The sequence below is a fragment of the Nocardiopsis sp. JB363 genome (assembly GCF_900143625.1).
Classification (GTDB): domain Bacteria; phylum Actinomycetota; class Actinomycetes; order Streptosporangiales; family Streptosporangiaceae; genus Nocardiopsis.
In genome coordinates, this window is sequence record NZ_FRFF01000167.1 from 1 (window position 1) to 57,108 (window position 57,108).

At 70.3% G+C, this 57,108-nt stretch carries 50 protein-coding genes and 1 tRNA gene (1 of these 51 only partly in view); 24 read left to right on the forward strand and 27 right to left on the reverse strand.

Translation table 11 applies throughout. The annotated features are described in order from the left end of the window. Window positions 1-290: 290 nt before the first annotated feature. From BQ8420_RS25155 to BQ8420_RS25215, 13 genes are all read right to left on the reverse strand, one after another. The gene (locus BQ8420_RS25155; protein WP_087101845.1) at window positions 291-1,748 is read right to left on the reverse strand and encodes a rhamnulokinase family protein; all 1,458 of its coding nucleotides are present in this window, start codon (window positions 1,746-1,748) and stop codon (window positions 291-293) included. Window positions 1,749-1,753: 5 nt separating this feature from the next. Next, the gene (locus BQ8420_RS25160) at window positions 1,754-3,859 is read right to left on the reverse strand and encodes a bifunctional aldolase/short-chain dehydrogenase (protein WP_087101847.1); all 2,106 of its coding nucleotides are present in this window, start codon (window positions 3,857-3,859) and stop codon (window positions 1,754-1,756) included. Further along, window positions 3,847-5,028, reverse strand: coding sequence for an L-rhamnose isomerase (rhaI, locus tag BQ8420_RS25165; RefSeq protein WP_087101849.1), 1,182 nt, complete (start codon window positions 5,026-5,028; stop codon window positions 3,847-3,849). The genes BQ8420_RS25160 and rhaI overlap by 13 nt, the downstream gene beginning before the upstream one ends. Before the next feature lie 264 nt (window positions 5,029-5,292). Beyond that, on the reverse strand, window positions 5,293-5,670 hold the full coding sequence (paaI, locus tag BQ8420_RS25170; RefSeq protein WP_087102054.1) for a hydroxyphenylacetyl-CoA thioesterase PaaI: 378 nt from the start codon (window positions 5,668-5,670) through the stop codon (window positions 5,293-5,295). 44 nt (window positions 5,671-5,714) lie between these two features. Beyond that, a complete protein-coding gene (paaE, locus tag BQ8420_RS25175; RefSeq protein WP_087101851.1) occupies window positions 5,715-6,818 on the reverse strand; it encodes a 1,2-phenylacetyl-CoA epoxidase subunit PaaE in 1,104 nt (367 codons plus the stop codon). A gap of 2 nt (window positions 6,819-6,820) precedes the next feature. Beyond that, window positions 6,821-7,345 carry a 1,2-phenylacetyl-CoA epoxidase subunit PaaD gene (gene paaD, locus BQ8420_RS25180; protein ID WP_087101854.1) on the reverse strand — a complete coding sequence of 175 codons (525 nt, stop codon included), beginning with the start codon at window positions 7,343-7,345 and terminating at the stop codon, window positions 6,821-6,823. Continuing rightward, window positions 7,339-8,217 (reverse strand): 1,2-phenylacetyl-CoA epoxidase subunit PaaC, encoded by an 879-nt coding sequence (gene paaC, locus BQ8420_RS25185; protein WP_087101856.1) that lies wholly within the window; start codon window positions 8,215-8,217, stop codon window positions 7,339-7,341. The genes paaD and paaC overlap by 7 nt, the downstream gene beginning before the upstream one ends. Window positions 8,218-8,257: 40 nt before the next feature. After that, window positions 8,258-8,569 (reverse strand): 1,2-phenylacetyl-CoA epoxidase subunit PaaB, encoded by a 312-nt coding sequence (gene paaB, locus BQ8420_RS25190; RefSeq protein WP_087101858.1) that lies wholly within the window; start codon window positions 8,567-8,569, stop codon window positions 8,258-8,260. Next, window positions 8,566-9,540, reverse strand: coding sequence for a 1,2-phenylacetyl-CoA epoxidase subunit PaaA (paaA, locus tag BQ8420_RS25195; protein ID WP_087101860.1), 975 nt, complete (start codon window positions 9,538-9,540; stop codon window positions 8,566-8,568). Before paaA ends, paaB begins: the two co-directional genes overlap by 4 nt. Window positions 9,541-9,661: 121 nt before the next feature. Next, window positions 9,662-10,453: an enoyl-CoA hydratase/isomerase family protein gene (locus BQ8420_RS25200; RefSeq protein WP_087101862.1), complete on the reverse strand. Its 792-nt coding sequence runs from the start codon at window positions 10,451-10,453 to the stop codon at window positions 9,662-9,664. Then, on the reverse strand, window positions 10,450-11,334 hold the full coding sequence (locus BQ8420_RS25205; RefSeq protein ID WP_087101864.1) for a 3-hydroxyacyl-CoA dehydrogenase family protein: 885 nt from the start codon (window positions 11,332-11,334) through the stop codon (window positions 10,450-10,452). The genes BQ8420_RS25200 and BQ8420_RS25205 overlap by 4 nt, the downstream gene beginning before the upstream one ends. Next, the gene (locus BQ8420_RS25210) at window positions 11,331-12,083 is read right to left on the reverse strand and encodes an enoyl-CoA hydratase/isomerase family protein (protein ID WP_087101867.1); all 753 of its coding nucleotides are present in this window, start codon (window positions 12,081-12,083) and stop codon (window positions 11,331-11,333) included. Before BQ8420_RS25210 ends, BQ8420_RS25205 begins: the two co-directional genes overlap by 4 nt. Further along, entirely contained in the window at window positions 12,080-13,315 is a 1,236-nt protein-coding gene (locus BQ8420_RS25215) for a thiolase family protein (RefSeq protein ID WP_087101869.1), read from the reverse strand. Before BQ8420_RS25215 ends, BQ8420_RS25210 begins: the two co-directional genes overlap by 4 nt. 244 nt (window positions 13,316-13,559) lie before the next feature. On the opposite strand from BQ8420_RS25215, the gene paaK reads away from it, so the two are divergent. Beyond that, a complete protein-coding gene (paaK, locus tag BQ8420_RS25220; RefSeq protein ID WP_087101871.1) occupies window positions 13,560-14,918 on the forward strand; it encodes a phenylacetate--CoA ligase PaaK in 1,359 nt (452 codons plus the stop codon). A gap of 38 nt (window positions 14,919-14,956) precedes the next feature. Here paaK and BQ8420_RS25225 read toward each other — a convergent pair whose 3' ends face one another. Beyond that, complete coding sequence (locus BQ8420_RS25225; protein ID WP_087101873.1) at window positions 14,957-16,399, reverse strand: serine hydrolase; 1,443 nt, start codon at window positions 16,397-16,399, stop codon at window positions 14,957-14,959. A gap of 324 nt (window positions 16,400-16,723) precedes the next feature. Here BQ8420_RS25225 and BQ8420_RS25230 point away from each other — a divergent pair, with 324 nt between their 5' ends. Both BQ8420_RS25230 and BQ8420_RS25235 read left to right on the forward strand, forming a co-directional pair. Beyond that, entirely contained in the window at window positions 16,724-18,376 is a 1,653-nt protein-coding gene (locus tag BQ8420_RS25230) for an amidohydrolase (protein ID WP_087101875.1), read from the forward strand. 74 nt (window positions 18,377-18,450) lie between these two features. Further along, entirely contained in the window at window positions 18,451-19,785 is a 1,335-nt protein-coding gene (locus tag BQ8420_RS25235; protein WP_087101877.1) for an MFS transporter, read from the forward strand. A gap of 62 nt (window positions 19,786-19,847) precedes the next feature. Here BQ8420_RS25235 and BQ8420_RS25240 read toward each other — a convergent pair whose 3' ends face one another. After that, window positions 19,848-21,116, reverse strand: a complete 1,269-nt coding sequence (locus tag BQ8420_RS25240; protein ID WP_255404904.1) for a M20 family metallo-hydrolase — start codon at window positions 21,114-21,116, stop codon at window positions 19,848-19,850. Window positions 21,117-21,312: 196 nt separating this feature from the next. On the opposite strand from BQ8420_RS25240, the gene BQ8420_RS25245 reads away from it, so the two are divergent. Then, window positions 21,313-22,503 (forward strand): helix-turn-helix domain-containing protein, encoded by a 1,191-nt coding sequence (locus tag BQ8420_RS25245; protein WP_087101879.1) that lies wholly within the window; start codon window positions 21,313-21,315, stop codon window positions 22,501-22,503. A gap of 52 nt (window positions 22,504-22,555) precedes the next feature. Here BQ8420_RS25245 and BQ8420_RS25250 read toward each other — a convergent pair whose 3' ends face one another. Continuing rightward, entirely contained in the window at window positions 22,556-23,359 is an 804-nt protein-coding gene (locus BQ8420_RS25250; protein ID WP_087101881.1) for an SAM-dependent methyltransferase, read from the reverse strand. A 309-nt stretch (window positions 23,360-23,668) separates the two neighbouring features. Between BQ8420_RS25250 and BQ8420_RS25255 the strand changes: the two genes are divergently transcribed. Then, on the forward strand, window positions 23,669-24,490 hold the full coding sequence (locus tag BQ8420_RS25255; RefSeq protein WP_087101883.1) for a DNA polymerase beta superfamily protein: 822 nt from the start codon (window positions 23,669-23,671) through the stop codon (window positions 24,488-24,490). Window positions 24,491-24,741: 251 nt separating this feature from the next. Here BQ8420_RS25255 and BQ8420_RS25260 read toward each other — a convergent pair whose 3' ends face one another. Continuing rightward, window positions 24,742-25,527 (reverse strand): hypothetical protein, encoded by a 786-nt coding sequence (locus BQ8420_RS25260; RefSeq protein WP_143847565.1) that lies wholly within the window; start codon window positions 25,525-25,527, stop codon window positions 24,742-24,744. A 357-nt stretch (window positions 25,528-25,884) separates the two neighbouring features. On the opposite strand from BQ8420_RS25260, the gene BQ8420_RS25265 reads away from it, so the two are divergent. Both BQ8420_RS25265 and BQ8420_RS33240 read left to right on the forward strand, forming a co-directional pair. Next, window positions 25,885-26,922 carry an MATE family efflux transporter gene (locus tag BQ8420_RS25265; protein ID WP_255404905.1) on the forward strand — a complete coding sequence of 346 codons (1,038 nt, stop codon included), beginning with the start codon at window positions 25,885-25,887 and terminating at the stop codon, window positions 26,920-26,922. Further along, the gene (locus BQ8420_RS33240) at window positions 26,901-27,035 is read left to right on the forward strand and encodes a hypothetical protein (protein WP_369825545.1); all 135 of its coding nucleotides are present in this window, start codon (window positions 26,901-26,903) and stop codon (window positions 27,033-27,035) included. Before BQ8420_RS25265 ends, BQ8420_RS33240 begins: the two co-directional genes overlap by 22 nt. 269 nt (window positions 27,036-27,304) lie before the next feature. On the opposite strand, the gene BQ8420_RS25280 is transcribed toward BQ8420_RS33240, so the two are convergent. Continuing rightward, a complete protein-coding gene (locus tag BQ8420_RS25280) occupies window positions 27,305-28,912 on the reverse strand; it encodes a transposase (RefSeq protein WP_235006484.1) in 1,608 nt (535 codons plus the stop codon). Between the two features lie 191 nt (window positions 28,913-29,103). On the opposite strand from BQ8420_RS25280, the gene BQ8420_RS25285 reads away from it, so the two are divergent. The 4 genes from BQ8420_RS25285 to BQ8420_RS25300 all read left to right on the forward strand — a co-directional run bounded on the left by BQ8420_RS25285 (window position 29,104) and on the right by BQ8420_RS25300 (window position 32,363). Then, a complete protein-coding gene (locus tag BQ8420_RS25285; protein WP_160049429.1) occupies window positions 29,104-29,544 on the forward strand; it encodes a hypothetical protein in 441 nt (146 codons plus the stop codon). Window positions 29,545-29,638: 94 nt separating this feature from the next. Next, window positions 29,639-29,710, forward strand: a tRNA-Lys gene (locus tag BQ8420_RS25290). Window position 29,711: 1 nt separating this feature from the next. Further along, window positions 29,712-31,976 (forward strand): transcriptional regulator, encoded by a 2,265-nt coding sequence (locus tag BQ8420_RS25295; protein ID WP_087101888.1) that lies wholly within the window; start codon window positions 29,712-29,714, stop codon window positions 31,974-31,976. A 159-nt stretch (window positions 31,977-32,135) separates the two neighbouring features. Beyond that, the gene (locus BQ8420_RS25300; protein WP_087101890.1) at window positions 32,136-32,363 is read left to right on the forward strand and encodes a hypothetical protein; all 228 of its coding nucleotides are present in this window, start codon (window positions 32,136-32,138) and stop codon (window positions 32,361-32,363) included. 52 nt (window positions 32,364-32,415) lie between these two features. Here BQ8420_RS25300 and BQ8420_RS25305 read toward each other — a convergent pair whose 3' ends face one another. Then, window positions 32,416-32,982, reverse strand: a complete 567-nt coding sequence (locus tag BQ8420_RS25305; RefSeq protein WP_087102063.1) for a TetR/AcrR family transcriptional regulator — start codon at window positions 32,980-32,982, stop codon at window positions 32,416-32,418. A 186-nt stretch (window positions 32,983-33,168) separates the two neighbouring features. Beyond that, a complete protein-coding gene (locus tag BQ8420_RS25310; protein ID WP_087101892.1) occupies window positions 33,169-34,581 on the reverse strand; it encodes a GH1 family beta-glucosidase in 1,413 nt (470 codons plus the stop codon). A gap of 207 nt (window positions 34,582-34,788) precedes the next feature. Here BQ8420_RS25310 and BQ8420_RS25315 point away from each other — a divergent pair, with 207 nt between their 5' ends. Beyond that, window positions 34,789-36,333: a hypothetical protein gene (locus BQ8420_RS25315; protein ID WP_087101894.1), complete on the forward strand. Its 1,545-nt coding sequence runs from the start codon at window positions 34,789-34,791 to the stop codon at window positions 36,331-36,333. Window positions 36,334-36,351: 18 nt separating this feature from the next. Here the strand turns inward: BQ8420_RS25315 and BQ8420_RS25320 are convergent, their stop codons facing one another. The 3 genes from BQ8420_RS25320 to BQ8420_RS25330 form a co-directional block, all read right to left on the reverse strand. Next, window positions 36,352-37,407 (reverse strand): magnesium and cobalt transport protein CorA, encoded by a 1,056-nt coding sequence (locus BQ8420_RS25320; RefSeq protein WP_087101896.1) that lies wholly within the window; start codon window positions 37,405-37,407, stop codon window positions 36,352-36,354. A gap of 77 nt (window positions 37,408-37,484) precedes the next feature. After that, on the reverse strand, window positions 37,485-38,132 hold the full coding sequence (locus tag BQ8420_RS25325) for an alpha-ketoglutarate-dependent dioxygenase AlkB (protein WP_087101898.1): 648 nt from the start codon (window positions 38,130-38,132) through the stop codon (window positions 37,485-37,487). 46 nt (window positions 38,133-38,178) lie between these two features. Then, window positions 38,179-39,981, reverse strand: a complete 1,803-nt coding sequence (locus tag BQ8420_RS25330) for a hypothetical protein (RefSeq protein WP_087101900.1) — start codon at window positions 39,979-39,981, stop codon at window positions 38,179-38,181. Window positions 39,982-40,110: 129 nt separating this feature from the next. Between BQ8420_RS25330 and BQ8420_RS25335 the strand changes: the two genes are divergently transcribed. Next, window positions 40,111-40,560 carry a hypothetical protein gene (locus BQ8420_RS25335; RefSeq protein WP_235006487.1) on the forward strand — a complete coding sequence of 150 codons (450 nt, stop codon included), beginning with the start codon at window positions 40,111-40,113 and terminating at the stop codon, window positions 40,558-40,560. Then, entirely contained in the window at window positions 40,557-40,889 is a 333-nt protein-coding gene (locus tag BQ8420_RS25340; protein WP_087101903.1) for a transcriptional regulator, read from the forward strand. Before BQ8420_RS25335 ends, BQ8420_RS25340 begins: the two co-directional genes overlap by 4 nt. Before the next feature lie 36 nt (window positions 40,890-40,925). On the opposite strand, the gene BQ8420_RS25345 is transcribed toward BQ8420_RS25340, so the two are convergent. Next, the gene (locus BQ8420_RS25345) at window positions 40,926-41,993 is read right to left on the reverse strand and encodes a DMT family transporter (RefSeq protein ID WP_087101905.1); all 1,068 of its coding nucleotides are present in this window, start codon (window positions 41,991-41,993) and stop codon (window positions 40,926-40,928) included. A 71-nt stretch (window positions 41,994-42,064) separates the two neighbouring features. Here BQ8420_RS25345 and BQ8420_RS25350 point away from each other — a divergent pair, with 71 nt between their 5' ends. Further along, window positions 42,065-43,000, forward strand: a complete 936-nt coding sequence (locus BQ8420_RS25350) for a LysR family transcriptional regulator (RefSeq protein WP_087101907.1) — start codon at window positions 42,065-42,067, stop codon at window positions 42,998-43,000. A 42-nt stretch (window positions 43,001-43,042) separates the two neighbouring features. On the opposite strand, the gene BQ8420_RS25355 is transcribed toward BQ8420_RS25350, so the two are convergent. Then, the gene (locus tag BQ8420_RS25355; protein ID WP_087101909.1) at window positions 43,043-43,972 is read right to left on the reverse strand and encodes a LysR family transcriptional regulator; all 930 of its coding nucleotides are present in this window, start codon (window positions 43,970-43,972) and stop codon (window positions 43,043-43,045) included. A gap of 311 nt (window positions 43,973-44,283) precedes the next feature. Between BQ8420_RS25355 and BQ8420_RS25360 the strand changes: the two genes are divergently transcribed. The 3 genes from BQ8420_RS25360 (at window position 44,284) to BQ8420_RS25370 (ending at window position 48,487) form a co-directional block, all read left to right on the forward strand. Beyond that, window positions 44,284-44,826, forward strand: coding sequence for a GNAT family N-acetyltransferase (locus tag BQ8420_RS25360; RefSeq protein WP_087101912.1), 543 nt, complete (start codon window positions 44,284-44,286; stop codon window positions 44,824-44,826). Between the two features lie 281 nt (window positions 44,827-45,107). After that, window positions 45,108-46,310 (forward strand): hypothetical protein, encoded by a 1,203-nt coding sequence (locus BQ8420_RS25365; RefSeq protein ID WP_087101914.1) that lies wholly within the window; start codon window positions 45,108-45,110, stop codon window positions 46,308-46,310. Between the two features lie 98 nt (window positions 46,311-46,408). Then, complete coding sequence (locus tag BQ8420_RS25370) at window positions 46,409-48,487, forward strand: FUSC family protein (protein ID WP_235006498.1); 2,079 nt, start codon at window positions 46,409-46,411, stop codon at window positions 48,485-48,487. A 24-nt stretch (window positions 48,488-48,511) separates the two neighbouring features. Here the strand turns inward: BQ8420_RS25370 and BQ8420_RS25375 are convergent, their stop codons facing one another. Then, window positions 48,512-49,171 (reverse strand): cyclase family protein, encoded by a 660-nt coding sequence (locus tag BQ8420_RS25375; RefSeq protein ID WP_087101918.1) that lies wholly within the window; start codon window positions 49,169-49,171, stop codon window positions 48,512-48,514. Window positions 49,172-49,395: 224 nt separating this feature from the next. Between BQ8420_RS25375 and BQ8420_RS25380 the strand changes: the two genes are divergently transcribed. The 6 genes from BQ8420_RS25380 to BQ8420_RS25405 all read left to right on the forward strand — a co-directional run bounded on the left by BQ8420_RS25380 (window position 49,396) and on the right by BQ8420_RS25405 (window position 56,819). Then, window positions 49,396-50,079, forward strand: coding sequence for a 1-acyl-sn-glycerol-3-phosphate acyltransferase (locus tag BQ8420_RS25380; protein WP_087101920.1), 684 nt, complete (start codon window positions 49,396-49,398; stop codon window positions 50,077-50,079). Between the two features lie 281 nt (window positions 50,080-50,360). Further along, window positions 50,361-51,707 (forward strand): FAD-dependent oxidoreductase, encoded by a 1,347-nt coding sequence (locus BQ8420_RS25385; protein ID WP_087102067.1) that lies wholly within the window; start codon window positions 50,361-50,363, stop codon window positions 51,705-51,707. Window positions 51,708-52,091: 384 nt separating this feature from the next. Beyond that, a complete protein-coding gene (locus tag BQ8420_RS25390) occupies window positions 52,092-54,983 on the forward strand; it encodes a penicillin-binding transpeptidase domain-containing protein (protein WP_087101922.1) in 2,892 nt (963 codons plus the stop codon). Window positions 54,984-55,551: 568 nt separating this feature from the next. Beyond that, complete coding sequence (locus tag BQ8420_RS25395; protein ID WP_087101924.1) at window positions 55,552-55,821, forward strand: hypothetical protein; 270 nt, start codon at window positions 55,552-55,554, stop codon at window positions 55,819-55,821. Between the two features lie 100 nt (window positions 55,822-55,921). Further along, complete coding sequence (locus BQ8420_RS25400) at window positions 55,922-56,143, forward strand: hypothetical protein (RefSeq protein WP_235006489.1); 222 nt, start codon at window positions 55,922-55,924, stop codon at window positions 56,141-56,143. Window positions 56,144-56,279: 136 nt separating this feature from the next. Continuing rightward, window positions 56,280-56,819, forward strand: coding sequence for a CAP domain-containing protein (locus BQ8420_RS25405; protein WP_160049431.1), 540 nt, complete (start codon window positions 56,280-56,282; stop codon window positions 56,817-56,819). 241 nt (window positions 56,820-57,060) lie between these two features. Here BQ8420_RS25405 and BQ8420_RS25410 read toward each other — a convergent pair whose 3' ends face one another. Next, window positions 57,061-57,108: the final stretch of a DUF3040 domain-containing protein gene (locus BQ8420_RS25410; RefSeq protein WP_087101930.1), read on the reverse strand. 306 nt of this gene lie beyond the right edge of the window; only the last 48 of its 354 coding nucleotides appear in the window; its start codon lies off the right edge, out of view; it ends in the stop codon at window positions 57,061-57,063.

Below are 57,108 nucleotides of genomic sequence, written 5' to 3' on the forward strand. Positions count from 1 at the left end.
CCCGCGTGCGCGGGGAGCAGCGGGTGGGAGCCTTCCGCCTGCCCGGTGGCGCGGGGCCATCCCCGCGTGCGCGGGGAGCAGGTCGACCACCTCGGTGAGGCGGGTACGCACCCGGGTCCATCCCCGCGTACGCGGGGAGCAGCCTCGTTGACCTGCGGGTTTATCTGCGCCAAGGGCTCAAATCTGCAACTAGTTGAGAAACAGACAAACCAGACACCGAACCTCCGTGGTCACCCTGGAAGAGTCACACGGGTTCCCGGCCGGCACAAGGCGACCGAAAAACTCCCCGATCACCGTTCCCCCGGCCAGAGGAAGCGCTGGGCTCGTTCCCACACAACACTCTCCCCTTCGGGCCGGTAGATACAGATATCGAAGGAATCGGCGACCACCTGTCGCAGCTCGGGCAGACCTCCCCGAATAGCCCCCACAGCCCGGGCCTGCACCAACAGGTTGCCCACGGCCGTACCCTCCGCCGGCCCAGCGATCACCGGCAGGCCGGTGGCCTCGGCGGTCAGTTGACACAACAACGAGTTCCGCGCCCCTCCCCCGACGACGTGCACCACCTCGACCTCTTGGCCGGACAGCTCGGCGGCCTGTCGTACAGCCCGCCGGTAGGCCAGGGCCAAAGAATCCAGCACGCACCGGACCACCTGAACCGGATCGGTGGGTGGCGGTTGGCCGGTCTCGGTGGCGAACTCGGCGATCCTGGCCGGCATGTCACCGGGTGGCGCGAACCGGGGATCGTCCACATCCACCACGCATCTCAGCTTCGGCAGACGAGCCGCCCGCTCCAACAGGTCGGCCAGATCCACGTCGAGCCCTTGGGCCTGCCAGGTGCGCAAAGACTCCTGCAACAACCACAGCCCGGTCACGTTGCGCAGGTACCGGACGGTCCCGTCCACACCGAGTTCGTTGGTGAAGTTGGCGCCCCTCCCCTGCTCGGAGAGCACCGGCCGATCCAGCTCCACGCCCACCAGCGACCACGTCCCCGAGGAGATGTAGGCGAAGCGCGGGGTGCGCGCGGGCACGGCGACCACGGCGGAGGCGGTGTCGTGGGAACCCACCGCGACCAGTGGCGTCCCGGTGTCCCTCACCGTTCCGATGATGTGACCGGGATCGACCAGGTCGGGGAGCAGACCCCTGGCACGGACCCCGAAGGTGTCCTCCAGCAGCTCCAGGCAGGGCTCGGTCCAGTGACGCCCCCGCACGTCCAGCAGCCCGGTGGTGGAGGCGTTGGTCAGCTCCGCCACCTTCCGGCCGGTCAACCAGTAGCCCAGCAGGTCGGGGATCAGCAGCAGGTCGCGCGCGGCCGAGAGCTGGGCGCTTCCGGCGGCGGCCACCAGTTGGAAGAGAGTGTTGAAGGGCTGCACCTGGAGCCCGTTGACCGCGTACAGGTCCGCGGCGGAGAGGTGCTCGAAGACCCGCTCGGGCACACCGTCGGTGCGCCGGTCGCGGTAGTGGACGGGGTTGCCCAGCAACGCGCCGTCGGCGTCGAGCAGGCCGTGGTCCACGGCCCAGGAGTCGATGCCGGCGGAGGCGAGTGGGCCATGAACCCGGGCCGCTTCCGCCAGTCCGGTGAGGGCTCCGGAGTACAGCGCCAACACGTCCCAGTGCAGTCGTTCGCCCACGGCCACCGGGGTGTTGGCGAACCTCACCGTCTCCTCGGTGCGCAGGACACCGTCGCGCAGGTGTCCGGTGATCACCCGGCCGTTGGAGGCGCCCAGGTCGATCGCGGCGTGCGGTCCCACCGCGCTCACCTCAGGAACGCGGCGGCGACCCCGCCGTCGACGGGCACGTGCAGGCCTGTGGTGTGCGCCAACTCCCCCGCACTGAGCGCGAACACGGCATTGGCCACGTGTTCGGGCAGTACCTCGCGCCCCAGAAGGGTGCGCTTGGCGTAGAAGGCGCCCAACTCCTCTTCGGGTACCCCGTACACCTTGGCGCGCTGGGCGCCCCAGCCTCCGGCGAAGATTCCCGAGCCGCGCACCACCCCGTCCGGGTTGACCCCGTTGACCCGGATGGCGTGCTCGCCGAGCTCGGCCGCCAGCAACCGCACCTGGTGAGCCTGGTCGGCCTTGACGGCGGAGTAGGCGATGTTCTTGGGCCCGGCGAACACCGCGTTCTTGGAGGCGATGTAGACGATGTCGCCGCCCATGTCCTGCTCGATCATCAGGCGCGCGGCCTCGCGGGAGACCAGGAAGGACCCCTTGGCCATGACGTCGTGTTGCAGGTCCCAGTCGCGTTCGGTGGTCTCCAGCAGCGGCTTGGAGATGGACAGTCCGGCGTTGTTGACCACCAGGTCCACTCCGCCGAAGGCCAGGGCGGCGGCGCGCAACGCCTCGGCCACGGCGTCGGCGTCGCTCACGTCGCAGCCCACCCCGACGGCGGTGTCGACGCCGCCGAGTTCGGCCGCGACCTCGGCGGCCTGTTCGGCGTCCAGGTCGGAGACGACCACGCACGCGCCTTCGGCGGCCAGGCGGGTCGCGATGGCCTTGCCGATACCGCTCGCGGCTCCGGTGACCAGGGCGACCCGGCCTGCCAGGGCCTTGGGCGCGGGCAGCCGCTTGAGCTTGGCTTCCTCCAGGGCCCAGTACTCGATGCGGAACTTCTCCGACTCCTCGATGGGCCGGTAGGTGGACACGGCCTCGGCACCACGCATCACGTTGATGGCGTTGACGTAGAACTCGCCGGCCACGCGCGCGGTCTTGGCGTCCTTGCCGAAGGAGAACATGCCCACCCCGGGCACCAGGACGATGGCGGGGTCGGCGCCGCGCATGGCCGGGCTGTCGGCTCCTGCGTGGCGTTCGTAGTAGGCGCGGTAGTCCTGGCGGTACTCCCGGTGGAGTTCGCGCAGGCGCTCGACCACCCGCTCCAGGGGTGCTGTGGCGGGCAGGTCCAGCACCAGGGGACGGACCTTGGTGCGCAGGAAGTGGTCGGGGCAGGAGGTGCCCAGGGCGGCCAGGCGGGGGTGTTCGGCGCGGGCGAGGAAGTCCAGGACCTCGTCACTGTCGGTGTAGTGGCCGATCTGTCGGTGGTCGGTGGAGGCCAGGCCGCGGATCACCGGGGCCAAGGCGGCGGCGCGCCGCGCGCGTTCCTCCTCGGGCAACGCCTGGTGCCCGTCCAGGACCGGACCGAAGGGCTCGGGTCGGCCGTGTTCGGCGAGGAAGCTCTGGGCGGTGCGGATGATCTCCAGGGAGTTGGCCTCGCACTGCTCGCTGGTCCGGGCCCAGGTGGTGATGCCGTGTCCTCCCAGGATCGCGCCGATGGCGTTCGGGTTCTCCTGGGCGATGCGGGCGATGTCCAGTCCGAGTTGGAAGCCGGGCCTGCGCCAGGGCACCCACACCACGCGGTCGCCGAAGCACTCGCGGGTCAGGCGTTCGCCGTCGGCGGCGGTGGCCAGGGCGATCCCGGAGTCGGGGTGCAGGTGGTCCACGTGCGCGGCGCGCACCAGCGCGTGCATGGCGGTGTCGATGGAGGGCGCGGCCCCACCCTTGCCGAAGAGACAGTGGTCGAAGGCGGCGACCATCTCGTCCTCGCGTTCCTCCCCCGGGTAGACGTCGGCGAGGGCGCGCACACGGTCCAGGCGTAGGACGGCCAGTCCGTCCTCGGTGAGGGTTCCCAGGTCGCCACCGGAACCCTTGACCCACAGCAGGTCGACGGGCCCGCCGGTGACGGGGTCGGTGGCGCTTCCGGCGGCGGAGGTGTTGCCGCCCGCGTAGTTGGTGTTACGTGGGTCGGCCCCAAGGGCGTTACTACGTGCGATGAGCTGTGCGACGACGGGATCGGACACGGTGTTTCCCTGTTCGGTGTCGTGGTGTTCCGGTTGTGCGGGTCGGCCGGGGCCGCTCATGCGCCCCATCCGGCCTGGGTTCCGCCCTTGCGTTCGTCGGCGACCCGCTCCACGTACCCGGAGGCGGCGTGGGCGGCCATGGGGTCGGGGTGCAGTCCCTGTTCCTCGCGCAGTCCGGCCAGGAGGGGGCGCACGTCGGTGTTGTAGGCGTCCATCAACGCGGCGTTGGCGCCCAGCACGTCGCCTGAGACCTGCGCGGTGGCCAGGGCCTCGGCGTCCACGAGCAGGGCCTTGGCGGTGGCCTCCTGCACGTTCATCACCGAGCGGATCTGTCCGGCGATCTTGGGTTCGATGTTGTGGCACTGGTCGAGCATGAACGCGACCTCGGTGTCGGTGGCCAGGGCACCGCCGCGCACCACCTCGTACATGATGCGGAAGAGCTGGAAGGGGTCGGCGGCGCCGACCATGAGGTCGTCGTCGGCGTAGAAGCGCGAATTGAAGTCGAAGGCGCCGAGCTTTCCGGCGCGCAGCAGGAACGCGACGATGAACTCGATGTTGGTGTGCGCCGCGTGGTGGCCGGTGTCCACACACACCACGGCCCGCTCGCCCAGTTCGAGGCAGTGGGCGTAGGCGGTGCCCCAGTCGGGGACGTCGGTGGCGTAGAAGGCGGGTTCGAAGAGCTTGTACTCCAGCAGGATCCGCTGGTCGCCGCCCAGCCGGTCGTAGACCTCGCGCAGCGCTTCGGCGAGGCGGTCCTGGCGGGCGCGCAGGTCGTCCTGGCCGGGGTAGTTGGTGCCGTCGGCGAACCAGAGCTTGAGGTCGCGCGAGCCGGTGGCGTCCATGACGTCGACGCACTCCAGCAGGTGGTCGATGGCCTTACGGCGCACCCGGGCGTCGGCGTTGGTGACGCTGCCGAGTCTGTAGTCGTCGTCCTGGAAGACGTTGGCGTTGATGGTGCCGATGTCGGTGCCCAGGTCGCGGGCGTGGGCGGCCAGGGCGGCGTAGTCGTCCACCTTGTCCCAGGGGATGTGCAGGGCGACGGTGGGGGCGACCCCGGTGTGGCGGTGCACCTCGGCGGCGTCGGCGATCTTCTCCCAGGGGTCGCGGGGCACCCCGGGCTGTCCGAACACCTTGAATCGGGTCCCGGAGTTGCCGAAGGCCCAGGAGGGGAGTTCGATGTGCTGGCGGCGCAGGACCGCGAGGGTGTCGGGGTGCGAGACGGCGTCCGATGTGACCACGATGGGGCTCCGTTCAGGTGGGGTGGGATCGCGGAGCTCGCGATCATTGAATCGTTTCATTCGCGTATCGCAGAAGCTATCCCGCCACCTGGAAGGGTGTCAACAGTCACCCTTACCCCCGCGGCTCGGGCAGTGCACGGCTCGCTGCTTACAACGTTTTACCCACAGGTCGCACCGCTCCCCCGCAACCGACCGGCCCCATACGAAGGGAGGGCCGGGGCTGCTCGCCCCGACCCTCCCTCGACCTTCCCCCGGTCCCCCGACCTATCCGCGCGCGGCCAGGGTACGGCTGCGTCCGCGGAACTCGGCGACGATCTCCTCGCCCCGCCGGACGGTCACGTCGTAGACGCCACTGCGCCCGTAGACCACACGTTCCTCGGCGGTGGCCACCAGCACATCGCCCTCATGGGCCGGCGCCACGAACGTGACGTCGGCGCCGGAGGCCACGGTCACCCCGCCGCCGTCCACGTTGCAGGCGCACGCGAACGCGGTGTCGGCCAGGGTGAACAGCAACCCGCCGTGGGCGATGTCGTAACCGTTGAGCATGAGCGGTCCCACGACCATCTCCACCACCGCGCGCCCGTCGGTGGCCTCCAGCAGGCGCATGCCCAGGTTCTTGGAGGCACGGTCGGTCTCGAACATCCGCCAGGCGGTCTCGTTGCGCCCCTTGGGCGCCTCGGCCCCGCTCACGAGTCGAAGTCCATGGTCACGGCGTCCGTCACCGGCAGCGACTGGCAGGCCAGCGCGTACCCGGCTTCCACCTCGGCGGGGGTGAGCGCGTAGTTGCGCACCATCTCGACCTCACCACCGCACACCTTGACCCGACAGGTCCCGCACACCCCGCCCTTGCAGGCGAACGGCAGGTCCGGGCGGTAGCGCTGGGCGGAGTCCAGTACCGGTACGCCCTGGGGCAGGGTCAGCGTGGTGGTGCGACCGTCCAACACGACGGTGACCTCGCTGGCGGGCCCCTCGACCTCGGGGTCCTCGTGTCGGGCCTGGGGCGGCGGCTGGGCCCCCTCGACGAAGAACAGCTCCTGGTGGACGCGTTCCCCGTCCACCCCGTGCTCGGCCAACACCCGCTGGGCGTCGGTGACCATCGGGTAGGGACCGCAGATCCACCAGTGGTCGACGCCGTCCGCGGCGATGATGGTCGACAACAGGGCGTCCAGTTTGGCGCCGTCCAGGCGCCCGGTGAACAGCTCCGACTCGCGCGGTTCGCGGGAGAGTACGTGCACCAGTTCCAGGCGCGGCCCGAAGGCGTCCTTGAGGTCGGCCAGGTCGTCGGCGAACATCACCGTGTCGCTGCGCCGGTTCCCGTACAGCAGCGTGACGTGGGAGCCGGTGCGGCGCAGCAGCGAAGCGGCCATGGACAGCACCGGGGTGATGCCCGAACCCGCGGCCACGAGCACGTGCCGGGCGGTCTCGGTCAGGTCGGGGCTGAAGCGGCCCGTGGGCGCGCCCACCTCGATCTCGTCGCCCGTGCGCACTTCGCGGACCAACCAGGTGGAGAAGAGGCCGTCGGCGACCAGACGCACGCCCACGCGGGGGGCCTCGCCCACCGCAGCGCAGATCGAGTAGCTGCGACGCTCCTCCACCCCGTCGATCACACGACGCAGGGTCAGCGACTGCCCGGGCGCGAACGCGAACACCTCGGCCAGGTGGTCGGGGACGTCGAAGGTGACGGCGACGGCGTCCTCGCACAGGCGCTCGACGGCGGCCACGCGCAGCCGGTGGAACGCCGCCCGGCCGCGTCCGGCGGCGGGGGCGGTCTCGGTGACGGGTGTGGTCACGGTCAGATCTCCTTGACGTGCTCGAACGGTTCGAGGCAGGACCGGCAACGGTGCAGCGACTTGCAGGAGGTCGCGCCGAAGCGGGACAGTTCCTCGGTCTCGGCCGACTCGCACAGCGGACAGCGCGGGACGGTTCGGGTGGGCAGCAGGGTGAGGGGGACGGGGCCGGCGGGCCGTTGGGGCGCCCCGCCCGGCGGCGAGATCCCGTTCTCGGTGAGTTTGCGTCGCCCCTCCTCAGTGATCCAGTCGGTGGTCCAGGGCGGGGAGAGCGTGGTGCGCACCCGCACGTGTTCGAACCCGGCCGCGCGCACGGCCGTGTCCACGTCCACGCGCATCTCGGCCAGGGCCGGACAGCCCGAGTAGGTGGGGGTGATCCACACCTGGGCGGTGCCGTCCTGCGCGAGGTCGACCTCGCGCAGGATGCCCAGGTCGGCCAGGGTCAGCATGGGAAGTTCGGGGTCGGTGACCGCGGCCGCCGCCGTCCAGACGCGCCGACGTGCCTCGGTCCGGGAAACGGTGGCTACCATGTCGCCTCCGGGTGCTCGCGGGCCACCCTTTGGAGTTCCTCCAGCAGGGGCGCCAGTTCGTCGGTGTGCCGGCCCTCGCGTCCGGCGATCTCGGCCGGGGGGAAGGTCTCGGGTACCGCCAGCGTGGCCGCGGTCAGTACCTGCGACAGGACCTGGTGGACCTCCTCGCGCACCGTGGCCGGATCCACCGCCGCCCCCTGCTCGGCCAGGGCGGACTCCACCGGGTGGGTGGCGAAGAGTTCACCGGTCATCGGCCACACGTCGGCGACCGCCCGGGCCATGCGCTCGTGCGAATGCTCGGTACCGTCACCCAGGCGCAGCGCCCAGGAGACCGCGTACTCACGGTGGTAGGCCAGTTCGTTGACGCCCTTGGCGGCGATGGCCGACAGCACCGGATCCTTGCTGTCCGCCAGGCGGGTGAACAGGGCCAGCCGCCAACTGGAGAGCACGAGCAGCGTGGCGACGCACCGGGCGAAGTCACCGCGCGGGGCCTCGGTCAGGTGCACGTTGCGGAACTCCTCGGGGTCCCGGTGGTAGGCGAAGGCGTCCTCGTCGCGTCCGGTGCCGTCGGCCTGGCCGGCGCGGGCCAACAACAGGCGGGCCTGGCCCAGCAGGTCCAGGGCGATGTTGGCCAGGGCCACCTCCTCCTCCAGTTCGGGGGCGTCGGTCACCCAGTGGGCGAGCCGCTGCGCCTGGACGAGGGCGTCGTCGCCGAGCATCTGGCAGTAGAGGGCCAGGTCCTGGCCGTCGACCCCCGCGGGAAGGGTCGTGTCCACACCCGCGAGCGCCTCGGTGAAACCGGTGCCGAAGGCCCATCGCGAGTCGCTGTCGTGTTCCTCGGTCAGGCCGGTGAAGATGTTGTCGCCACTCATGTCGTTCCTTTGAAGCCTCGTGCGTCCCGGTGCGTGCGCGCTAGATGTGCGGGACGTCCTCGGGGATCGGATAGAAGGTCGGGTGGCGGTAGACCTTGTCACCGCTGGGCGCGAAGTAGGGGTCCTTCTCGTCCGGGCTGGAGGCGGTGATGTTCTGGGCGAGCACCACCCAGATGCTCACGCCCTCGTTGCGCCGGGTGTAGAGGTTGCGGGCGTTGTGCAGGGCCATCTCGTCGTCGGGGGCGTGCAGGGAGCCCACGTGGACGTGGTTGAGGCCGCGCTTTCCGCGCACGAAGATCTCGTACAGGGGCCATTCGGGCCGGGCCGGGCCGGCGTTGTCGGTGTTGCTCATGCCGCGACCTCCCGGACGCTCTTGTGCTTGTTCGCGTACGCGGTGGCGGCCTCGCGGACCCACGCACCGTTGTCGTGGGCGGCGCGACGCCGTTCCACACGCTCGGCGTTCTTGGGACCGTTGCCGGAGATGACCTGTTTGAACTCGTCCCAGTCCGGCTCACCGAAGTCGTAGTGGCCGCGTTCCTCGTTCCAGGCCAGGTCGGGGTCGGGCAGGGTGACGCCCAACTTGTCGGCCTGCGGGACGGTCATGTCGATGAACTTCTGGCGCAGGTCGTCGTTGGTGTCGATCTTGATGCCCCACGCCAGTGACCGCTGGGTGTTGGGCGAGTCGGCGTCGGGCGGGCCGAGCATCATCAGGGACGGCCACCACCAGCGGTCCACGGATTCCTGGACCATCGCGCGCTGGCCCTCGGTGCCGTCCATCATGCGCATGAGCAGCTCGTAGCCCTGCCGCTGGTGGAAGGACTCCTCCTTGCAGATGCGCACCATGGCGCGGGCGTAGGGGCCGAAGGAGGTGCGGCACAGCGGGACCTGGTTACAGATCGCGGCGCCGTCGACCAGCCAGCCGATCACACCGACGTCGGCGTAGCTCAGTGCCGGGTAGTTGAAGATCGAGGAGTACTTCTGGCGGCCCTCGATCAGCCGTTGGGTGAGGTCGGCGCGGTCCACGCCGAGGGTCTCGGCGGCCGCGTACAGGTACAGGCCGTGCCCGGCCTCGTCCTGGACCTTGGCCAGCAGGATGGCCTTGCGGCGCAGGCTGGGCGCGGACGCGATCCAGTCCCCCTCGGGCTGCATCCCGATGATCTCCGAGTGCGCGTGCTGGGAGACCTGACGGATGAGGGTCTTGCGGTAGGCCTCGGGCATCCAGTCACGCGGTTCGATGCGCTGGTTGGCCGCGATCCTGGCGTCGAAGTCCGCCTGGAGAGCCTCGTCGGCGCCGGGGGGCGCTTCCTGGGCCGTGGTCGACATTGATCATTCCCCATTCATAACCGAACGTTCGGTCAGTAATTAGTATCTCCGGAAGTTCCTGCTCAACGCAAGCCCCTGGCGGGGGTGCGCGCCGCGAACCCGGCGCACACCCCCGTGAGGACTACCTTCCGGTGAAGGTGGGCTTCTGTTTGGCCAGGAACGCGTTGACCGCGCCCCTGTGGTCGGCGGTCTCCCCCAGCTGGTTCTGCAGGTCCGCCTCCTCCTCCAGCAGCTCCGCCACCTCAAGGCCGCCCTCGGCCGCCGAGCGCACCTCGCGCTTGGCCGCCACGAAGGCGGCGGTGGGCCCCGAGGCCAACAGCAGGGCCACCTCGCGAGCGCGCGTCTCCCAGTCCTGGTCGTCCACCACCTCGGTGACCAGGCCCAACTCCAGGGCGCGATCCGCGACCATCATGGTGCCCAGCAGCAGAAGCTCCATCGCCCGGGCCTGGCCCAGGTTGCGCACCAGACGCATCGCCAGCCCCGAGTCCGAGCCCAGCCCGACCCCGGTGAAGGCGGTGCCGAACTTGGCGCGACGAGCCGCCACCCGCACGTCACCGGCCAGGGCGAGCCCCATGCCGGCGCCCACGCAGGCCCCGCCGATCCCCACCACGACCGGCACCTGAATGCGCTCCAGGGCCAGCACGATCGGGTTGTAGTGCCGTCGCACCGTGTCCAACGCCCCGACACCGGAGGAATCCTCCAGGAACCGCGCGTGCTCGGCCAGGTCCTGGCCCACGCAGAAAGCCTTGTCCGATCCCAGGAACAGCACCGCGCGCGCGGTGGTGGACTCGGCCGCCCGGTTCACCGCCTCCAGCAGCTCCTCCTTGACCCGAACGGTCAACGCCGGAGTGTTCAGCCGGATCGTGGCGAGCCCGTCGGTCTCCTCGAACCACGCCGCCTTGTCTTCGCTCACGCTTTGTCTCCCTCGTCCCAGATGTGGAAACCCTCGCCGCTCTTGCGGCCGAGCCTGCCCTCGGCGACCTTACGGCGCAACAGCTCCGGAGGGGTGAACCGGTCCCCCAGTTCGGTGGCCAGGTACTCGGCGATGGCCAACCGCACGTCCAATCCGACCAGGTCGGTGAGCTTGAGCGGTCCCATGGGGTGGCGGTAGCCCAGTTCCATGGCGGTGTCGATGTCGGCGGGCGAGGCCACACCCTCCTCGACCATGCGGATCGCCTCCAGGCCCAACATGACGCCCAGGCGGCTGGTGGCGAATCCGGGGGCGTCGCGCACCACGATCTCGGTCTTGCCCAGTGCGCCCACCCAGCCGCGCACCGACTCCAGCACCGCCGGGTCGGTCTCGGGCACGGTGACGATCTCCACCAGCTTGGAGGCCGGGACCGGGTTGAAGAAGTGCGTGCCGAGGAACCGGTGCGGACGCTTGAGCGCGGCGGCCAGTTCGGTCACCGACAGCGAACTGGTGTTGGAGGCCAGTACCGTCTCCTCGCCCACGGCCGCCTCGGCCGCGGTGAGCACGGCGATCTTCAGCTCGGGTTTCTCGGGCACGGCCTCGATGACGATCCCGGCCTCGGCGGGAATGGCGGCGGTGTCGGTGACCGCGTCCATCCGCGCCAGGTAGAGGGCGGGTTCGAGGTCGATCTTGCCGCGCTCACGCGCCTTGTCCAGCCCGGCCACGACCCGACCCCGGCCCGCCTCGGCGGCTTCGACGGTGGCCTCGACCAGCACCACGCGCGCGCCGGCCATAAGGAACTGCTGGACGATACCGGCGCCCATGGTGCCGCCGCCGATGACGGCCACGATCTCGGGCACGCCCTGTGGGGTGATCTCGCTCAACGCTTCTTCCTCTCCAGGAAACGGGTCATGCGCTCGTGCTTGTCGGCGCTCTCGAACAGCACCGCCTGGACCAGGTCGTCGGCCAGCGGGTGCGCCCCGTCGGCGTCCAGGACCATCTTGGTCATGCGCAGAGCCATCGGCGAGGACGCCGCCATGCGGTCCAGCAGGGCGTGGGCGCTCTCGCGCAGCTCCTCGGTGGAAACGATCCGCGCGATGAGTCCGTGGCGCAGCGCGGCCTCGGCGTCCAGCCGGAAGCCGCCCAACAGCACCTGTTTGGCCACCGAGGCGCCCACCAACTCCTTGAGCCGCCAGCACGCGCCGGCGCCGGCGATGATGCCCAGGCCCGGCTCGGGTTGGGCGAACACGGCGGTGGGGGTGGCGATGCGGATGTCGCAGGAGTAGGACAGCTCGGCCCCGCCGCCCAACGCCCAACCGTCGACCGCCGCCACGGTGGGCGCCGGCAGGCGGTGCAGCCGTTCGAACAGCCGGCTGTTGATCCCGGCCAGGGCCTCCTCACGGCCGCGTTCACGCAGCTCGGAGATGTCGGCTCCGCCGGCGAAGACCGTGCCGTGCCCGGTCAGCAGCAGGGGCTTGGGATCGGCCTCCAGTTCGGCGCACACCCGGTGCAGTTCGGCGATCATCCGCCCGTTGATGGCGTTGCGGGCCTCGGGGCGGTGCAGCTCGACCACCGTGCGGTCCTCGCGCCGCTCCACCAACAGGGTCTCGAAGTCCTCGTCGTTCTCGCTCATACACGCTCCAACAGAAGCGCCGCACCCTGGCCCACGCCCACGCACAGGGTGGCCAGGCCGCGCCGCACGTCCTCGCGTTCCATGCGGTTGAGCAGGGTGATCAGGATACGGGCGCCGGAGGAACCCAGCGGGTGGCCCAGCGCGATGGCGCCGCCGTCGGCGTTGACCCGGTCCTCCTTCAGCCCCAGCTGACGCATCACGCCCAAGGACTGGGCGGCGAAGGCCTCGTTGAGTTCGATCGCGCCGACCTCGTCCAGCTTCCAACCGGCACGGTCCAAGACCTTGCGGGTGGCCGGGACCGGACCGAGCCCCATGACCTGGGGGGCGACCCCGGCCGAGGCCGAGGAGACCACGCGGGCGCGGGGCGTGAGGCCGTACCGTTCCACCGCGTCCGCGCCGGCCAGGACCAGGGCGGAGGCTCCGTCGGAGAGGGAGGAGGAGTTGCCGGCCGTAACGATGCCGCCCTGGCGGAAGACCGGACGCAGTCTGCCCAGGCTCTCCATGCTCGAACCCGCGCGCGGGCCCTCGTCGGCGGTGACCTCGTGGGTCGCACCCTTGCGGCCGTGCACGGTGACCGGGACGATCTCGTCGTCGAAGCGGCCGGCCTCGGCGGCAGCGATGGCGCGCTCGTGGCTGCGCAGCGCGAAGGCGTCGCACTCCTGTCGGCTCAGCCCCTCCAGACGCGCGACCTCCTCGGCCGTCTCGCCCATGGAGAGGGTGTAGCGCAGCTCGTCTGGGGAGGCGTCGGCCGGCACCCGGGCGTCGACCTCGGCGAAGCGGGGGTTGGTGAAGCGCCATCCCAGGGAGGTGTCGGCGACCTCGCCCGGCTTGGCCCAGGGGGTGCCGGGCTTGGCCATCACCCAGGGGGCGCGGGTCATCGACTCCACACCGCCGGCGACCACCACGTCGGCCTCACCCGAACGGATGGCCTGCGCGGCGGAGGAGACGGCGGTCAGGCCGCTGGCGCACAGCCGGTTCACGGTGTAGCCGGGCACGCTGGGGTCCAGTCCGGCGAGCAGGGTCGCCATGCGCGCCACGTTGCGGTTGTCCTCACCCGCCTGGTTGGCGGCGCCGAGGATGACCTCGTCGACGACCTCACCGGGCACGCCACCGCGGCGGACCACCTCGGACACGACCCGGGCGGCGAGGTCGTCGGGGCGCACGGACGCGAGAGCGCCCCCGTATCGGCCCTGAGGGGTGCGAACCCCGTCGACCACGTAGACGTCGCTCACGAACGGCCTCCCATGTTGAGCGCGGTGGCGTGCGCCACCGCCTGGTGTGAACTCATCGACACATCTCCTTGACACGGCAGGTCGGAGACTGGATAAATGCATTAGTAACCGACCGTTCGGTCAGTAAGCAAGTCGGTCCGGCCCTTGACAGGGCCGACCCACACCCGTCACCGCGCGGCGGACCGCCCACCCACCCAGGCTTCCGGCCTGCGCGGGCCACCGCGCACCGTACTCGGAGAGGCCCATGGCAAGCCAGGACACCACCACGCAGCCGGCCGGCACCGCGATCCCCCGACGGCTCGGACAGGCCCCCGCACCCGAGTCGCTCGACCCGGCCGAACGCATGAGCGTCGACGAGCTCCGCGCGTTGCAGCTCGACCGCATGCGCTGGACCCTGGAGCACGCCTACACCAGCGTGCCCCTGTACAAGCGCAAGTTCGACGAGGCAGGCGTCCGCCCCGAGGACCTCAAGACCCTGGAGGACCTCGCCCTCTTCCCCCACACCACCAAGGCCGACCTGCGCGACAACTACCCCTTCGGCATGTTCGCCGTGCCCCAGGACCGGATCAGCCGCATCCACGCCTCCAGCGGCACCACCGGCAAGCCCACCGTGGTCGGCTACACGCGTGAGGACATCGACGTCTGGGCCGAGGTGGTGGCCCGCTCCATCCGCGCCGCCGGCGGGCGCCCCGAACACAAGGTGCACGTCTCCTACGGCTACGGCCTGTTCACCGGCGGCCTCGGCGCCCACTACGGCGCCGAAAGACTCGGTTGCACCGTCATCCCCGCCTCCGGCGGCCAGACGGCCAAGCAGGTCCAGCTCATCCAGGACTTCCGCCCCGAGATCATCATGATCACCCCCAGCTACATGTTGACGCTGTTGGACGAGTTCGAGAATCAGGGAATCGACCCGCGTTCCACCTCGCTCCGGATCGGTGTCTTCGGCGCCGAGCCCTGGACCGAGAAGATGCGCCGCGAGATCGAGGAACGCTTCGACATCAACGCCGTGGACATCTACGGCCTCTCCGAGGTCATGGGCCCGGGCGTGGCCAACGAGTGCGTGGAGACCAAGGACGGCCTGCACATCTGGGAGGACCACTTCTACCCCGAGGTCCTGGACCCCATCACCCAACGGGTCCTGCCCGACGGCGAGAACGGTGAACTGGCCTTCACCTCGCTGACCAAGCAGGCCATGCCGGTCATCCGCTACCGCACCCGCGACCTGACCACCCTGCGCCCGGGCACCGCCCGCCCCATGCGCCGCATGGACAAGGTCACCGGCCGCAGCGACGACATGATCATCCTGCGCGGGGTCAACGTCTTCCCCACCCAGATCGAGGAGATCGTGCTGGGCCTGGACGGTCTGGCGCCCCACTTCCAGCTGGTGCTCACCAAGGAGGGCCGCCTGGACCGCATGTCCGTGCGAGTGGAGGCCGCGCCCGACTGCACCACCGACCGCCGTGTGGTCCTGCGCCGCGAGATCACCGCCACCATCAAGGACAAGGTCGGGATCAGCGTCACCGTGGACGTGGTCGACCCCGAACGGATCGAACGTTCGGTGGGCAAGTTCCGCCGCATCATCGACCAGCGCCCCAGGGGCTGACACCCCGACGATCCGGGTCCCCGGCCCCGGGACGCGCCCTATCGGGTCAAGCCCTCCCCCTCCACCAAGGGGAGCGCGCGCCCGCCCACGTGGACGTACTCGTGCCCCGATTCCAGGGCGTAGAAGGTGACGGGGACCCAGGTGCGCTGTTCTTCGGGACGGAACAGGTAAGCGCTTTCACCCCGCGGTGCCAACGGGTGGGCCTTGGGCGGCTCGGGTTCGATCCCGGGCAGTCCGCTCAGGTCGACCACGCGCAGCACGAGCCGTTCACCGGTGCCGCGCACCTCCAGTCGCTGCACGGCGTTGCGATAGGTCCCCAACAGCGGCAGGTCCTCGGCCTCCGCCACGAAGCCGGATCCGGATTCGGGTTCGGGGTCGGACACGGGAACGGGCGCCGGACGGATCCGCACCCCCGCCACCTCATCGAACACCTCCGCGTACAGCTCCTGGTACAGATCACGGGCCTGTCCACCGTTGGTCAACAACGTCACCGCCAGACCGGCCTCCGGCAACAGGCGCAGGAAGGCCGACTGTCCGATGGTGTTGCCGTCGTGCCCCACCAGCCGGTGCCCGCCCCAGCCGTAGCGGATCCAACCCAGGCCCCAGGAGTCGCCCAGGGTGTCGGGTTCGGGCAGGTCCACCGAGTGCCCCGTCATGGCCTCGACCGACTCCGGTGAGAGCACCCGTTCGCCCCCGACCGTGCGGCCACCCCGCAGGTGCATCGCGGCGAAGGCCAACACGTCCCCGGCATTGGCGTGAACCAACCCCGCGGGCCCCATGGACCGCGGGAGCCCCCACACCGGGGCCGGCACGGCGTCGGGCAGACCCCTCACGTGCCCCACCGCGGCCCCGTACAGCAGCGCCTCCTCCGGCAGGGTCCCGGCCCGGGCCAACCCCAACGGGGTGTACAGACGCTCACGCATGGCCTCGTCCCACACCCGCCCAGTGAGCTTCTCGATGATCCGACCCAACAGCGGGAACCCGGAGTTGCAATAGGAGAAGGTGGCGCCCAGCGGATGAGTCGGTTCGGAGTCGCGCAACCGCTCCACGTAGCGCTCCAGGGCGTCGTCGCCGCGCCCGGTGTCGGTGAACAGGTCACCGTCGATGCCGCTGGTGTGGTTCAACAGGTGGCGGACGGTGATCCGCTCGGCGTGCTCGGGGTCGGCCAGACCGAACTCGGGCAGCACCTCGACCACCGGGGTGTCCAAGGAGAGCAGCCCCTCGTCGACCAGACCCATGACGACGGTGGCCGTCCACACCTTGGTGATCGACCCGATCTGGAACACCGAACCGATCTCGACGGCGTGCCCGGTCCCCGTATGGAGCACCCCGTACGCGCTCTCGGCCACTTCCTCACCGCCGTCGGCGCCCAGGCGCAGGATCCCGAGCTGGGCGCCGGGCACCCCGTGCCGTTCTGCCAGGGCGGCCAACCGCCCGCGCCAATGCTCGACGTCGATGGGGGTGTGCGCGTCTTCGGGCACGGTGATCCCTTCCGGTGTTTCGTGGGGAACCCGCGCCGGTGCGCGGGTCCGCCGCAAGGTTAGAACCCGGCACCCGGGCCCACAAGAGCCCCGTGGAGCACGGCCGGTGCTGGTCGGGCGGCGGGCCACGCGTAGGGCGGGCGTGCCCGTGCCGATGCTCCGCTCATCGACCCCCTGGCCCACGTCCCTTCACCCCGGCGCCACGTGTTGTGCATCTGCCCATCACCGGAGGCGTGATCCAGGGTGAATCGTCATTGAGCTCGGGCTCACACACCCTGCAACCTGGGAGGGAACCCATCACACCGCGCCTGGAGCCCTGCCCGCATGCTCGACCTCAAACTCACCCGCGCACGCGTGCGCACCCTCGACGACGCCCACCCCCACGCCACCACCGTGGGCATCGTCGGCGGCCGTGTCCTGGGCCTCGACGACGACGTCGCCGACCTGCCCGCGCGCGCCGAGGTCGATCTCGACGGCGCCACGGTCGTCCCCGGCTTCAGCGACGCCCACAACCACATGGCCTGGTTCGGGCAGTCCCTGACCGAACTGCCCCTGGAGAACGCCACCACCCCGACCGAGCTCTACGAAGCCGTCGCCGCCAAGGCCGCCACCCTGCCCGAGGACGCCTGGATCATCGGCTCCGGCTACGACGACACCGTGCTCGGCGCCCACCCCGACCGCGCGGCCCTCGATCGCGCCGCGCACGGCCGCCCCGTCTGGCTCAAACACCGCTCCGGTCACATGTGCGCGGTCAACAGCACCGTCCTGCGCCTGAGCGGCGCCGAGGACGCCCCCGACCCCGAGGGCGGCGTCATCGTCCGCGACGACCGCGGTGTGGCCACCGGTCTGCTCCAGGAACGCGCCCAGGAAATGGTCACCGCCCTGGTCATGCCCTACCCCGTCGACGAACTCGCCGATGCCCTGGGACACGCCTCCCGCGTCTACGCCGCCGAGGGCCTCACCCACGTCGTCGAGGCCGGGATCGGATGCGGACTCGTCGGCCGCTCCCCCGTGGAGGCCGCCGCCTACCAACGAGCCCGCGACCAGGGCCTGCTCCTGCCCCGAGTGGAACTCATGGTCGCCGCCGACAACCTCCACACCCTGCGCACCCACCCCCGAGACACCATCACCACCGGGCTCGACCTGGGTCTGCGCAGCGGCTTCGGCGACGACCGGCTACGCCTGGGCCCGATGAAGATCTGGCTGGACGGCTCCCTCATCGGCCGCACCGCCGCCGTCACCGAGCCCCTGTGCGGACACGGCCACAGCCTCTACCAGAACCCGCCCGAAGAGATGCGCGCCCTGGTCGTGGCCGCCCACCGATCCGGCTGGCGCGTGGCCGCCCACGCCATCGGCGACGACGCCATCGACCTGGCCCTGGACGCCTTCGAGGAGGCCCAACGGCGTCACCCGCGCCCCGACGTGCGTCACCGCGTCGAGCACGCCGGGATCGTGCGCCCCGACCAGCTGCCCCGTATGGCCGCCCTGGGTGTGATCCCCGTCCCCCAACCACGCTTCCTGCACACTGTCGGCGACGCCATGGCCGCGTCGCTGGGCCCGGACCGGGTCCCCTGGCTCTACCGCCATCGTTCCTTCCTCGACCACGGCATCCGCGTGCCGGGCAGTTCCGACCGCCCGGTCGCCCCCGGCGCCCCACTGCTGGGCATGGAGTCGATGGTCGAACGCACCAGTTCCGAGGGCGCGGTCCTGGCCCCCGACGAACGCGTCACCCCCGAACAGGCCCTGCGCGCCTACACCCTGGACGCCGCCTGGGCGAGCCACGACGAACACCACCGTGGCAGCCTCACCCCCGGCAAACTCGCCGACCTGGTGGTCCTGGACCGCGACCCGGTCGAGACCGCCGACCAGGGCATCGGCTCCATTCGGGTCCTGGCGACCCTGGTGGGCGGCCGGCCCGTCCACGGCGCCGACGCCCTCGGTCTACCGAACCGGGCGACCGCGCACCACGGTGCCTGAGGGCCCACCCGAACCCCGAACCCCCGTCCGTGCCCCGCTCGGCACGGACCTTCCGATTGGAGAGGACCCCACCCATGCGTGACCTCGACACAGAGGCCGCCCAGGAACCGGAGCCGACCGGTTCGGCGGTGGTCAAGGAACGCGAAGCGGGCAAGATCGCCTTCGCCGCCTTCGTCGGCACCGCCCTGGAGTGGTACGACTACTTCCTCTTCGGCACCGCCGCCGCCCTGGTCTTCAACCGCCTGTACTTCACGACGTTGAACGCGACCGCGGCCACCCTGGCGGCCTTCGCCACCTTCGGCGTGGGCTTCGTCGCACGTCCCCTGGGCGCCGTCGTGTTCGGCTGGATGGGCGACCGCATCGGCCGCAAACCCGCCCTATTGCTCACCGTCGTCGCCATCGGCACCGCCACCGGCCTCATCGGCCTACTGCCCGACTACGCCTCCATCGGCCTCGCCGCGCCCCTGCTGTTGGCCCTGCTGCGTCTGGTGCAGGGCGTCGCCGTCGGAGGCGAATGGGGCGGTGCCGTCACCATCGCCGTCGAACACGCCCCACCCGAGAAGCGTGGACGCTACGCCGCCCTGCCGCAGATCGGCTCCCCCGTGGGCACCCTGCTCTCCTCCGGGGCGTTCGCCCTGGTGCTGACGCTGCCGCCGGAACAGTTCGACTCCTGGGGCTGGCGCCTGCCCTTCCTGGCCGCCTTCCCACTGCTGCTCGTCGCCGTCTACATCCGCCGCAAGGTGGAGGAGTCCCCCGTCTTCGAGGAAATGGAGAAGCAGCAGGAACGCTCCAAGGTCCCCGCACTGGACGTCTTCCGCCACGCCTGGGGCCGCCTGCTGGTGGCCATCGCCTCGGCCCTGCTGGGCGTGGGCGGTTTCTACATCATGACCACGTTCGCCATCAGCTACGGCACCGGCACCCTGGGGCTACCGCGTGAGCTGATGGTCAACGCCACCCTGGTCGCCGCGGTCGTCCAGATCGCGATCATCCTCATCTTCGGACGCATGGCCGAACGTCTGGGCCCAGGCCGTGTCACCCTGTGGGGCGGACTGGCCACCGCGCTCGTCGCCTTCCCGGTGTTCTGGCTCATCGACACCCGATCCCCCCTCCTGGTCGTCACGGCAGTGGCCGCCGGGGTGGCGGTGCTGTCCATCGCCTACGCGGTCTCCGGAGCGCTGCTCACCGAATTGTTCCCCGCCCATCTGCGCTACAGCGGCGTTGCGCTGGCCTACAACTTCGCCGGTGCGCTCAGCGGTTTCCTGCCCTTCATCGCCACCGCGTTGTTGGAGGGGACCGATGGCGGCTCCTGGGTGGCGGCCCTGCTCTTGGCCGGGATCGCCCTGATCACCGCGCTGGGCGGCCTGTACGGAGAACGGCTGCGTGTGCGCGACGAGGTCGTGGTGCGCTGACCTCTCGGAGACGAACGGGGCCCCGACCGGGGGACTTCTCCGGTCGGGGCCCGTTCGTGGGTTCAGTCTCGTGCGGCGGGATCGTGGACCCCGGTCGAGGGCAGCTCGCCCCTCCCCAGCCGACGCACCACCTCGGTGAGCACATCCAGCCCGGACACCAGGTCGGCGTCGGTGGTGTACTCCGCCTCGTTGTGGGAGATCCCCTCCACCGACGGTACGAACAGCATCACCGTGGGCACCCGGTTCTTCATGTTGACCGAGTCGTGCCCGGCCACGGTCCGCACCCTCCGGTGGCTCAGCCCCAGTTTCTCGGCCCCGGCCCGGGCCAACTCCACCCCCTCGGGCTGGAAGGGATCGACCCCCCAGGCGTGGGACTGCTCCAGCTCCACCGACACCGACGCCGACTCCTCCACCCGGGTCACGTGTTCGCGAAGCAGCCGGTCGGCCTCGGCCAGCACCTCCTCGTCGTTGGAACGCAGATCCAACAGCAGTTCGGCGCGCGAGGCCACCACCACCGGCGAGTTCGGGTACACGTCCATGCTGCCCACGGCCGTGTGCAGCACGCCCGGGAACCGGTCGGCCAGATCACGGGCGGCCACCACCAACATCGAGGCTCCCAGCAGGGCGTCACGACGGTCGGCCATCACCGCCGCGCCCGAGTGCGCCTGCTCCCCGCTCACCACGACCCGGTACTTGCGGGCCGCCCAGGTGGCCTCCACCAGACCGATCGTGGCCCCGGACTCCTCCAGCACCCGCCCCTGCTCGACGTGGATCTCGGCGCAGAACGCCGCTTCGGGTCCCTCTCCCTCGCCCAGGAAACCGGTGCCGGCCAGGGCCTCGGCCACCGACACCCCGGCCCGGTCTCGCACCGCGAGCGCCGTCTCCAACGGAAGTCGTCCGGTGTACACCGCACTGCCCATCATGGACGGAGGGAACCGGGAGCCCTCCTCGTTGAACCAGTTGACCACCGCCAGGTTGTACGCCGGGTCCGCCCCCTCGGCGGTGTCGGCGCGGGCGGCGCGAGAGACGGCGTGCAGCGCGGCGAGCACACCGTAGGCCCCATCGAACCGCCCGGCCGTGGGCTGAGAGTCCATGTGCGAGCCGACCACCACGTAGGGGGCGCCGGGGACTCGTTCGACCAGACCGAACTGGTTGCCGATACGGTCGTGGACCACCCGCATCCCGTGGTCGGTCAACAGGTCCCTCAACCAGCCGCGCTGGGCCAGGTCGGGTTCGGTGGCGGCCTGCCGGTCCACCCCGCCCGCGGGGGTGGCGCCGAAGGTGCCCATGGCTTCGAAGTCGGCCAGAAAACGTGTGTCGTCGCTGTTCAAGGGGTCGGACCTCCCGGGTGAGAACGGTGGCCCGCACGAGTGTGGACGGACCCCGTCCATCGTGGGCATGCCCACCGGCCGGGCTCAAGCGACATCCACCCACGTTTTCCTCCGTCCACTGTGCACATGACCAGCACGCGCCTCGGGGCGTGACACCATCGGGGTGGGTGACCACGACGAGCAGCAAGGACACGGTATGGCCGCAGCACAGGGACCCCGCTCCTGGCCCGGGACCCTCGAACTGTTGGCCCGCGACCGCGACGACCTCGTCGAGGACTTCCTCCACCGGCTGCGGGAACTGGGCCACTACGACGACGGCGTCATCCCCGCCGACGACCTGCGTCAGACCGCCGTGGAGACCTTCGACCTGCTCACCCGCCGGATCGCCGGGCTTCCGGTGCCCGCGCACCTGCGCGGCCTGTCCACTCGGTTGGGCGTGCGACGGGCCCGCCAGGGTGTGGCCCGCGATGACCTTCTCGAAGCGGTGCGTATGGACTTCCGGGTGCTGTGGGCCGGGTTGGTGCGCGCCGGTGGCGACGACTCCGCGCCCGTGCTGGTCCTGCACGTGGAGGAGGTACTGGAGGCGGTCGAACAGTTCATCAGCGACGTCCAGGCCGCGTTCCTGGAGGAGCGCACCGTGCTGGAGCGGGACTCGCGCGCGGCCGCCGCGCAGGCCTTCGCCCGGTTGTTGAGCGCCGGGGAGCACACTTCCGAGGTGGCCGGGGAGGTCGCCTCGGTGTTGGGACTGCCCCTGGACGGGGTTGTGGAGGTGACCTTCGTGGTGACGCCACCGGAAGGCGAACGCCCCATCGACACCCGTGCGCTCTCCCGCGGCGGCTGCCTGACCTGGGAGTTCAACGACGGTGTGGCTTTGGTGCGCGAACCGGGGCGCACGCGCCCGCCCGCGCTGTCCCAGGACGTGGTCGGTGCCCGCGTCCACGACACCCGGGGCCTGGCGGAGGTGCCCGCCGCCATCGAGGCCGCGCGCGTCCTGGCCCGCTACGCCCGCCCCGGGGAGGCGCCGGTGACCCCCGAGGACGTGTGGCCCGCCCTGGCGCGCGACCGTGTGGAGGCCCTGGTGCCGGGTTTCGGCCGACGGGCGGTGGAACGCGTGGAGGCGTTGGACCCCGACGCCCGTGCCCGTCTGCTGGAGACGTTGGCCCACTACACGACCACCGGCTCGGTGAAGGCCACGGCCGCTTCGCTGTACTGCCACCGCAACACGGTGGTCAACCGCCTCCAGCACTTCCGCGAGGTGAGCGGCCTGGACCTGACCATCCCGGCCCAGGCCGCCCTGGCCCTCGTGCTTTTCGCCGACCGCGCCCCCACACCGCACCGACGAGCGACGAACACGGCGAGCACCGTCGGCCGCCAGGCCGCCCGTTGAGGGTGGTGGGCGACGAAGAGGGCGAGGCGGAGGCCTTGGAGACCGACCGTTCCTAGTTCTTGCGGGCGACACCGCCGTATTCGGCGACCGGGCGCGTGTCCCCCACCTCGGTGGGGTCCGGGCGCCACAGCGAGCAGGACACCACACCCGGCTCCAGCAGCTCCAGGCCGTCGAAGAGCGCCTCGATGCCCGCCGCCGTCCGGATGGTCAGCTTGGGGGTGCCCCTCTCGTTCCAGGCCTCGGCCACCTGGTGGGCCCGCTCCTGGTCGATGTCGTCGGTGGGGTGGGACACCACGAGGAAGCTACCGGGGGCCAGGGCCTCGATCAGCCGGTCCAGGATGGAGCGCACCTCGGCGTCGTCGCCGATGAAGTTGACCACGCCGAGCAGCATCAGGGCCACCGGACGCGACAGGTCCAGGGTCCGCGACGCGGCTTTCAGGATCGCCTCGGGGTCGCGCAGGTCGGCGTCGACGTAGTCGGTGGCCCCCTCTTCGGTACCGACCAGCAGGGCCCGGGCGTGCGCGAGCACCAGCGGGTCGTTGTCGGTGTACACCACCCGGGCGTCCGAGGCCGCCGATTGGGCGACCTCGTGGGTGTTGTTGTGGGTGGGCAGCCCGGTGCCGATGTCCAGGAACTGCCGGATCCCCTCTTCCTGGACCAGGTGGGTGACAGTGCGCACCAGGAAGGCTCGATCGGCGATCGCGTTGTCGACGATCTCGGGGAAGAAGGAGCGGATCTGCTCGCCCATCTCCTGGTCGACCGGGTAGTTGTCCTTACCGCCCAACCAGTAGTTCCAGATACGGGCGTTGTGCGGGATGGTGGTGTCGATCTTCGCTTCGGGGATCTCGGGGGGCACGGTCCTGCTCTTTCCACTGCGGTCTCCGGCGGACGCCGGACGGGGTACGGCACCAGTAAACGGATCTCCCACCCGTCGCACAAGTACCAAAACCCCTTCCATACCGAGAAAACGGATGTTTCAGGCAAGTCGTGACAATTGGTGATCGACCGCTGTCACAGCCACTTCCGGCGACACACATCCGGTGAGCAGATCCGATCCCAGACCGTCGACCATCGCCGCCGGCCGGCACGGAAAACCGTTCGTGACCGCGTCGGGCCGAACGATAGGTTGCGGTGACACCACGACCCACCGAACCGGGAGGCCCGGGTGAAGCACTCCGGCGAGGAACACGCGCGCATCGCCGAACAAGGCACCGTGCTGCGCTGTCAGGTCGGTTCCCGCGTCCATGGCCTCGATCTGCCGGGCAGCGCCGACCGCGATGAGATGGGCATCTGCCTCGAACCGCCCGAATACGTCATCGGTCTGCGCTCCTTCGAGCAGTACATCCACCGCAGCAGCCCCGAGCACACCCGCTCCGGCCACGACGACCTGGACCTGACCGTCTACTCCCTGCGCAAGTGGACACGTCTGGCCCTGGACGGCAACCCCACCGTGCTGCTGCCGCTGTTCGTCCCCGAGAGCGAGATCGTCACCATCACCGACATCGGCCACGACCTGCGCGCCAACGCCCACCGCTTCCTCTCCCGCAAGGCGGGCGAACGCTTCCTCGGTTACCTGCGCGCCCAACGCGAGCGGATGGACGGGGTCCGCGGCGGCAAGCACACCAACCGTCCCGAACTCGTCGAACGGCACGGCTTCGACACCAAGTACGCCTACCACATGGTCCGGCTCGGCGTTCAGGGCGTCGAACTCCTCTCCACCGGCCGTATCACCCTGCCCATGCCCGAACCCGACCGCTCCTGGCTGCTCGCCCTGCGCCGCGGCGAGTACACCCGGGCACAGGCCCTGGACCGCACCGGCGCGCTGGAGGAACGACTCGCCGACCTGTGCCGCGCCTCGCCCCTGCCCGAGTCACCCGACATCGAATGGGCCGACCAGTGGCTCTCGGACACCTACCGACGCCACTGGGACGAGGACCACGCTGGTCGGAGGGGCACCCGACGCGGCACCCACGAGCCGGCGGGATAGGCTGAATCACCGAAGAGGTACATGCCGCGCCCGAAACTCCGGGTGGCCCGGTGTGCCGGTGCCGGGGACACGGCCCTCGGCACCCGGAGGACGACAAGTGAAGGAAACACCATGGTCGGAACCATCGGATTCGTGCTCATGATCATCAGCCTGTCGATGATGATCATCTCCGGTCTCCTCGCGGCCGTCGTGAAGACCCGATAGCACCGCGTCGGCGGGTGCGGCCGAGAACGCACCCGCCGCACCGCGCCCTACCTCGGGTTCTCCACCGTCTCCAGGGCCAGGCGTGCCATCTCCTGCCCGTCCGAGCCGGTGATCACCACCTCGTCCCCGACGACCTCGTACCGGGTCTGCCCGGACTCCGCCACGTAGCCCTCGTCGGTGTGTTCGGCGGGCACCACCATCGCCTCGCCGTCGCCGTGCAGGAACTCCCCGAAGTAGAACAGTTCCCCCACGCTGTTCGAGCACAGCACGATCCGGTGCCGTTCGGTCTCGTAGGCCGCCTCCAACGAACCCGGCCCCTCCCCCGGCATCAGTTCCGAGACCCGGTCCGGACAGAACTCCTCGACGGCGGGTGTCCGCGGCGTCCCGGCCGCGTCCTCCCCGGCCACCCTGGGCAGGACCCACACCGAAAGCAGCACCCCCGCACCGACCACCGCCAGCGTCAGGGCGCGCACCGTGCCCTGCGGCCACCGCGGCAGGCCCCCTTTCGACCGTCGACGGTGGGACTCGGCCGCCGGTTCCGGTTCGGTGCCCGCGGCCTCCGACCCGTCCCCGGCCGGTCCATCCCCGCCCGGGCGGACCCCCGTCGGGGCGAACACTCCGCTCGGATCGGTACGTCGCGGTGTTTCCATCACCCGTATCGGTGGCGCCTCCTCCGGGGAGAAGGCCGTGCTCTCGACAGGGGCGAGCAGGTCACCCTCACCGGATTCCCCACGCGTGCCCACTTCACGCACCGTGTCGCACACCATGCACGTGTGCTTGGACGGTTCGTTGTGGGCGGCGCACATGCCGCACCGCCAGAGTCCCTCTGCCATGCGTGCGCGCTCCTCCGCCACGTGGTGACCCGGCCGCTTCCTCGGGCGCGCATCACGCGGTGCGTGCCGGGGCCTCGGCCGCTGAATCAGAGAACATGCAACACCCACGGGTACGCACGCACAAGGGGAAAAGCCACACGACCCGTACTTCACACCCGTAACGGACGAGGGGGCCGGCACGGGACACCCGTCCACGGTGCCCCACACCGACCCTTCGCGCGCCTTCGGCGCGAGAACAGCCTACGGAACCCGATCCGGTGGTCGATTCGGACCCCTGAAGCGGCACCTTTATGACGTAGATTGCCCGATTTGCCCCTTGGTAGCTTGGCGTCCATTCGTCGAGCACGAAAGCAGACCATGTCCCCCTCGCCCGATGACCATGGTTCCCCCGGCACGCCGGCCCAGGAGAACGTCGCCCCTCGCCCCTTCTCCGCACTGAGCAGGGACATCGCGGCCAAGACGTTCCCGCTGTATCTGTCGATGATCGCCGGCGTGGTCGGCACCCTGGTCACCGCCGCCGTCCTGGGCCACGCCGGCACCGCCTCCCTGGCCGCCTACGCGATGACCGTCGCCGTGTTCAACCCGGCCGTCATGGTCGTCCAAGGCGCGCTACGCGGCACCATGCCGTTCGTCGCCCCGAGCGGTGACGACCCCGGAACGCTCGAAACCACCTTCCGCGACGCGATGTGGCTGGCCCTGTGCGCCGGAGCCCTGGGCGGCTTGGCGGTGACCGCCGTCCCCGTCCTGTCCACGCTCATCGGCGTTCCCGAGGCGACCGTCGCCGCTTTCGGACCCTTCCCCTACCTGATGGCCCTCACCCTGGTGGTCGTCTCGTTCCAGACCTCGGCCACCACGTTGCTGATCGCCCTGGGCCGCTCCAAGGAGGCCCTGTGGGTGGGCCTGGTCAACACCGGTTCCTCGATCGTGCTCATCCCGACGCTGGTCCTGGGCCCCGGTCCGCTGCCCGCCCTGGGCATGACCGGCGCGGGCGTCGCCATGTTCGTCAACGCCGTCGCGGCCCTGACCACCGCACACCTGCTGTTGCGTCGCCGCACCGTTCTGGCCGGGCGCCGGGTCGGCCTGGGCCGGCCCGTCTGGACCACCGTGTGGCGGATGGCCCGGGTCGGGCTGCCCATGGGGGCCACCATGCTGATCAAGTTCGGTGTGCTGGGCCTGCTGGCGGTGGCCGCGGCGACCACCGGAGTGGCCGACGCCGCCGCGCACCAGATCATGGTCACCCTGGCCACGTTCGTGTTCCTGCCGGCCACGGCGGTGGGGCAGGCGACCGTACCGTTCATGGCCCGGGCCGCCTCCGACGCCGACCGACACGGGTACCGAGAGGTACGCCGTTCCCTGCTGGCCGGGGCTCCACCATGCAGGAGACCCAGTCCCTGACCTCGGTGGAGTCGTCGACGCTCGCCACCATCCGAAGGCGGATCTCCTCGATCTCCTCGGTGTGCTTGCGCGCGATCGCGCGCACCATACCGGCCTTGGAGCCGAAGTGGTAGGGCCTTGACTCTGGATCCTGGACAAGGCCTAGGGAAGCCACCGCATAGGCGGCCCAGAGCCAGGCCAGCCCGCCGGCGGCCGCGATGGGGAAGGCCACCAGGGCCAACGCCCCGAAGCAGATCGCGAACGTGTACAGCGTCGTGGTGGTGGCCGATCACCAGGTCCTGCACCCGAGGGTCGGGGGTGAAAACGCCCAGCAGCGGGTGGGCCAGCAGGAAGACCAGCAGCACACTGGCCGCCACCATCGGCAGGGCCAGACAGACCGTTCCTAGAGACTGAGCATGAGTTGCGCATGCTCGGCCGAGCGCCCCGAACGGTCTTGGGCGTTCTGGTCCACCGCGTTCCGTCCGTGTCCAGCTCCATCGGATCGTGTCCGTGGTCCGGATGCGCGAGGGCGGTCTTCCTCACGCCCCGGGCTACGTGATTCGGCCTGGATGGTCCGATGCCCCGCACCATCACTCCGGTGATGCGGGGGCGGTGCCATCCGACGCCGGATCGCGTGCCCCAGAGCGCGCCTACCGATCGCCACCGCAGCGGCGGCGTGTCGGGAAGTCCTACGTTTCCTACCGGTCAGTGGCTTGTGCCAGTGCTGGGCGCCCCATCTGGAGGTGTAGGCGGGATCAACGGCGATCACACCGATACCGGTCTCGGCGCACATCGACAGGAGCCGGGCACGCAGTTTGCCGGTGGGCATCCCGGAGATGAGCTGCCGGAACCGCTTCCTGCGGCCGTGCTTCTCCCGACTCTTGGAGTCGGTGAAGTCCAGGTCCTCGACCGCGATCGCTCGCACACCACAGCTTTGCGCCCAGCGCAACAACCGGGTCAGGGCATGCCTGACCTGGGCATCGCGGTGGGTAGCGCTGCCGGACAACTGGTAGTCGAACCGGCGCGGGTCACCGATGGGGTTGCCATGGGTGTCCAGGCGCCAGGCGGCCAGGTGGTCGGCGTTGGTGTCCACTCCGATCACCCCTGGGGCCAGGGCGGCCCGAAGAGGGACCTGCGGTGGCGCCGCGATCTGCCATGAGGCGGTCAGGTACCAACGCCGCCGTTCCGCGTCCAGGTGCACTCGGTAGGCCACCGCCCGGTTCTCCGCCACCCGCTCGGCCCACTCCTGGCCTCGGTGTGCGAAGGCGGCCGTTCCCGAGAGCACATATCGGCCGTTCGGGGCGTTCGCCCATTCCTTGAGTGGCGCCGGGAGTTTGATCGACACCTCACCGTCAGGGGTGATGCGGATCGTCTCGTTACCGAACCGCTTCCCCGATTCCCCATCAGCCTGAAGGAACCAGCGGGCCGTTTCCCACCGCTCACGCCACTGAGATCGGTCCACACCCGTGGCGTCCAGGTGGTGGCGGTTGCGGGCCAGATGTTTACCGCCGCGCACCACGCGCACCAGGCCGGCCTCGAAGTCAGCCCGCACCGTGGCCAACCGGTCTTGAAGGCTGGCCAGACGTCGGGACTTGGCGTGCCACTCCTGCCGGGACCGATAGCCGCCGGGCTTCTTCTTGGTGCCCTTGGCGCCGACCGGCAACGACAGCCGGTGCCGGATCGTCGCGATCCCCGCTTGAAGGGAGCGCAGGTGCGCCACCTGGCCACGCCGGGCCAGCGCCCACTGGTCGTGGGTGGCCTTGGTGATCGACCCCGCCCACCGCGAAGACGACTCCGGCGTCAACGCCCGCTTACGCGCCGCCCACCTCGCGCTGTCGTGGTCCAGGCCATCAGCACAGCGGGCCTTGAGGTCGGCGGAGGCCAGCGACCCCAAGTGTGCGCCGACCAGCCGCAACACCTTCTCGTCCTGGGCGGTCAGGTGTTTGAGGCGGGTGCGCACGGCCACACCGGTGGGCCCCGGAACCAGGTAGGGGCCGGCGATCGGTCGCAAACCTCGCTGGTCGGTGCCCACCACTGGCTTGCCACCCCCTGCCCTTGACCGTGTTCGATCCCCGTTTTCGAACACCACGCTAGCCACCTCCGAGGGTGGGTGTCCCGCGAACCGGGAAACTCCTCTGCCCGGTCAGGGGGCGGACCGGTGCCGAACCGTCTCGTCGGTGAAGTGGTTCGAGGTGTTCGCTCATGAACGTTCACGCACACCGATGTGACCGCGCACACGAACAGACGAAACCCCTCGCCCGGCACCTCGCCGATCTGGGCACGCCCTCCTGGTACGCGAGGTTCACCGTCCAGGTGATGAGCGACCTCTCCCTGCGCGAGCTCGTGAGCCGAGAGGCCCTCGACTGTTCCTCCCTCGTCCGAGCGGGGGAAGCGCTGCGCGCGTGCCTGCCCGACCTTCCCGACGAGGTCCGCGCCGAACGCCAGGACATGGCGCGGCAACTCATGCTCTTGACGTTGGCGCGGCGCGAGCGTGCGCTGAGCGAGGGGACGGACACACGCCCGGACTCCTGGAACCGCACCGCCGTCGGGCTCACCGACGCCCTCACCGGGCTCTGGCTCGCGCCCGTCACCGAGGTCCCGGGACCGGCCGGGCCGGAGGTCGCGCGTTCCGCGCACTCCTGAACACCTGTGCGGTCGCACAAGCCTCGGATAAGGTCTTTCGCGCCCGCCACGCGGGCGCTAGTGTGCGAACAGGCCCCGCCGCCACGGGGCGCCACGGTGTGTAGCTCAGCAGCAGAGCGCCCGGCTCTTATCCGGGAGGGCGCGGGGGCGGAACCCGCCGCACCGGCATGGAACACCGACCTCCCGTCCACGTGGGCCCGGCCTACCCCGCGAGTCGACTCGCCAAGGCGCTGACCACCGCCGCCTCCCACGACGACCCGGATGTACGCCGGGCCGCCGAGCGGCGTGCCACGTCCTGGTTGCGCGTCCTGGGCGGCATGGGCGACGGCACCCTGACCATCGGGTCGCGCACCCCCGTCCGGGACCTGCCCCCGTGGGTCACCCCCGAGGTCGTCCACGGTGGTTTCGCCACCGGCGCGGCCGCCGCCGGTGGCCCGCTGCGCCCGCACGAAATCGAACTCATCGAACGGCACGGCCTGCGGGCCGACCGCGGTTCGCTGTACTCCCACCACCTGACCGAGACCGGGCTGTCCCACCTGAGCGCGCTGCTCGACAGCGGCGGCTACGCACTCGACCAGCCCGAACAGGCCGCGCTGCTCACCGTGGTGTGGCTGCTGCGGGCCGGGGACACCGCCGCCGCCCTGCGGCTGCTGAGCGCCTTGGACCCCTTCGGCGCGTCCCTGTGCCTGACCCCGCGCCCGGCCCCGGTCGTGGACCTGCCCGAGGGTTCGGTCTTTCGTTGGTCGGTGGCGGATGTGCGCGCCGGGTTGGAGAGGGTCGCCCGTGAGCCCGCCCCTCAGCCGACCGCTCAGCGCGAAGCGCTGCGCGTGTGGAACCCCTTCGCCGACCGGGCCCTGGCGCACTGGTGGGAGACGGTCGAGAACGGGGTGGTCGACTCGCGCCGTTCCAAGGGCTGGGAGGCGCGCGGCGCCGACCTGCTGGAGGAGTACGGGCGGCTGGCCGCCGAGCACACCCTGTGTTCCAAGCACCGTGATCCCGAGGAGAACCTGGGGATCCTGCTCGCGGCGCTGCGCGAGACGCTGTCCGAGGAGGGGCTGGGAGCGCGCCGACGCGGGCTGCTCCGGCACGCGGTGGGCTCCATGGTGGCCAAGCGGGGCGTGCCCGGTTCCGCCGAGCACACCGCCCTGCGCGACGCCCAGGCCGCGCAGGCGGCGCCGCCTACCCACGACGCGTTCGCGACCGTGCTGCTGGGCCGGTTGTCCGCCTTCGCCGCCAACTCCGGGCTGGCCGACCCCGAGTCCGTCCTGACGCCGCTCTCCCCCTCGGAGGCACGGGAATTCGACGTACCCGAAGTCACCACGATCCCGACGCCTCTGCGGGAACGAGTGGAACGGGCGGTCATCGCTCCGTTGGACACCCTGGTGGAACGCGGGCTGATCCCCTCCGCCGAGGTACTGGCCTCGCTGGTGCCCACGTTGGCCGCCACCGCCGAGGCCGCCGCGATCGATGATCCGGCCCTGAACCGCCTGGTGGCCGCGCACCACCGCGCGTTCGCCGCGCGGCGTTCCCTGCTGTTGCTGAACCTGTCCTCCCAGGTGCGGCGGGAGGAGCTGCCTTGGGTCCGGGAGGCGGCCCCCCATCACGCCACGGACGACCTGCGCCGGTCCGCGGCCCGAACCCTCATCACCCGTCTGGGTGAGACGACGCTGACCCGGTTCCCGGGGACCATCACGCCCAATCCGCTGGTGCGCGAGCTCAACGGGCTGGCCGGCACCGCCGGCTCACCGGTGCGGTTCGTGGAGGAGCTGGCCGCCGACATCTTCATGCGCGACTTCTCCGCCAAGTTCGTGCGGGCCGCCAAGGTGGCTGCGGAACTGCTGAGCGATGGCCTGTACACCCGCTACTACGGGATCGACACCGCCCGGGTGCTCGCCTTGGACGAGAAGCACGATCCGGCCGGCTTCGCCGCCCTGTGCGTCGAACGGGCCCACGACCCCGAGTGGTCGGTGCCCGGCAACGGCACGATCATCGAGCAGGCCCAGATCCTGACCACGCACAACCTGGCCGCCCTGACCCTGTCCGGCGCGCGCCCCGCCGACGGGTGGGTCGAGGCCGCGCGCCGGGCGCATCTGCACACGGTGCGTCTGGTCGAGACGCTGCCGAAGGTCTTCGACGTCCTGGCGCACGTGAAGAACGCGGCGTTCGCCTGGCGACAGACGGTGTTCCTGCTGTCCCTGTGTCCCTTGGAGGAACAACGAGCGAGCCTGAAGTGGATGTCCCACCTGTCCGAGCGGCAGCCGGCCCACGTGCGCGATCGGTTGGCCCCGGCGTTGGCCGGACTGCGCGCGGTGGTGGAGGGACGGCCCCCCGATTCCGACGGAGGCACGGTGTTCCTGGGCTGGACGACCCGGCCGCACTGGATGCCGGCGATCGCTCCGGGGGCGCTACGCTCCCCGCAGGGCCCGACTTGAACCGGAAAGGCCGACGGGTGGCCGGATCCGGCCATCCACACGTGAGCATGCACGTGCACTTGCACCGCCGGTGATACCACTGGGGAGTACGCAGTCGCCCACCTCGGACCGGGAGGTCGGCTCCGCCGTCGGCCACGCGCCGTAGTTAGGGTGAGACGCATGTCGATATGGGCGCGAGGAGACCGCACAGGGAGGGTCGGCGAGGCCCTCCTGATGTTGGAGGGGCAGGGGATCATCGACGGACTGGAGATCCTCCCGGCCGAGGAGAAGCCCTACCGTGTCCGCGTCCCGGCCGGCATCGTCCACATGGACGAGGACGAGGCCTCCATGTTCGCCCTGGGCGCGGTCGTCGGCGCCTTCGGGAACGTGGCCCGCCAGCGCGCCTGATCCGAACTCCCTGCCTTCGGTCCCCCGTCGGTAGGGGCCTGTCGACGGGCCCCTACCGACGGCCCATGGTGCGCAGGATCGCGTCCAACAGCAGGTCCCTGACCATCGTGCGGTGTTCGGAGTCGTGCTGGACCGTCAGCTCGTTGTTGAAGGTGGACAGGCACATGCCCACCGTCATCTCGGCCAGGGGACCGGCCGGACGCCCGTCCTTGGGCAGCTCCTCCACGAAACGGGCGACCTCGATGGCCTCGCGGACCGCTTCGATCCACGGTGCGATGCGCTCGCGCCACCACGTCCGTTGGGGTCCGGGCTCCGCGCCCATCCCCGACGCCGCCGCGAGCAGCGCGCCGGACTCCAGCCACAGCCCGATCCAGCCGTCGACCAGGCGCCCCATGTAGCCGTCGATGGACTCCATCCGCCCGAACGTCAGGTCCACTTGGGAGGAGAAGGCGGTCAGGCGTACGTCCACGGCGGCCTGGAGCACCTGGTTCTTGTGGTTGTAGTAGCGGTAGACGGTGGAGCGGTCGATGTCGACGCCCTCGGTGATCTCCTTGTAGGTGACCTGGCTGAAGGGCTTGGTCCGCAGCAACGCCACGAGGCTGTTCTGCAGCTGGAGCATGCGCTGCGCGGCGCGCAGGCTCCCGCTGGTCCCCGGGCTCGAATCCTGCGGCACCGTCATACCCGATCCGTCCGTCATGGGCTCCCACGGCCCTCGCGTCATTGACGGAGTCCAGCTTGCCCCAGATCGAATCGGATGCCAACACGGCGTTGGCCACCGAGGCACCCCTGTGGAACGGGGTACCCGTCAGGCATCCGCCGCTCGCGTGCGCGTGGCCCGGTGGGCGGTCAGGTAGTCGCGGTACCAGTGGAAGCTGTCCTTGGGGTGACGTTCCAACAGGTCGTAGTCGACCCGCACCAACCCGAACCGGCGGTCGTAGCCGTAAGCCCACTCGAAGTTGTCCAGCAACGACCACACGAAGTACCCGCGCACGTCCACGCCGGCCTCGATGGCGCGGCCCAGTGCCGCCAGGTGGTCGCGCAGGTAGTCGACGCGGTCGGTGTCGCGCACACGGCCGTCGGCGTCGGGGGCGTCGGGTTCGGCCGACCCGTTCTCGGTGATGAGGATGGGCGGCAGGTCCGGGTAGCGGCGATCCAGGTCGACGAGCAGATCGGTGAGGTTCTCGGGCACCACGGGCCAGCCCATGGTGGTGTGCCGGACTCCCTCGTAGGGGACCTGTTCCACGCCGATGTCGACGGCGGTGCGGCGGGCGGGGTCGGGCTCGGTGTGCGGGGCGTCGCGCAACATGATCGGCCGGTAGAAGTTGACGCCGAGGAAGTCCAGGGGCTGACCGATCGTTTCCAGGTCGCCCTCGACCCGGTGGGAGCCGTCGGCGAGTTCGCCCCACACCTCCTTCTCGTTGTCCGGGTAGGCGCCGGTGAAGATGGGGTCGAACCAGGTGCGGTTGTGCAGGGTGCGGGCCCGTTCCACGGCGGCGCGGTCGGCCTCGGAGTCGGTGGCCGGCACCAGGTGGTCGGGGTTGAGGGTGATACCGACCTCTCCCGCGTCGGCGGCGCGCAGTTCGCCGACCGCCGTGCCGTGCGCCAAGAGCAGGTGGTGGGCGACGGCCAGGGCGGGCGCGCCCTCCTTCGTTCCGGGGGCGTGGCGTCCGATGGCGTGCCCGACGAACGCCGAGCAGAAGGGTTCGTTGAGGGTGATCCACCGGTTGACGCGGTCGCCGAGGCGTTCGGCGACGATCGCGGTGTACTCGCCGAAGCGGTGCGCCGTGTCACGGACCCGCCAGCCGCCCTCGTCCTCCAGGGCCTGCGGTAGGTCCCAGTGGTAGAGGGTGAGCACGGGTTCGATACCGGCGGCCAGGATGGTGTCGACCAGGCGGTCGTAGAAGGCCAGCCCCTCGGGGTTGGGGCGTCCCCGGCCGGTGGGTTGGACGCGCGACCAGGAGACCGAGAAGCGGTACAGGTCCACGCCCAGCTCGGCGAGCAGTGCGACGTCCTCGCCGTAGCGGTGGTAATGGTCGCAGGCGACGTCGCCGCTCTCGCCTCGGGCGACGCGTCCGGGGGTGTGAGAGTAGGTGTCCCAGATCGAGGGACCCCGACCGCCTTCGTCGGCGGCGCCCTCGACCTGGTAGGCGGCGGTGGCGGTGCCGAAGAGGAGTTCGGCGGGAAGCACTGGGTCTGCCTGGGGGTAGCGGCCGGACATGGGATCACCCTCCTTTGGGAGCGCTCCCAATTGTGATCCACCCGATCCCGAAGATCAAGCACCACCGTGCGGTCGTCCCATCACACATCGTGACAACGGAAAGGCTACCGAGCCGAGACCTCCCGCGTCGAACCGGGTCGCGCCCGACACCGTCACAACATCAGCGCGCCCCTGTCCCCGCACGCGCGCCGTAGAAAGGGCGAAGGCATGAGTTGGACCGACTACTCGCAGAACGTGCGCATCCGTGACCTCCAGGAGAGCCTGGACAGCGCACACTCACAGATGGCCCACGAGCGCAGCCGCATGCGCTCGGAGCTGGGACGGCTCAGGGGAAGTCTGGAACAACGACTGGATCGCGTCTCCGCCACCCTGGACGCCTTCATCGAGCTCAGCGACCTGCGCGTCACCCTCACCATGTTCGACGGTGCCGCCATCGCCCGTCACCGCACCCTCCAGATGATCGACGGCGCGGTCCTGGGGAGTCTGGACCTCGACGACGTGCCCGGATACTGGCTCGTGCCCGCCGCGCGGGGCCTGCACGCCCTGCTCAACGGCGACCTCGCGCGGGCACGGCTTCGCTTCGACGAGGCCGCCGGCATCGACCCCGAGCGCGCCCGCAGCTTCAGCGCCCTGGCCTCAGCGCTCACCAGTGCCGAGCACGCCCGGGCGCTGGGAGAGAACACGGCCGCCGACCTCCTCCCCCACCTTCCGGTCCCGGGCACCCGGTCGACCCGTGGTCAGCGCGCCCTGTGGCTGTTGAGCGCCGACGGTTCCCTCGGCGACGACGCCCGCGAACGACTGCTGCTGTCCACCCTGCGCCACTGGTCGGCCGAGGGCGTCCGTACGCCGAAGGTGGAAGGCTGGTTCTCTTCCACCCCTTCGTCCGCTGGTCGCCACCCGCGGTCCGATGACGGATTCGCCGCGCGGTCCGGGGCGGCTCGCCGCCTCGCCGAGGTGCGCGAACGCGTCACCCGCGTCACCACGCTGAGCGGTGAGGACGCCCCGACCGAGGTCTTGGCCCCCGACCAGGACAGCGCCGACTTCCTCCACGAGACCCTGCGCCTTCTGGTGGAGGAGGGCAGCCCGGAGGAGGCGCCCCTGCTCACCGAGGCCAATCGGCTGCGCGCGGTGATCGAGGGTTCGGGCAAGGAGATCGTCCTGCCCTCCTGGGGTGAGAGCGTCGAGGAGGTCGGTGCTCTGCTCCAGCGCGACCTGGTCTCCGAACAGGCGCCCCCGCACCGTCGGACCTTCGCGCTGGTACTGCAACGCGCCACCGTGCTGGAGGGCGCCGAGGAGCTGGCGGCCCGGGCCACCGAACCGGTGCCCGATCGGACCAGCGTCTCCTTTCGGGGCACCTCCGTCACCATCACCTCCGCCGGCGCGGACCGCGGGCAGCTCGAACAGGCCCGAAAGCGGACCGAGGTCGCGGCCACCCCGGGCAGCGACTCCCGCACCCTGCTGTGGATCACCGTGGCCACCGCCGGCGTGCTGCTGATCATGTCCCTGCTGACGATGCACGGTTTCCTGTGGTTGCTGACCCTGGTCGCACTGGGCGGCGTCGGGCTGGCCTACCGCTCCGCTTCCCGGGCGACGGAGGACGCCGCACAGGCGCGTACCCACGAGCTGCGCAGGATGGACGAGCGGGTCGAGAAGGCCGTCCGGGAGTGGCGCGACAGCCGGGCCGAGGCCGAGCGGAACCAGGGCGAGGCGAAGGAGGACCTCCAGGAGATCCGCCGACTGCTCAACCCGTGAGGGACTCTCCCCCGGCCCCTACAACCACCCGTTGCGTTTGAAGAGCAGGTACAGGACGACACTGAGCAAGGCCATGCCCGCCAGGGTGATCGGCCAGGTGAACAACCAGTGGAAACCCGGCTGGGGGGCGATGTTCATCCCGTAGACAGAGGAGATGAGCGTGGGCACGACCAGGATGCCGCCCCAGGAGGACACCTTCCTCATCACCTCGTTCTGGGCCTGGTCCACGAGGCTGCCCTCCACCGCCATGATGTTCTGCAGCAGCTGGCGGAAGCCGTCCACGCGTTCGCGGATCGAGGCCACGTGGTCGGCGACGTCGCGCAGGTACTCGCTCAGCCCACCTCGTGGTTCCCCCACCACTCGCTCCCACCTCGCGGCGAGCCCGTCCAAGACCTCACCGAGAGGATCCACGGCCCGTTGCAGCATGATCACCTCGCGGATCAGGCCGTAGATGCGCCGGGAGACGCTCTTCTCCTCGTTGAAGACCTGGTTCTCCACCTCGTCCACGTCCTCTTGGAGTCCGGCGACCGTCGGCGCGTAGTCGTCGACCACCCGGTCCAGGACGGCGTAGACCACCCCGAGCGCGCCCTGGTCCCTCAGGTTCGCGTGTTCGTCCAGGCGGGCGCGGATCCCCTCGAAATCCGGCCCGACCCCGTTTCGGAGGGTGACGACGAGGCGATGGGTGGCGAAGACATGGGTCTCACCGACCCGCAGTCTCTCCTCGTCCTCGTCGTAGACCGCGGGACGCAGGGCCGCGAACAGGGTGTCGCCGTAGGCCTCGATCTTGGGCCGTTGGTGGGCCACGATCGCGTCCTCCACCGCCAGGTGGGGCAGGTCGAAGTGGCGGGCGATCTCCTCCACCTGCTCACGGTTGGGTTCGGTCAGCGCGATCCACGCGACCGAGGCGGGGTCGGCGGTGTTCGCCTCGTCGACCTCGGCGAAGGTGTCGACCACACGCGAGGACGCCCCCTCCCGGTACAGGACGATCCGGCGTTCCCCGGGCGGCGCGTCGACCGGCAGGGCGGCGCCCTCCCTGCCCAGGGCCATGGTGCGCTCGGGCGCGGACTCGGTCATGGGTCGGCCTCCTTCGGTTCTCCCCATGCCCGATCCTGGCCAAGACGGTGGCATTGGGCCAGGAGGACACGCGTTGCTCAGTCACCGATCCCGGAGGCTCGGACGGTGATGTTGAGCCGCCCCCGCAGACCGAGTGCGGGGTCGGCGGTGCCGGGGCGGACCCGGGGCACCCCGTGGTAGGCCATGCGGGAGGGGCCGCCGAAGACGAACAGGTCGCCGCTGCGCAGTTCGACGTCGGTGTAGGGCCGGTTGCGGTTCTCGGTGTTGCCGAAGCGGAACACGCACGTGTCACCGAGGCTGGCCGACACCACGGGGGCGCGGGAGAGTTCGTCGCGGTCCTGGTGCATGCCCATGCGGGCGTCGGCGTCGTAGAAGTTGACCAGCGCCACGTCGTAGGGGTCGCCCTCGTGGAGCGCGCCGTAGGCCTCCCGGACCGCGCGTTCGGCCAGGTCGTCCAGCAGGTCGGGAAAGGGCCGGACGGGCGTTCCGTCGGGCAGGGCACGGCTGTAGGAAAACGGTTTCCAGTGCCATCCCAGCGAGACCATCGCCACGCTCATGGTCCCGCCGCGCGGCATGGTGTGCCGTCGCATCCCGGCGGGACCGCGCGCCCACTCACGGCAGTGTTCGAGTAGTTCACGCTGGGCTGGGAAAGGGATCTTCCCGGGCAGGTGGACCGCTCCGGGTGCCACGTTCACCGGTGGAGAACCGAACAGGGCGTCGTCCATGGACCCATTGTGCCCCGCGCGTGGCGACTTCGCACGGGGCCCGGGTTCAGCGTCGGAAGAGGTCGCGGAGGTTGACGAACAACAGCACCACGACGATGAGGCCGATGGGGACGGTGACGGCGATGCGCCAGTCGGCGATGAAGGCCATCACCACCCCCAAGAGGACCGCGGTGATCACGACCAGAGCCATCACCCCGGTGAGGTACTGGACGAATCTGCGGCGGGCCACGGAGTCGATGGCGGCGAACGACAGCACGACGCCGAGCATCGCCCACAGGGTCATCTGGCCGTCGAGCAGGAACAGGGGCAGTGCCAACGAGATCAGCAACAGCGGGGTGCTCAGGGCCACCCACAGGTGCAGGAATCGGGTGGTCCGCTGCTCCCCCGAGGCGTAGGGCAGGTGCGGGGCCTTGAGGTGCCCGGTGGGAGAAGGCACCAGCGGGACGTCGCTGTCGAGGGCGCGCGAGTGGGTGTCGCGTTCGTCCGCGGTCAGGACACGCTTTTCGTAGACCTCGGCGAGTTCCTCCTCCAGCTCCTCGATCCGTTCTTCGTATTCTTGCGAGAGTGCCCTGGTCTGGGCTTCACGACACAGGACCAAGCGTGCGGACTCCAGCTGCCGCAGTTCGTCACGACGACGAAGGACGTCGGCGTCGTGGGCGCGCACCTTCCTGTCGAGGGTCCGCACGTGGGCGCGCAGTTCGGCGCGCGCCGCGGTCTCGGTGGGGGCGACCTTCTGCAACCCCACCCAGGCCAGCGGGTCGGCCCAGGATCGGCGGATGGTGCCGTCGCGTTCGTAGCGGGGTCCGCTGGGGGCGCGTTCCCCGTCGAAGAAGTCACCGGTGTCGCGTCCCCACAGGCCGCGGAAGCCCTTGACCCAGGAGGTCTCGTCGTCGATGAGGACGGCGTTCCACTCCCGGTCCCCGCCGGGGCCCAAACGCTCGCCGTCGCCACGGGCGTAGTCGACGAAGGGCACCCCGATGCCGTGCCGGTTCAGGGCGCTGTCGGCGCGGAAGAGGCGGTTGGTGATCCGCCGCCAGAAGCGGACCAGACCGCGCAGGAACGCCGGGTCGACCTGGATGAGGTAGTCGCCGGGCAACATCTGGTGGGAGTGGGAGCCGGCACCGACGTAGACCATCGGGTGGTCGCCGTCCCGGTGCAGGTCCGGGTCCTGCCAGGAACGGCGCAGATCGTCGCCGTGGTACTCGTGCGAGGAGGCGCCGACCCAGACCGGACGGGTGGTGCCGTCGGGGTTCTCCACGACGTAGATGGTGACGCGTTCCCAGTCGGCCTCGTGGTCGTTGACTCCGCCGTAGATGGTGCGCCAGTCGTTCATCGCGTAGAAGAACCAGTACTGGAGGATGGTGTAGCCGCCCTCGCGGGTGACGCGTCCGTAGTAGGTGGCGCCCCCGTCGTCGACCCGCTCACGGAAACGGGTGACGGCGGCGAAGGTGAGGCCGCCGGGGACCGCGCCGCGGATGAGCAGGGACAGCTTCATCAGGATGTCGAGGACACGACCGAGCACGCCCACGGCAGCCAGGCGTCCGCTCTTGGGGATGACCGAGCGCGCGATGCCCTTGAAGCGGCGAGCCTCCTCGCGCAGGGTTTCCTCTTGGACGAAGCGCAGGTGCTTGTGGCGGCGCGGCCACTCCTCCTCCGCCTGCGCGAGGCGATCGAGGGTGAGTTCTCCAACGGGGACGATGACGCTCTCGCGTCCGCCGGGTTCCTCGATCCAGAGACTGCAGTTGCGGACATAGGCGTCCACGTCGGTGGGGAAGAAGAGTTCGCCCTTGGTGCACATGAGCACCGGTTCGTGGGCGCGCAGAAGTTCGAGGTCAGTTGTCTCGGCCATGATTCGCACCAAGTTAGTGCATTCGACGCTGTGTGCGCGCTTCGCGGGAACGTGGGACGTGCCATGACCCAGTATGTTTCTTTGTGGAAATCACTTGCCGACATGGAAAGTAAATGTCAGCATAGAAACATGACGACCACGGGAGGCGTGCACATGCGCAGGGAAGATGCCTGGGACGCACTGGAACAGGCCCAGGACATGAACGAGAAGGTCCGTCCCATGGGCGGTTGGTACGCGTTCTACGGAATCGCGTTCGGGATGACGAGTCTGGGTCTGGTGCTGACCCTGGGCATCACCAACTCCGCCGCCGGAGCCCTCGTGGCCAGCATGGTGGCCGTGCCGATCATCTGCCTGCTGAGCGTCTACGCGGCGCGACAGCCGGTCAAACCCCTGGGGTACGGCCCACTGCACGTGTGGGGCATCGCCGTCTGGGGCGTGATCTACGGCGTCGCCCTGTTCGTGGGCATGTACCTCTTCCCCGGAGACCTGCTCTGGTGGGCCCCGATGGCGGTGCTGAGCGCCCTGCCGACCACGATCACCGGACTGATCGCCCTGCGTCGCAGCAGGAGCACGAAGTGACCCATCCACGCGTTCGACTGGACGAGGTCATCCACTCCCCCGTCCGCTTCTCCGTCGTGGCCGCACTGGCCTCGGCCGCCACCATCGAGTTCCGTGTCCTGCGCGACCTGGTGGAGGTCAGCGACTCGGTGTTGTCCAAGCAGATCGCCACCCTGGAGGAAGCCGAGTACGTCGCGGTGAGCAAGTTCCGGGTGGGGCGGCGTACGCGCACCTCGCTCACGCTGACCTCGCAGGGGCGCAAGGCCTTCGACCAGCACGTGCGGGCGCTGCGCGACATCGCCGACGGGGTGACGTTCCCCCTGCCCACGGACGACCAGGAGAACGGGTAGGGGCGGGCGGCCGCCTCGGGCCACCCGCCCCCGTTCTCAGGCCGCGATCCCGCGGCCGGACTCCCGACCCTCGAACCTGGGGGGCTCGGGGGTCGCGATGTGCGCGGGTCCCCCCACCTGTCTCCCTTCCGCCCGGGTGTGCGGTCCGGGGACGCCGTCCTTCGCCCCCGGACCCGTTCGGATGTGGCGTTCGCGCACCACCTTCTTCTCTGGGACGGCCGGGCCCGAACCACGGTCGCCTCGCGCCGCCCCGATACCGGCGATCACCACCAGCCCCATACCCACCAGTTGGATGCCGACCGGGGCCTGGCCGATGATGATCATGCCCATCACCAGGGCCACCGCCGGCTCCAGGCTGGAGAAGGTGCTGTAGCCGGTCCGGCTCATCCGCTGGAGGGCGAGCATCTCCAGCAGGAACGGCACCATCGGGAACAGCAGCGCGATGAGCAGGGTGAAGCCGATCAGTTCCAGGTTCGGCTCGGCGATCACGCCCGGGGCGCCCAGCGGTGCGGTGACCACCGCGCCCACCACCATAGACAGGGTCAGCCCGTGTACGGCGCCGAAGCCCGCGCCGACCTTCTGGGTGAGGATGATGTAACCGATCACGCAGACCGCTCCGGCGAGCGCGAAGCCGATACCGATCAGGTCCAGGTCGCCGTGCCAGGGGCGGGTCAGGCACACCACGCCGACGACGGCGGCGACGATCCACACGAGTTCGCGACGGCGGCGCATCGCGGCCACCGCCACCACGAGGGTGCCGAGGAACTCGATGGAGGTGGCGGTGCCGAGCTCGATCCGCGCCGTCGCCTCGGAGTAGAACAGCATCATCCCCGCACTCGCTGTGCCCAGGATCACCACCGCACCCAGTTCACGCCGCTTCGCCGCGCGCACGGCCCGCCACAGGGGGCGACCACCGATCATGAGCAGCAGCAGCGCGGCCCACGCGAGTCGGAGCCAGGTGACCGTGGCGGGGTCCGCGTGTTCGAAGGCGGTCACGGCCAGCGCGCTGCCGGTGTGCAGCGTGAACATGCCGATGAGCAGCATCAGAGGGGCCGGGACCCGGAAGCGGGCAGGGCTGAATGAGGGGAGGAAGGAGCGGATCACCCGACCATTCGATCCAAGCCCTTCGTTTCTGTCCACGAACTCATGGTTGATGAACCATGTAGTTTTGGTGGATGGATTTCACCCGCCTGCGTCTCCTCGTGGAGTTGGACCGACTCGGCACGATGGCGTCGGTGTCCGAGGTCACAGGCATGAGCACCTCGGCGGTCTCCAAGCACCTCGCCGTCTTGGAGAAGGAGGCGGGGGTGGACCTGCTCGCCCCCGACGGACGCCGGGTGCGCCTCACCCCGGCCGGGCGCAGGCTCGCCGAGCACGCGGTCGACATCCTCGCGCGCGTGGAGGCGGCCCAGGCCGAGTTCGACGGCGAGGCCGACCCGGTGGGCCGCGTCGACCTGGTCATGTACACCTCGGCGGCGCCGATCGTACTGCCGGCGCTACGTCGACTGCGCCGCGACCACCCGGGGATCGACATCCACCTGACCGAGTACGAATCGGAGCAGGCGCTGGCGCTGTTGCAGGACGGCGAGGCGGATCTGGGGGTGGTGTACCAGTACAGTCTTCTCCCCCGACGATTCCCGGGGACGTTGACGGTACATCCGGTGGGGACGGAGGGGCTGTTGCTGTCCCAGCCCTCTCATGGGGCGGACAGCCGTACCCTCACCCGTCGGCGACTGCGCGAGCTGACCGACGCCGCCTGGATCGCCAGTCCCTACCGGGGTGACGAGGAGGCGCTGGTGCACCGGATGTGCGCCGACGCGGGGTTCACCCCCCGGATCGTGCACCGGATCGACACCTTGGAGCTGTTCGAGGAGCTGGTGGCCACCGGGCTGGGCGTGGGTGTGGTGCCCCGCCTGTCGACCGTCACCCGTCGAGGCGTGGCCCACGCGCCACTGGGCGAGTTGGGCGGGGTGCGTCAGGTGTACCTGGCCGGGCGTACCGGCGGCTGGTCCTGGCGGCCGATCCGGGTGGTCGCCGCCTACCTGCACCAGGCCGCCGAGGACGTGCTCGACGACGTCCCGCCCCTGCCGTGGTCCACGGTGCCGGACTGACCGGTGCGGCGCCGACCCCTTCGCGATCGCGGCCCGACCGGGTCAGCCCGCGATCGCGAAGGGACCCACCGATGGCACCGGCACCTTGCTGGCGGCCTCACGGACCGCGGTGAGCAGGGGTTCGGGTGTGGCCCCGGCCCGAGAGAGCACGATGACGTGCCGGCGGGCGGTCTCGCGCACCCCGCGTACGACGATCTGCGGGTGGTGGAGGCCGGTCCAGGCCAGACGGGGCATCAGGGCGACCCCCAGGCCCGCTTGGACCATGGAGAACACGGCGCTGAAGTCGTCGACGGTGTGCACCACGCGCGGCTGGAAGCCTGCCTGGTTGGCGGCGGCGGTCACGCAGGCGTGCCAGGCCGTGCCAGGTGCGGACATGATCCAGTCCTCCTCGGCCAGGTCGTCGGCCAGGTGGAGGCTGGTGCGCGTGGCCAGGGGGTGTTGGTAGGGCAGGATCGCGTCGAAGAGCTCGACCATCACCCGGTCGGTGCGAAAGTCCGGGTCACCGGCGGCCGGCAGGTGGCTGGAGGACATGGTGACGGCCACGTCCAGTCGGCCCGAGCGCACCATCTCGGCGCTCTCCTCCGGTTCGGCCTGCACGACCTCGAAGCTCCACCCGGGGTGGCTGTCGCGCAGCCGGGCCAGGGCGGGCGCCACCAGGTCGCTGATGCCGGTGGAGAAGGAGCCGACGCGAACGACGCCGCGGTCTCCGCCGGAGTACTCGGCGAGGTCGGCGGTGGCGCGTTCCATCTCCGCGAAGATCACGTGCGCGCGTTTGAGCAGCACGCGGGCGGCCCCGGTGAGTAGGAAACGTCGGCCCTGACGTTCCACCAGTGGGACACCCGTCTCTTTGGCCAGGGCGGCCAGCTGTTGGGAGACGGCAGAAGGTGTGACGCTGAGCGCCTCCGCGGTGGCGGCCACCGTGCGGTGGTGGTCGAGGGCCTGGAGGAGCTGCAAACGCCGGACATCGATCATGAACCCAAGTTATGGCAGGACCATAAGGTTTCGATGTGATTTCGATCCGATCATGGGTTCTTTCCAGGTGATTCGCTGCACACCACCCGGGCCGCCACGCCACACTTCGACGAACCCCAAATGGAAAGATTCGCACTTTTTCTCTATTGACGATGCCGTGCGCAGTTTTTCCTCGTGTCGCGTCTTCCCCTTCCGTTACCGGCACGTAGAGTCAGACTCACAGCTCAACCACGAATCCGCATCGAGCGGCTTTCAGGGGTGCCAGTGCCCAAGCTGGTGGAACGGGTGAGAAGAAAATGCAAACTTCGCTGATGACCAAACCTCGACCGAACAACGTCGGAGTCCTCGGTTTCCGTTACCTCGGTACCCACGAGGTGGAGGAACTCGCGGACCTGTGGGGTGCCCTCCACCAGAGGCACACGGTGACCGCTCCCCACATCGAGGACATCATCAGCGCCGTGAGCCTGGACGAGTCCTGGCGCAGGCGCCGTGCCCAGTACCTGTCCTGGATGTCCGACCCCGACACCATGGCGATCCTCGCCGAGAACGAGGGCGACCTGGCCGGGTACGCGATGGTGACCCTTCGCGAGAACGCGCAGGGCAGCTGGGATCGGGGCGACCAGATCGCGGTCGTGCAGACCTTCGCCATCGACCCCGAGTACACCGGCACCGGGGTGGGATCCAAGCTCTTGGAGGAGGTCCGCCGGCAGCTGGCCGCCATGAACGTGCGGGACGTCGAGTTCTCCGCCCTGGCCACCGCTTCCGAGGACATCCACTTCCTGGAGGAGGAGGGTTTCCGACCCTTCGTCACCACCATGGTGTGCCGCGTCGACGGCTTCGGCGCCCACGACTGAGACAGTGTTCGCCTTGGTCCTTCACTGACGACGCGGACCACGTTCGGACGCCAAGGGCACGGGAGCTTTACTTCCTCCCCTGCCACGTCCGACGCTCGTTCCTCGCCGACGCCCGGCGTCGCGCAGCGGACCGCCGGCGCCCGAAGGTAAGGATCCGGCCGACCTGTCCTCGAACCGGCCCCCGCGCGGTCATACCCACGTCCCGCGCGGGGGCTTCTCCCTGTCCGGCCCCCGGCGACACACCCCGGCGGCGCTCCGGCCGAAGGCGCTACGCTCGCCCCGTGGCCTCCTCCGACTCGAACACCTGTGTTTTTCCCGGCTGTAGCCGACCGGTCCCCCGCGGTTCCTCCCCCGGACGTCCGCCGCAATACTGCGACCTGCCCGAACACACGCGGTGGCGGGCCTGGAAGGAACGCCAGCGACAGGCACAGGAGGCGGAGAACGCTCAGAGCGAGGCCCTCGCCGAGCAGCGGGAACAGGGCCCCGCCATCGCGCCGCGGGCCGCCGAGCCCGTGACCGCCGCACGACTGCGCGCCGACGATCTGCTCACCCGCTTCGCCGTGCAGACCGAACAGCTGAGCGCGACCCTGAACGCGGCCACCGAGGCCTTCTCGACCATGTCCGACCCCGCCGCCGCCGAGGCCCAGGTGGAGGCGGCCCGTCTGGAGTCCGCCCGTAGGGTCTCGGAGGCCGACTCCGCCCGGTTGGAGGCGGAGAACCGTCGCCGAGAGGCCGAGGCCGCCCGGCGCGCCGCGGAGGAGGCCACCGCCGCGGCCGTGGCCGACACCCAGGAAGCCGAGCGCATGGCGGAGGAGGCCCTGAATCGCAGGGACACCGCCGAGGCCGAGCGCGACCGGTGGGAGGAGTCCGCCCGTGTCGCGGGTCTGGAACGAGATGCGGCCGTGGCCGAGGCCAATGCCGGGTTGGCAACCGCCGAGCGTCGGATCACCGACACGATCGAACGTGCCCGCGCCGACCTGGAGCGTGAGCGCACCGAAGCGGCGCTGCGCCTGGACCGGTCACGTGGCGAGGCCGAGCGGGCCCGGGTCGAACTGAGCGAACAATCCCGGTTGCGCGAGGATGCCGATCTGGCCGCGCGGGAGGCCCGTACTCGCGCGGAGGCCGCCGAGGATCGGTCCCACCGGGCCACCCGGGATCTGGAGACGGAGCGGTCCCGGTTCGACACCGAGCTGGAGCGCGCCCATCAGCGGCTGGAGTCGGACCGTACGGCCGCCGAGGGTGAGCGCGCACGTCTGACCGCCGAGCTGGAACGGTCGACCGCGGATCGCGAACGACTGGCCTCGGAGCTGGAGTCCCAGCGCCGTAACGCCGAGTTGACCCTGAACGAGGCCCGCGAGGCCGGGGCGGCGCGGCTGTCGGTGGCCGAGGAGGCCCGTGACCTGGCCCTGGAGCGGGCCGAACGGGCCGAGGCGGAACTCGACTCCCTCCGAGACCGCGCACGTGAGGAGGCGGGCTCCACCTGAGCCCGCCCTGCATATGACTTACGTCCCCTTTAGTACCTTTTATTCGGCTTAGGATGGTGGCCGTGCGAGATCTGGGAACCACTGGTGACACCGGCGCGATGCCTCTGGGCGACGGTCGGCCCGATCAAGGTCCCCAGCGTGCGACCGTGGGCGAACGCCCGCGTCCTCGGCTGGACCTCAGGGCGATCTTCGGTCTGGAGGCCGGGACCTGGGCGTGGACGACCGCCCTGAAGGCGACCGTGGCGATGACGTCGTCCTTCGCCCTGGCGGCGCTGCTCTTCGGCCCCCAGGTCGGCACGCTGGCCGCTCTGGGTTCCATGACCGTCCTGTACGAGAAGAAGACCCCCTACTCCTACCGGGCCGCGGCCCTGGCCCTGGTCGGTCTGGGATTCGTCGTCGCGGTGGCGGCCAACTCTCTGGCCGCGTCCCTGTCCCCCTGGGCCGCGGTGGCCTCCATCGGGGTGACGGCCGGACTGGCCACCTGGGTGTGCGCGGCTTGGCGGGTCGACAAGCCCGGCCCCATCTTCTTCGTCCTGGTCGCCAGCATCTCCACCATCGCCCCCGGCGGCCCGGCCGACGTGCCACTGCACGCGCTCATCGCCGCCTTGGGCGCGTCCGTGGGCTGGCTGGTGTCGATGTCCGGTGCTCCGCTGCGATCCCGTCGCCCCGAGTACCAGGCGGTGGCCGCGGCCTACCGCACCCTCGCCACCCTCCTGAGGGCGGTGGGCACCCCCGAACTCGACCACGCTCAGCACAAGGCGTCGGTGGCGGTGGCCGACGCCTGGCGCATCGTGCTGCTGGGACAGACCCGCGGCTACCGCACCACCGCGGAGGCCGCCCGGCTGCGCGCGCTGCTGCGTTGGGTCTCCGACGTGCACTTGGCGGCGACGCAGGTCTGTATGGCCAGAACCGCTCGCCTGCCCGAGGAGTCCGCGGACTTCGCCGACCGGATGGCCGTGGCGGTGGCCGATCCGGAACGCGCACCCGATCCCGGGTCGTTGAACGAGCTGCGCCGCGGCATGCGGCCCCGTTCGTTGGAGGCACGCCTGTACAGCCTCCTGGCCCGGGCGGCCCAGACCGCGCACCGTGGTCCCGACGAGGAGGACGAGCGTCGTACCGCCGACCTGCACGACGAGCGTTATCCGGCCCTGTTGTCGGCCCTTCGCTCCAGTCTGAGCAAGGACTCCCTGATCCGTCCGACCGCACTGCGGATGGGACTGACGGTGACCGCCGCCGGGGTCTTCGGGCTGTGGATGGGGCTGGACCACTACTACTGGGTGGCGCTGACCACCACGGCGGTGCTCCAGGCAGGCAGCGTGGTACTGACGCTCAACCGTTCGGTGCAGCGTTCCCTCGGCACCCTGCTGGGCGTGGTGGCCGGGGTGGGCCTGCTCATGTTGGAGCCGCCGTTGGCCGTGGTGATCGTTCTGGCCGGGCTGATGCAGGGTGCCACCCAGCTGGTGGTGGCGCGTAACTTCCTGTACGCCTCGGTGCTGTTGACCCCGATGGCGCTCATGCTCTCCTACACGGCCAACCCCTACCCGCTGGCCGAACTGGCCGGATCACGGCTCATCGACACCGTGGTGGGGTCGGCGTTCGGTCTGGCCGGCTCGCTGCTGCTGTGGCGCAAGGCGTCGGCGACCCGGTTGCCACAGGCCATCGGCAAGGTCCTGGAGAGCACCCGTCAGTGCATGATGGCCGCGCTGGACCAGGACGTGGTGCTCGACGAGGAAGACCGTTACCTGCTGCGTCGGGACATGCGGGCGGCCACGGTCAGCCTGCGGGGCGTGTACGACAGCGCCATCGGCGACGTGCCCCGGTCGGCCTCCACCCGACCGCTGTGGCCGGTGGTGGTGGCCACCCAGCGCATCGGCTATCTGGCGCTGGCCGCGCTCTCTCAGGACCGCGGCCCCGAGCCGGTGGGCACCATCACCCTTCAGCGCGTGGACCTGGCGTTCCGTGAGCTCATCTCGGCCATGGAGGAGCGCCGGACCCCGCGGTTGGGCGCGCTTCCCCGACTGTCCGCCTATCCGCGGATCAACATGGAACTGCGGGCGCTGGCCACCGCCATGACGACCGCGGTGGCCCAGGATGAGAGGTCGGCCCATCAGGAGGCCGAGCGAAGGGCCCGCCGAGAGCGGCGCCGTGCCCAGCGCGACGTGGACGCCGACCTGTAACGAGGGCGACGGGCCCGCCTCGGCTCAGTCCTCGTCGAGGACGGCGAAGGCCCGGACCGGGAAGGCCGCCACCGCGCGCACCTTGGCGGGAACCGCGTGGAAGGTGAAGCCCTCGGCGGGGAGTCGATCGAGCAGGCACAGGTGGCTGACGATCGGCACACCCGCGGTGAGCAGGGTGGCCTGGGCGGGACGGGACCCCTCGGTGGCCGGTGAGGTGTCGTCGACCCCGATCGAGTCGATGCCGACCAGCGTGACCCCCGCCTGGACCAGGGTCTTGGCGGCCGTCTCGGTCAGGTGGGGGTGCTCATGGGTGCCGTAGGTCTCTGTGCGCCAGTGCCGGTCCCAACCCGTGCGGAGCAGGACGGCGCGGCCGCGCAGGTCCAGACCGGAGAAGACCTCGGGACCGATCTGGCGGTGCCCGGTGGCGTCGACCACGATCCCGCGCAGGCACGCGACACGGTCCAGGTCCAGGTCGGCGGGGTCGGCGGCGTCGCGGTAGGAGTGTGCGGGGATCTCGACGTAGGTTCCGGTCGCCCCGACCATCGAGACCCGGCCGCTGCTGTCACCGTGCCCGGGGACCGCGCCCGCGACGGTGGTGCTCTCCTTGATCACGGGCTCGGGCAGTCCGGGGCAGGTGGTCATTCCGTCGGTGATCTGGTGGCTGACGTCGACCAGTTTCGGCATGGGTGTGCTTCCTCGCTCGCGTCCGGAAAGAGGGCCTCTGAACAAGACCAGAGGTCTAGACCACAACTCTAGCGCGCGTGGCGCAGATCACGACAGTGGTTCAGGGCCCCGATCGAACGCCGTCCGGCCCCCGCTAAACTCGTAGGGCACCTCAGCGGACCGTCGCCCCCGACGGCCGCGCACCCTCACAGCGCACTCACCCACCGAGAAGGGGCGACTCCATCGTGTCACTGTACGGAGCGGCCAGGTCCGTCGTCGCACCCGCCAGCCGCATGGCGTGGCCCCAGCGCGTGGAAGGCGTCCACCACGTCCCCGCGAGCGGCCCGGTGATCCTGGCCGTCAACCACCTGTCATTGATCGACCCCCTCTTCGTCGGCGTCGCCTGCCCCCGCCAGGTGCGCTTCATCGCCAAGCAGGAGCTGTTCGACGAGAGCACCCTGGTGAAGAAGGCCTTCGCACGAGCCCTGCGGGCCCTGGGGCCGCTCTCGGTGGACCGTCGTCCCGGACAGAGCTCCCAGGAGGCCATGGACAACAGCCTGGCCGTCCTCGAAAGCGGCGAGGTGTTCGGGATCTTCCCCGAGGGCACCCGCTCCCCCGACGGTCGCCTGCACAAGGGGCAGACCGGGCTGGCCTGGCTGGCCCTGACCACGGGCGCACCGGTCGTCCCGGTCGCGCTGGCCGGCACCGGACGTATCCTTCCGCCAGGGCGCAAAGTGCCCTCCTTCAACCGGGTGGGGATCCGGTTCGGCGAGCCCGTGGACCTGTCGCCGTGGCGGGACAAGGCGCACAAGGCCAAGCCCCGCCGGGAGGCGACCGACGCGATCATGGACGCGATCGCCAAACTGTCGGGACAACGGCAGGTGGCGCGCTTCGCCGCTTCGGTCAAGGCCGAACTGGAACAGGAGTGACTTTCCCCACAGCTTTTTCCGGGCTGATTCACCCTTGACGGGGCGTTGACCCGAGATCGAGGGCCCCTTTTTCGAGCCCGAATCCGGGCGCCGGCCTGGCCTTCGAGCATGCGGGGCCCTTGGAGCGTCCTCGTTCTCCCTGGAAGCGGGAACGAGATTCCCTACCCTTATAGTGGGTTTTCCCGGTGGCCACACCGGATAGTTTAGGCAAGCCTTACCTTTCGATGGCGTCCGACCCTGGCGCGAAGACTTGGAGCTGTGCGATGACGCGACCACTGCGAGTGGGAATCGTGGGTGCGGGCCCGGCGGGCATCTACGCCGCGGACCTGCTCACCAAGGACGAGACCCTGTCCGCGTGCGGCACGTCCGTCAGCATCGACATCCTCGACAAGCTGCCCTCGCCGTACGGCCTGGTCCGCTACGGCGTGGCCCCCGACCACCCCCGGATCAAGCAGATCCAGGGTGCGCTGCACAAGATCCTCGACAAGCCCCAGATCACCTTCTACGGCAACGTCGAGTACGGCGTGGACCTCAAGCTCGAAGACCTGCGTCGCCACTACGACGCGGTCGTCTTCGCCACCGGCAGCGACCGCGACCGTCCGCTGGACATCCCCGGCGTGGACCTGCCCGGCAATCACGGCGCCGCCGACTTCGTCTTCTGGTACGACTCCCACCCCGACGTCAACCCGTCCTGGCACGTGGACGGCACCAGCGTCGCGGTGATCGGCGCGGGCAACGTCGCCGTCGACGTCGCCCGCATCCTGGCCAAGGACGCCGACGACCTGCTGTCGACCGACATCACCGACAACGTCTACGAGGGTCTGCGCGCCAAACAGATCACCGACGTGCACGTGTTCTCCCGTCGCGGCATCGCCCAGTGCAAGGCCACCCCGATGGAGCTGCGCGAGCTGGACAAGCAGCCCGGCGTGGAGGTCCTGGTCTACGCCGAGGACTTCGACATGGACGAGGGCAGCCTCAAGGCCTGCGAGGACTCCAACCAGGTCAAGACCAACGTCAAGGTCCTGCAGAACTGGGCGATCCGGGACGAGCGCGGGGCCGAGCGGCGCCTGCACCTGCACTTCCTGCACTCACCCGCCGAGATCCTGGGTCAGGACAAGGTCACCGGGATCCGCACCGAGCGCATGGAGCTGACCGGCGAAGGCAACGTCAAGGGCACGGGCGAGTTCATCGACACCGAGGTGCAGGCCGTCTATCGCGCCATCGGCTACCTGGGCTCACCCCTGGCCGACCTGCCCTTCGACGGCGAGCGGGGCGTGGTCCCCAACTCCGAGGGCCGGGTCCTGGACCTGGACGAGGCCCCCATCGACGGCGTGTACGCCACCGGTTGGATCAAGCGCGGCCCCGTCGGCCTCATCGGACACACCAAGGGCGACGCCCTGGAGACCGTCACCAACCTGGTCGCCGACCGGGACTCCTTCACCCCCGCCACCGAACCCGACCCGGTGTCCTTCCAGGCCCTGCTCTCCGAGCGCGGTGTCGAGTACACCACGTGGGAGGGCTGGCAGCGCATCGAGGCCAAGGAGGAGGAGCTGGGCGCCGAGCGCGGCCGCAAGCGCCTCAAGTTGCTCAGCCGCAAGGAACAGACCAGCGTCGCACGCCAGGCATAGCCTCGCGCGAGCTTCCCGGCCGGTCCCGCGCCCCTTTGCGGGACCGGCCCTCGCTCTTCACCCGTCGCCGCCGATTCCGGCATCGTGAGATTGCACATTCGGCTCTCTCCGGATTCGTGGAACAACTCCCCGGACCGATGGGTTAGAGTCACTGTTGGTCGGTGTGGTAGCAAGTGTCCCCCGGGCCTCAACTATTGCCTTCGCGGAATACCGCGTCCGGCACCCGCCCTTCGGGGTGGGACGGACCGGACGGCCAGGAGCCCCGTTGTGCCCCGCGCCGAGAGGCGACCGCCATGCCGACCATCAACCTCGTGCCCCGCTCCCACCGAAGTGGGAGCGGGGCATCGTGGTCTCTCCCGGAAACGTAACGAAGGACGGTCAGGCGTGGACGAATGGTCCCCCCGACAGCCGGATTCCTCTGGCCCGCCCGACGATCAGTCGGACGGTACCGACGCGCGGCAGCCGCGCCCGGAGAATCCCTACCGCATCCCCCAACGGCCACCCGGGGCTCGCCCCAAGGACACCGGCGGTCTCGGTTTCGGGCACCCGCGCCCCGCGGACCCCGAACCGAGCACTCCCGCCACCGAGGCCTGGGAAGCGCAAGGGGATACCGGTGGGACCGAGGACGCCGAGCGCCCGGACCGCGCGCTCGGTGGCGGTGACGCGCCCTGGAGCCCACCCGAGCCCGAGACCTCCTCCGAGCGGAACCCCGCCGACAGCCCGCGCCCCTGGGACGTGGCCCCCGCCGATTCCGCGTCGCAGGATCGTGAGCGGCCCGCGGAGAACCTGTGGGACACCCCCGGCGGTGGCGGTGCTGCTTCCTGGGACGTCGGTGCCGAGCCCGCGCAGCAGAGCCCGACCTCTTCCTTCGAGCCCGAACCCGAACCCGAACCCGGCCCCGCCGGCTGGGGTCTGGCCCCCGAACCACCGGCCGGCCAGGACAGCTGGAGCCACGGCCGAACCGAGGAGCAGGGGCTGGACCAGGATCACTGGAACGCACCGGCCCCCGAGACCTCGTGGGACGACGCTCAGAGCGGTCGGGAAACCTCCGGCGACCACCCCGAGTGGGGCCGGCCCGCACAGTCCGCGCCAGGCGACCACGGCGGGCAGGCCGGCGACCCACGCAGATCCTGGGGCGAGGAGACCTTCCCGGAACGCCCCGAGAACGAGTGGGGCGAACCAGCACAGAACGCCCCCTGGGAGCACCAGGCGGCCTCTGGGGCCGGCGAGGACCACTGGGGCGCCCCGGCCGCGGCCGAGTCCGCTCCGGGCGGCTGGGAGCCCTCCACGGAGTCCGCTCAGAACCACTGGGGAGCGCCCGCCCCCGACCCCCGGGAAGGCTGGGGTCAGACCCCGCCGGAACCGGCCTCCACCGAGTCCTGGGAGACGCCCTACCGCGGGCAGGCCACCTACGGGGGCGATACCCCCTACCCGGGTTCGGCCCCGCTTCGGCCCGAGGACGGCATCACCCCTCAGCAGGAGAACCAGGGCCAGGGATACGAGTACCTCTACAGCGGTCCCGGCGGCCAGGGTCCCGGAGGCCCCCAGGGCCCCGACGGCCCCGACGACGGCTACCACGACAACGACGCCTACGACCCCGGACCGCCGCGGAAGAAGTCCCGCCGCGGACTGTTCATCGGTCTGGCCGCGGTCGTGGTCGTCCTGGCCCTGGTCGGCGGTGGAGTGGGCTGGTACGTCTACACCCTGCCCGAGCCCGAGGAGGCCACCACCGAGTACGAGGCCGCCTGGGAAGAGCAGGACTTCGCCCGACTGGCCGCCGTCACCACCGGTGACGACGCCGAGGCGATCCTCGGCGGAATCGACGCCGGTCTGGGTGTGGACGGGGTCGACGTGGAGATCGGTACCCCGGTCACCGACGGCGGCACCGGAAGCGCCTCCTACGAGGTGACGCTCTCGCTGACCAACGCCTCGGACTGGGGCTGGGAGGGCGAACTCCCGCTCGTGCGCGAGGACGGTGAGTGGTGGGTCGACTTCTCCCCCGAGGTCGCCTACCCGGGACTGGGTGAGGGCCAGGTACTCGCCCGCACCGCCGTGTTCGGCGAGCGCGGCCAGATCCAGGCAGCCGACGGCACCCGCCTGGACACCCCGGACGTGTCCGGTTCGCTGCAGATGATCATCGGCGGACTGGGCGAGGCCGACGAGGACGACATCGAGCGGTTGGGCCCGGCCTACAGCATCGGCGACACCGTCGGTAAGAGCGGGCTCCAGCGCACCTACGAGGAGCGCCTGGCCGGTGAGGCCGCGACCACCATCCTGATGGTGGACGCCGCCGCGGCCGAGGAGCCCGACTCGTTGGAGGCCACCGAGGACAACACCCTGGCGACCCTGGACGGGTCCGACGGCGAGTCCATCACGACCAGTGTCGACATGGGGGTCCAGAACGCGGCGTCGAACGCCATCATCGACGCCGACGACCCGGCCGGGCTGGTCGCGATCCGCCCTTCCACCGGGGAGATCCTGGCCGCGGTGAACGTGCCCGGCGGGTTCAACCGGGCCTTCGAGGGCCAGTACGCGCCCGGTTCGTCGTTCAAGATCGTCACCTACAGCGCGCTGTTGGACAACGGTCTTTCCACGGACGCCACGATGGACTGTCCCGAGGAGTACGAGCTGGGCGGGTGGCCGTTCCGCAACGCGGGCGAGGCCGAGTACGGCGAGCAGTCGGTGACCGAGGCGTTCGCGACCTCCTGCAACACCGCGCTCGTGCACGAGATCGGTGAGCACCTGAACCCGGAGACGCTGCTTTCCAGCGCCGAGCAGTTCGGGATGAACAAGCCGTTGGACATCGGAGTGACCACCCACGAGCCCAGCTTCCCGCCGGTGGACAGCACCACCATGATGGGCGCGCAGGGCATCGGTCAGGGCCAGATCCTCACCTCGCCGCTGCACATGGCGACGGTGCCCGCGGCGGTCGCCGACGGTTCGTGGCGGCACCCGGTCCTGGTGACCGAACCGGCCTCCGAGGAACTGCCGGAGCCGACGGCCATCGCCAACGCCGAGGCGCTGCGGCCGATGATGCGCGCGGTGATCACCGACGGCACCGCCAAGAACGTCGACTTCGATGGCGAGGTGTACGGCAAGACCGGAACCGCGGAGTACGGGACGGCCGAGGACGCCGACGAGGACGACGAGCTGCCCAGCCACGCGTGGATGGTCGGTTACAAGGGCGACGTGGCCTTCGCCGTGGTGGTGGACGGCGGCGGTGGCGGTTCGGCCGTGGCCGGTCCGCTGGCCGCGAAGTTCACCAACGCGCTCTAGTCGGTCCCGCGCTCGAAACCCACCGATGAGACTGCTCCCTGGGAGTGGGACCGCAAACCCGGTCCCATCGACCAGGGAGCAGTTTCGTGAGAGCGGATGGCTCGCTCGTCCCTCCCGACGCCCGAAGACGTGATCCTTGCGTGCTCCGGGCACGCAAGCGCAAGTGCAAGGGAATGGCGAGGAGTCGTTGGTCCGGCCGGGGCGGGCTCGACCGTCGATTCCGCCGATCGACGAGGGGCCGGACCAGCCGATGCGAAGGCCGGCGGGGCGAGAGTCCCGCATGTGCTCGCCTTCGGCCATCGGAGTGATGTCCGAGTCGGTCGAGTTCGGGTGAGAAGCAGGCTTTCCCCACGCCACTGCCGTCTCTCCGACGCGCAAGAAGGAGGTCGGGGTTGCACAGAGCGAGTCATTATTACTTTAAGTAACTAGACAGATGCATAGTGTTATGAACAAAGGTGTGCGGGCATTCCCTTCAGCGGCGCCGAAAACGGATTCCGCTGACCGAGGGTCGGAGGAACAGGCGCTTCCCGGACCGACACGGTGTCGGTCCACGTCGGAAGGACAAAGCATGAACCGCAAGACTGTCGCTCGCATCGCCTTCGCCGCCGTCGTCGCCCCGACCCTGGCCTTCGGCGCTCCCGCCGCCGCGATGGCGGACAGCTACTTCAACGCGGAGTCGACCGCCGCCGGTTTCGAGGGCGCCGCCAGCAACAGCGTGACCGCCATCGCCGTGGATGGTAGCCACAAGCACGACGGTGGCTCCTACTTCGAGCACAACGCCAGCGCTGCGGGCCCCCTGGGTGCCGCCAGCAACAGCACCACGAGTGCGGCCAACTAACTCTGATCCTGCCGGGCGCGGCGATTCCCGAGCCGCCGCGCCCGGCCATGCACCGGAGGAAGAGGTAACGCCAATGCCCTCAGTAAGAGGAGCGCTGTGCGTGGGTATCGCGGCAGTGGGCCTGACGGTGGGCGCGCCCTCACTGGCGATGGCCGACGCGGGTTTCCAGCACGACTCCAGCTCCGCGGGGCCGGAGGGCGCCACCCTGAGCCTGGTTCGCAGCCACGTGAGCGATGACGGAAGCGTGAGCTACGAACATGTGACCTACACCGCTGGTCCTGGGAGCGCGGGAGTGGACCGGATCAACAGCATGGCCGAATGAACCATCACGGCCAGGGCGGGCAGTCGTCGACTGCCCGCTCACGTGTGTCCGGGCCGAGGGCCCGATCGCGCACACGGCTGATCGCACGAACGGTGAGCGGAAGGAAGAGATGCGCCACCATTGGAAACCCATACTCATGGGAACGGCTCTGACGTTGTGCTGCGCGGGTGTGACGGGCGGAGCGCACCCCGACGCGACCGGCCCGAACCCGAGCGCCACGTCCCCGGTCGCCCAACCCGGCGTCACCGCCGAATGGCCGCCTGCCTGGCTCGACGCCTCGTCGACGGAGTCGTGGCCCGAGGCGGAAGAGGAGACCCTGCGCCTGGTGAACCAGGAGCGGGCCCGAAGCGGCTGTGATCCGGTCCAGGTCGACGAACGCCTCGCCCAAGCCGCTCGCGAGCACAGTCGCCACATGGCCGGGCAGGGCAAGGTCACCCACGTCGGTTCCCAGGGTCGATCCTTCACCCAACGGGCCAAGGCAGCGGGTTACGACCGGCCCTCGGGCGAGGTCACCGCCGCCGGCTACGACACGGCCGCCGAGACGGTGCGCACCTGGGTCGAAAGCTCGGGACACCGGAAGGTACTCCTGAATTGCGACTCGGTGGACACCGGTGTCGGGGTGGTCACCGCCGAGGACGGCGTCTACTGGACCCAGGTCTTCGGGCTCGGTTCCTGAGGCCGCTTCCCGTCCACGGAGCGGCCATCGCGCACACACGCGCCACGCCTCGCCCGCGGTCGGGTTCGTCCACACTCTGAAACCCGCACGCCCATGGGGAAGGTTCCGTCGGTCGACGGGACCTTCGCCCATGTCCGAGGGTCGCCGGTGCCGGCCGTGGTCGACCGAAGGGCCCCGCTCCGGACACGATGTCCGGGCTACGGGGCCCCTTGAGCGTGACGAACCGGGTCCGCCCGGTGAGCTATCCGACCGGGTCGGCGGGTTCGGTCCGGCCGTCCGCGGTCTCCCC

What these genes read in the sequence shown, in the direction of transcription:
- BQ8420_RS25160 (WP_087101847.1), bottom strand. Translation starts at nt 3,859, where the DNA reads ATGGGGCGCATGAGCGGCCCCGGCCGACCCGCACAACCGGAACACCAC.
- paaI (WP_087102054.1), bottom strand. Translation starts at nt 5,670, where the DNA reads ATGTTCGAGACCGACCGTGCCTCCAAGAACCTGGGCATGCGCCTGCTG.
- paaD (WP_087101854.1), bottom strand. Translation starts at nt 7,345, where the DNA reads ATGGTAGCCACCGTTTCCCGGACCGAGGCACGTCGGCGCGTCTGGACG.
- paaC (WP_087101856.1), bottom strand. Translation starts at nt 8,217, where the DNA reads ATGAGTGGCGACAACATCTTCACCGGCCTGACCGAGGAACACGACAGC.
- paaB (WP_087101858.1), bottom strand. Translation starts at nt 8,569, where the DNA reads ATGAGCAACACCGACAACGCCGGCCCGGCCCGGCCCGAATGGCCCCTG.
- paaA (WP_087101860.1), bottom strand. Translation starts at nt 9,540, where the DNA reads ATGTCGACCACGGCCCAGGAAGCGCCCCCCGGCGCCGACGAGGCTCTC.
- BQ8420_RS25210 (WP_087101867.1), bottom strand. Translation starts at nt 12,083, where the DNA reads ATGAGCGAGAACGACGAGGACTTCGAGACCCTGTTGGTGGAGCGGCGC.
- paaK (WP_087101871.1), top strand. Translation starts at nt 13,560, where the DNA reads ATGGCAAGCCAGGACACCACCACGCAGCCGGCCGGCACCGCGATCCCC.
- BQ8420_RS25230 (WP_087101875.1), top strand. Translation starts at nt 16,724, where the DNA reads ATGCTCGACCTCAAACTCACCCGCGCACGCGTGCGCACCCTCGACGAC.
- BQ8420_RS25235 (WP_087101877.1), top strand. Translation starts at nt 18,451, where the DNA reads ATGCGTGACCTCGACACAGAGGCCGCCCAGGAACCGGAGCCGACCGGT.
- BQ8420_RS25245 (WP_087101879.1), top strand. Translation starts at nt 21,313, where the DNA reads ATGGCCGCAGCACAGGGACCCCGCTCCTGGCCCGGGACCCTCGAACTG.
- BQ8420_RS25260 (WP_143847565.1), bottom strand. Translation starts at nt 25,527, where the DNA reads ATGGCAGAGGGACTCTGGCGGTGCGGCATGTGCGCCGCCCACAACGAA.
- BQ8420_RS25265 (WP_255404905.1), top strand. Translation starts at nt 25,885, where the DNA reads ATGTCCCCCTCGCCCGATGACCATGGTTCCCCCGGCACGCCGGCCCAG.
- BQ8420_RS33240 (WP_369825545.1), top strand. Translation starts at nt 26,901, where the DNA reads ATGCAGGAGACCCAGTCCCTGACCTCGGTGGAGTCGTCGACGCTCGCC.
- BQ8420_RS25285 (WP_160049429.1), top strand. Translation starts at nt 29,104, where the DNA reads ATGAACGTTCACGCACACCGATGTGACCGCGCACACGAACAGACGAAA.
- BQ8420_RS25295 (WP_087101888.1), top strand. Translation starts at nt 29,712, where the DNA reads ATGGAACACCGACCTCCCGTCCACGTGGGCCCGGCCTACCCCGCGAGT.
- BQ8420_RS25300 (WP_087101890.1), top strand. Translation starts at nt 32,136, where the DNA reads ATGTCGATATGGGCGCGAGGAGACCGCACAGGGAGGGTCGGCGAGGCC.
- BQ8420_RS25305 (WP_087102063.1), bottom strand. Translation starts at nt 32,982, where the DNA reads ATGCTCCAGCTGCAGAACAGCCTCGTGGCGTTGCTGCGGACCAAGCCC.
- BQ8420_RS25310 (WP_087101892.1), bottom strand. Translation starts at nt 34,581, where the DNA reads ATGTCCGGCCGCTACCCCCAGGCAGACCCAGTGCTTCCCGCCGAACTC.
- BQ8420_RS25315 (WP_087101894.1), top strand. Translation starts at nt 34,789, where the DNA reads ATGAGTTGGACCGACTACTCGCAGAACGTGCGCATCCGTGACCTCCAG.
- BQ8420_RS25320 (WP_087101896.1), bottom strand. Translation starts at nt 37,407, where the DNA reads ATGACCGAGTCCGCGCCCGAGCGCACCATGGCCCTGGGCAGGGAGGGC.
- BQ8420_RS25325 (WP_087101898.1), bottom strand. Translation starts at nt 38,132, where the DNA reads ATGGACGACGCCCTGTTCGGTTCTCCACCGGTGAACGTGGCACCCGGA.
- BQ8420_RS25330 (WP_087101900.1), bottom strand. Translation starts at nt 39,981, where the DNA reads ATGGCCGAGACAACTGACCTCGAACTTCTGCGCGCCCACGAACCGGTG.
- BQ8420_RS25335 (WP_235006487.1), top strand. Translation starts at nt 40,111, where the DNA reads ATGACGACCACGGGAGGCGTGCACATGCGCAGGGAAGATGCCTGGGAC.
- BQ8420_RS25350 (WP_087101907.1), top strand. Translation starts at nt 42,065, where the DNA reads ATGGATTTCACCCGCCTGCGTCTCCTCGTGGAGTTGGACCGACTCGGC.
- BQ8420_RS25355 (WP_087101909.1), bottom strand. Translation starts at nt 43,972, where the DNA reads ATGATCGATGTCCGGCGTTTGCAGCTCCTCCAGGCCCTCGACCACCAC.
- BQ8420_RS25360 (WP_087101912.1), top strand. Translation starts at nt 44,284, where the DNA reads ATGACCAAACCTCGACCGAACAACGTCGGAGTCCTCGGTTTCCGTTAC.
- BQ8420_RS25370 (WP_235006498.1), top strand. Translation starts at nt 46,409, where the DNA reads ATGCCTCTGGGCGACGGTCGGCCCGATCAAGGTCCCCAGCGTGCGACC.
- BQ8420_RS25375 (WP_087101918.1), bottom strand. Translation starts at nt 49,171, where the DNA reads ATGCCGAAACTGGTCGACGTCAGCCACCAGATCACCGACGGAATGACC.
- BQ8420_RS25395 (WP_087101924.1), top strand. Translation starts at nt 55,552, where the DNA reads ATGAACCGCAAGACTGTCGCTCGCATCGCCTTCGCCGCCGTCGTCGCC.
- BQ8420_RS25405 (WP_160049431.1), top strand. Translation starts at nt 56,280, where the DNA reads ATGGGAACGGCTCTGACGTTGTGCTGCGCGGGTGTGACGGGCGGAGCG.